This is a genomic window from Frondihabitans sp. OV104, from assembly GCF_057787745.1.
This window is the reverse complement of record NZ_CM173541.1, coordinates 3,223,104-3,278,447: the sequence shown is the minus strand read 5'-3', so window position 1 is coordinate 3,278,447 and position 55,344 is coordinate 3,223,104. Positions and strand designations below refer to the sequence as shown.

General features: G+C 70.7%; 56 protein-coding genes and 3 tRNA genes (2 of these 59 running past the window's edge). 20 read left to right on the top strand and 39 right to left on the bottom strand.

Annotated features, from left to right (window positions below; all coding sequences use genetic code 11):
• Together AC3CBB_RS15460 and radA are read left to right on the top strand one after the other, a co-directional pair.
• Positions 1-731, top strand: the 3' portion of a protein-coding gene (locus tag AC3CBB_RS15460; RefSeq protein ID WP_488625276.1) for an SGNH/GDSL hydrolase family protein. The gene continues 130 nt to the left of window position 1, outside the view; 731 of the gene's 861 nt are visible here — the last part of the coding sequence; its start codon lies beyond the left edge, outside the window; its stop codon occupies positions 729-731.
• Positions 732-828: 97 nt separating this feature from the next.
• The gene (radA, locus tag AC3CBB_RS15455; RefSeq protein ID WP_488625275.1) at positions 829-2,190 is read left to right on the top strand and encodes a DNA repair protein RadA; all 1,362 of its coding nucleotides are present in this window, start codon (positions 829-831) and stop codon (positions 2,188-2,190) included.
• A 404-nt stretch (positions 2,191-2,594) separates the two neighbouring features.
• On the opposite strand, the gene AC3CBB_RS15450 is transcribed toward radA, so the two are convergent.
• The 4 genes from AC3CBB_RS15450 to AC3CBB_RS15435 all read right to left on the bottom strand — a co-directional run bounded on the left by AC3CBB_RS15450 (position 2,595) and on the right by AC3CBB_RS15435 (position 6,833).
• The gene (locus tag AC3CBB_RS15450; protein ID WP_488625274.1) at positions 2,595-2,975 is read right to left on the bottom strand and encodes an SseB family protein; all 381 of its coding nucleotides are present in this window, start codon (positions 2,973-2,975) and stop codon (positions 2,595-2,597) included.
• Between the two features lie 6 nt (positions 2,976-2,981).
• Positions 2,982-3,686, bottom strand: a complete 705-nt coding sequence (locus tag AC3CBB_RS15445; protein ID WP_488625273.1) for a hypothetical protein — start codon at positions 3,684-3,686, stop codon at positions 2,982-2,984.
• A gap of 82 nt (positions 3,687-3,768) precedes the next feature.
• Positions 3,769-4,287, bottom strand: coding sequence for an amino-acid N-acetyltransferase (locus tag AC3CBB_RS15440; RefSeq protein ID WP_488625272.1), 519 nt, complete (start codon positions 4,285-4,287; stop codon positions 3,769-3,771).
• Between the two features lie 62 nt (positions 4,288-4,349).
• Positions 4,350-6,833, bottom strand: coding sequence for an ATP-dependent Clp protease ATP-binding subunit (locus AC3CBB_RS15435; RefSeq protein WP_123506767.1), 2,484 nt, complete (start codon positions 6,831-6,833; stop codon positions 4,350-4,352).
• Positions 6,834-7,000: 167 nt separating this feature from the next.
• Here AC3CBB_RS15435 and AC3CBB_RS15430 point away from each other — a divergent pair, with 167 nt between their 5' ends.
• A complete protein-coding gene (locus AC3CBB_RS15430) occupies positions 7,001-7,927 on the top strand; it encodes an NAD(+)/NADH kinase (RefSeq protein ID WP_488625271.1) in 927 nt (308 codons plus the stop codon).
• Between the two features lie 49 nt (positions 7,928-7,976).
• Here AC3CBB_RS15430 and AC3CBB_RS15425 read toward each other — a convergent pair whose 3' ends face one another.
• The 15 genes from AC3CBB_RS15425 to tilS form a co-directional block, all read right to left on the bottom strand.
• Positions 7,977-8,819, bottom strand: coding sequence for a serine protein kinase RIO (locus AC3CBB_RS15425; protein WP_488625270.1), 843 nt, complete (start codon positions 8,817-8,819; stop codon positions 7,977-7,979).
• A 290-nt stretch (positions 8,820-9,109) separates the two neighbouring features.
• Positions 9,110-10,153 (bottom strand): sigma-70 family RNA polymerase sigma factor, encoded by a 1,044-nt coding sequence (locus AC3CBB_RS15420; RefSeq protein WP_123506764.1) that lies wholly within the window; start codon positions 10,151-10,153, stop codon positions 9,110-9,112.
• A 435-nt stretch (positions 10,154-10,588) separates the two neighbouring features.
• The gene (locus AC3CBB_RS15415; RefSeq protein ID WP_123506763.1) at positions 10,589-10,774 is read right to left on the bottom strand and encodes a hypothetical protein; all 186 of its coding nucleotides are present in this window, start codon (positions 10,772-10,774) and stop codon (positions 10,589-10,591) included.
• A gap of 60 nt (positions 10,775-10,834) precedes the next feature.
• A complete protein-coding gene (gene lysS / locus AC3CBB_RS15410) occupies positions 10,835-12,334 on the bottom strand; it encodes a lysine--tRNA ligase (protein ID WP_488625269.1) in 1,500 nt (499 codons plus the stop codon).
• Between the two features lie 15 nt (positions 12,335-12,349).
• Positions 12,350-13,102, bottom strand: a complete 753-nt coding sequence (locus AC3CBB_RS15405) for a Rossmann-like and DUF2520 domain-containing protein (protein ID WP_488625268.1) — start codon at positions 13,100-13,102, stop codon at positions 12,350-12,352.
• Entirely contained in the window at positions 13,099-14,877 is a 1,779-nt protein-coding gene (locus AC3CBB_RS15400) for a PH domain-containing protein (RefSeq protein WP_488625267.1), read from the bottom strand. Before AC3CBB_RS15400 ends, AC3CBB_RS15405 begins: the two co-directional genes overlap by 4 nt.
• Entirely contained in the window at positions 14,874-15,356 is a 483-nt protein-coding gene (locus tag AC3CBB_RS15395; RefSeq protein WP_123506759.1) for a PH domain-containing protein, read from the bottom strand. The genes AC3CBB_RS15400 and AC3CBB_RS15395 overlap by 4 nt, the downstream gene beginning before the upstream one ends.
• 124 nt (positions 15,357-15,480) lie before the next feature.
• Positions 15,481-15,630 carry a hypothetical protein gene (locus AC3CBB_RS15390; RefSeq protein WP_488625266.1) on the bottom strand — a complete coding sequence of 50 codons (150 nt, stop codon included), beginning with the start codon at positions 15,628-15,630 and terminating at the stop codon, positions 15,481-15,483.
• Positions 15,631-15,663: 33 nt separating this feature from the next.
• The gene (locus AC3CBB_RS15385) at positions 15,664-16,143 is read right to left on the bottom strand and encodes a DUF3180 domain-containing protein (RefSeq protein WP_123506757.1); all 480 of its coding nucleotides are present in this window, start codon (positions 16,141-16,143) and stop codon (positions 15,664-15,666) included.
• Positions 16,140-16,691, bottom strand: coding sequence for a 2-amino-4-hydroxy-6-hydroxymethyldihydropteridine diphosphokinase (gene folK / locus AC3CBB_RS15380; protein WP_488625265.1), 552 nt, complete (start codon positions 16,689-16,691; stop codon positions 16,140-16,142). Before folK ends, AC3CBB_RS15385 begins: the two co-directional genes overlap by 4 nt.
• Positions 16,688-17,050, bottom strand: coding sequence for a dihydroneopterin aldolase (gene folB / locus AC3CBB_RS15375; protein ID WP_488625264.1), 363 nt, complete (start codon positions 17,048-17,050; stop codon positions 16,688-16,690). Before folB ends, folK begins: the two co-directional genes overlap by 4 nt.
• Positions 17,043-18,674, bottom strand: coding sequence for a dihydropteroate synthase (gene folP / locus AC3CBB_RS15370; RefSeq protein ID WP_488625263.1), 1,632 nt, complete (start codon positions 18,672-18,674; stop codon positions 17,043-17,045). The genes folB and folP overlap by 8 nt, the downstream gene beginning before the upstream one ends.
• 3 nt (positions 18,675-18,677) lie before the next feature.
• Positions 18,678-20,684, bottom strand: coding sequence for an ATP-dependent zinc metalloprotease FtsH (ftsH, locus tag AC3CBB_RS15365; RefSeq protein ID WP_123506754.1), 2,007 nt, complete (start codon positions 20,682-20,684; stop codon positions 18,678-18,680).
• A gap of 126 nt (positions 20,685-20,810) precedes the next feature.
• Positions 20,811-21,362, bottom strand: a complete 552-nt coding sequence (hpt, locus tag AC3CBB_RS15360) for a hypoxanthine phosphoribosyltransferase (protein WP_123506753.1) — start codon at positions 21,360-21,362, stop codon at positions 20,811-20,813.
• 65 nt (positions 21,363-21,427) lie between these two features.
• A complete protein-coding gene (gene tilS, locus AC3CBB_RS15355) occupies positions 21,428-22,516 on the bottom strand; it encodes a tRNA lysidine(34) synthetase TilS (RefSeq protein ID WP_488625262.1) in 1,089 nt (362 codons plus the stop codon).
• A 55-nt stretch (positions 22,517-22,571) separates the two neighbouring features.
• On the opposite strand from tilS, the gene AC3CBB_RS15350 reads away from it, so the two are divergent.
• Entirely contained in the window at positions 22,572-23,066 is a 495-nt protein-coding gene (locus tag AC3CBB_RS15350) for an inorganic diphosphatase (RefSeq protein ID WP_123506751.1), read from the top strand.
• Between the two features lie 160 nt (positions 23,067-23,226).
• Here the strand turns inward: AC3CBB_RS15350 and AC3CBB_RS15345 are convergent, their stop codons facing one another.
• Both AC3CBB_RS15345 and AC3CBB_RS15340 read right to left on the bottom strand, forming a co-directional pair.
• Complete coding sequence (locus AC3CBB_RS15345; protein ID WP_488625261.1) at positions 23,227-24,585, bottom strand: C40 family peptidase; 1,359 nt, start codon at positions 24,583-24,585, stop codon at positions 23,227-23,229.
• Between the two features lie 58 nt (positions 24,586-24,643).
• On the bottom strand, positions 24,644-25,957 hold the full coding sequence (locus AC3CBB_RS15340; RefSeq protein WP_123506747.1) for a M23 family metallopeptidase: 1,314 nt from the start codon (positions 25,955-25,957) through the stop codon (positions 24,644-24,646).
• Positions 25,958-26,308: 351 nt separating this feature from the next.
• Here AC3CBB_RS15340 and AC3CBB_RS15335 point away from each other — a divergent pair.
• The 3 genes from AC3CBB_RS15335 (at position 26,309) to AC3CBB_RS15325 (ending at position 26,596) form a co-directional block, all read left to right on the top strand.
• Positions 26,309-26,381, top strand: a tRNA-Glu gene (locus AC3CBB_RS15335).
• 61 nt (positions 26,382-26,442) lie between these two features.
• A tRNA-Asp gene (locus tag AC3CBB_RS15330) sits at positions 26,443-26,519 on the top strand.
• A 1-nt stretch (position 26,520) separates the two neighbouring features.
• Positions 26,521-26,596 (top strand) — tRNA-Phe (locus AC3CBB_RS15325).
• 410 nt (positions 26,597-27,006) lie between these two features.
• On the opposite strand, the gene rocD is transcribed toward AC3CBB_RS15325, so the two are convergent.
• Together rocD and ddaH are read right to left on the bottom strand one after the other, a co-directional pair.
• A complete protein-coding gene (gene rocD / locus AC3CBB_RS15320) occupies positions 27,007-28,221 on the bottom strand; it encodes an ornithine--oxo-acid transaminase (RefSeq protein ID WP_488625260.1) in 1,215 nt (404 codons plus the stop codon).
• Positions 28,218-29,009: a dimethylargininase gene (gene ddaH, locus AC3CBB_RS15315; protein ID WP_123507104.1), complete on the bottom strand. Its 792-nt coding sequence runs from the start codon at positions 29,007-29,009 to the stop codon at positions 28,218-28,220. Before ddaH ends, rocD begins: the two co-directional genes overlap by 4 nt.
• Before the next feature lie 187 nt (positions 29,010-29,196).
• Between ddaH and AC3CBB_RS15310 the strand changes: the two genes are divergently transcribed.
• Positions 29,197-29,634, top strand: coding sequence for an Lrp/AsnC family transcriptional regulator (locus AC3CBB_RS15310; RefSeq protein ID WP_123506745.1), 438 nt, complete (start codon positions 29,197-29,199; stop codon positions 29,632-29,634).
• A 79-nt stretch (positions 29,635-29,713) separates the two neighbouring features.
• Here the strand turns inward: AC3CBB_RS15310 and AC3CBB_RS15305 are convergent, their stop codons facing one another.
• On the bottom strand, positions 29,714-33,340 hold the full coding sequence (locus AC3CBB_RS15305) for a bifunctional proline dehydrogenase/L-glutamate gamma-semialdehyde dehydrogenase (protein WP_488625259.1): 3,627 nt from the start codon (positions 33,338-33,340) through the stop codon (positions 29,714-29,716).
• Positions 33,341-33,381: 41 nt separating this feature from the next.
• On the opposite strand from AC3CBB_RS15305, the gene AC3CBB_RS15300 reads away from it, so the two are divergent.
• Positions 33,382-33,840 carry a MarR family winged helix-turn-helix transcriptional regulator gene (locus AC3CBB_RS15300; protein ID WP_158614247.1) on the top strand — a complete coding sequence of 153 codons (459 nt, stop codon included), beginning with the start codon at positions 33,382-33,384 and terminating at the stop codon, positions 33,838-33,840.
• A gap of 7 nt (positions 33,841-33,847) precedes the next feature.
• On the opposite strand, the gene AC3CBB_RS15295 is transcribed toward AC3CBB_RS15300, so the two are convergent.
• Positions 33,848-34,840, bottom strand: coding sequence for a DNA-3-methyladenine glycosylase family protein (locus AC3CBB_RS15295; RefSeq protein WP_488625258.1), 993 nt, complete (start codon positions 34,838-34,840; stop codon positions 33,848-33,850).
• Positions 34,841-34,879: 39 nt separating this feature from the next.
• On the opposite strand from AC3CBB_RS15295, the gene trhO reads away from it, so the two are divergent.
• Together trhO and AC3CBB_RS15285 are read left to right on the top strand one after the other, a co-directional pair.
• Positions 34,880-35,755: an oxygen-dependent tRNA uridine(34) hydroxylase TrhO gene (gene trhO, locus AC3CBB_RS15290; RefSeq protein WP_488625257.1), complete on the top strand. Its 876-nt coding sequence runs from the start codon at positions 34,880-34,882 to the stop codon at positions 35,753-35,755.
• A 10-nt stretch (positions 35,756-35,765) separates the two neighbouring features.
• A complete protein-coding gene (locus AC3CBB_RS15285) occupies positions 35,766-36,254 on the top strand; it encodes a pyridoxamine 5'-phosphate oxidase family protein (protein ID WP_123506740.1) in 489 nt (162 codons plus the stop codon).
• On the opposite strand, the gene AC3CBB_RS15280 is transcribed toward AC3CBB_RS15285, so the two are convergent.
• On the bottom strand, positions 36,251-36,865 hold the full coding sequence (locus AC3CBB_RS15280) for a hypothetical protein (RefSeq protein WP_123506739.1): 615 nt from the start codon (positions 36,863-36,865) through the stop codon (positions 36,251-36,253). The genes AC3CBB_RS15285 and AC3CBB_RS15280 overlap by 4 nt on opposite strands.
• A gap of 102 nt (positions 36,866-36,967) precedes the next feature.
• On the opposite strand from AC3CBB_RS15280, the gene AC3CBB_RS15275 reads away from it, so the two are divergent.
• The 6 genes from AC3CBB_RS15275 to AC3CBB_RS15250 all read left to right on the top strand — a co-directional run bounded on the left by AC3CBB_RS15275 (position 36,968) and on the right by AC3CBB_RS15250 (position 42,196).
• Positions 36,968-37,993 (top strand): 6-phosphofructokinase, encoded by a 1,026-nt coding sequence (locus AC3CBB_RS15275; RefSeq protein ID WP_123507103.1) that lies wholly within the window; start codon positions 36,968-36,970, stop codon positions 37,991-37,993.
• A 51-nt stretch (positions 37,994-38,044) separates the two neighbouring features.
• On the top strand, positions 38,045-39,034 hold the full coding sequence (locus tag AC3CBB_RS15270; RefSeq protein WP_488625256.1) for an MDR family oxidoreductase: 990 nt from the start codon (positions 38,045-38,047) through the stop codon (positions 39,032-39,034).
• 108 nt (positions 39,035-39,142) lie between these two features.
• A complete protein-coding gene (locus AC3CBB_RS15265; RefSeq protein WP_488625255.1) occupies positions 39,143-39,823 on the top strand; it encodes a GntR family transcriptional regulator in 681 nt (226 codons plus the stop codon).
• A 61-nt stretch (positions 39,824-39,884) separates the two neighbouring features.
• Positions 39,885-40,574 carry a GntR family transcriptional regulator gene (locus AC3CBB_RS15260; RefSeq protein ID WP_123506736.1) on the top strand — a complete coding sequence of 230 codons (690 nt, stop codon included), beginning with the start codon at positions 39,885-39,887 and terminating at the stop codon, positions 40,572-40,574.
• 54 nt (positions 40,575-40,628) lie between these two features.
• The gene (locus tag AC3CBB_RS15255) at positions 40,629-41,330 is read left to right on the top strand and encodes a GntR family transcriptional regulator (RefSeq protein WP_488625254.1); all 702 of its coding nucleotides are present in this window, start codon (positions 40,629-40,631) and stop codon (positions 41,328-41,330) included.
• Positions 41,331-41,338: 8 nt separating this feature from the next.
• Positions 41,339-42,196, top strand: coding sequence for an ABC transporter ATP-binding protein (locus AC3CBB_RS15250; RefSeq protein ID WP_488625253.1), 858 nt, complete (start codon positions 41,339-41,341; stop codon positions 42,194-42,196).
• A 123-nt stretch (positions 42,197-42,319) separates the two neighbouring features.
• Here the strand turns inward: AC3CBB_RS15250 and hemL are convergent, their stop codons facing one another.
• The 12 genes from hemL to AC3CBB_RS15190 all read right to left on the bottom strand — a co-directional run bounded on the left by hemL (position 42,320) and on the right by AC3CBB_RS15190 (position 52,499).
• Complete coding sequence (hemL, locus tag AC3CBB_RS15245) at positions 42,320-43,657, bottom strand: glutamate-1-semialdehyde 2,1-aminomutase (protein ID WP_488625252.1); 1,338 nt, start codon at positions 43,655-43,657, stop codon at positions 42,320-42,322.
• Entirely contained in the window at positions 43,654-44,667 is a 1,014-nt protein-coding gene (gene hemB / locus AC3CBB_RS15240; RefSeq protein ID WP_488625251.1) for a porphobilinogen synthase, read from the bottom strand. Before hemB ends, hemL begins: the two co-directional genes overlap by 4 nt.
• The gene (locus AC3CBB_RS15235; RefSeq protein WP_123506732.1) at positions 44,667-45,473 is read right to left on the bottom strand and encodes a uroporphyrinogen-III synthase; all 807 of its coding nucleotides are present in this window, start codon (positions 45,471-45,473) and stop codon (positions 44,667-44,669) included. The genes hemB and AC3CBB_RS15235 overlap by 1 nt, the downstream gene beginning before the upstream one ends.
• Positions 45,470-46,417 carry a hydroxymethylbilane synthase gene (gene hemC / locus AC3CBB_RS15230; protein WP_488625250.1) on the bottom strand — a complete coding sequence of 316 codons (948 nt, stop codon included), beginning with the start codon at positions 46,415-46,417 and terminating at the stop codon, positions 45,470-45,472. The genes AC3CBB_RS15235 and hemC overlap by 4 nt, the downstream gene beginning before the upstream one ends.
• 7 nt (positions 46,418-46,424) lie before the next feature.
• Positions 46,425-47,627, bottom strand: a complete 1,203-nt coding sequence (locus AC3CBB_RS15225; protein ID WP_488625249.1) for a ferrochelatase — start codon at positions 47,625-47,627, stop codon at positions 46,425-46,427.
• A complete protein-coding gene (gene hemQ / locus AC3CBB_RS15220; RefSeq protein WP_488625248.1) occupies positions 47,624-48,382 on the bottom strand; it encodes a hydrogen peroxide-dependent heme synthase in 759 nt (252 codons plus the stop codon). The genes AC3CBB_RS15225 and hemQ overlap by 4 nt, the downstream gene beginning before the upstream one ends.
• A 93-nt stretch (positions 48,383-48,475) precedes the next feature.
• Positions 48,476-48,703, bottom strand: coding sequence for a DUF3618 domain-containing protein (locus tag AC3CBB_RS15215; RefSeq protein WP_123506728.1), 228 nt, complete (start codon positions 48,701-48,703; stop codon positions 48,476-48,478).
• Positions 48,703-49,155 carry a phage holin family protein gene (locus AC3CBB_RS15210; RefSeq protein WP_123506727.1) on the bottom strand — a complete coding sequence of 151 codons (453 nt, stop codon included), beginning with the start codon at positions 49,153-49,155 and terminating at the stop codon, positions 48,703-48,705. The genes AC3CBB_RS15215 and AC3CBB_RS15210 overlap by 1 nt, the downstream gene beginning before the upstream one ends.
• A 46-nt stretch (positions 49,156-49,201) precedes the next feature.
• On the bottom strand, positions 49,202-49,462 hold the full coding sequence (locus AC3CBB_RS15205) for a hypothetical protein (protein ID WP_123506726.1): 261 nt from the start codon (positions 49,460-49,462) through the stop codon (positions 49,202-49,204).
• A gap of 103 nt (positions 49,463-49,565) precedes the next feature.
• Positions 49,566-50,879, bottom strand: coding sequence for a protoporphyrinogen/coproporphyrinogen oxidase (locus AC3CBB_RS15200; RefSeq protein ID WP_488625247.1), 1,314 nt, complete (start codon positions 50,877-50,879; stop codon positions 49,566-49,568).
• Positions 50,876-51,940, bottom strand: a complete 1,065-nt coding sequence (hemE, locus tag AC3CBB_RS15195; protein ID WP_488625246.1) for a uroporphyrinogen decarboxylase — start codon at positions 51,938-51,940, stop codon at positions 50,876-50,878. Before hemE ends, AC3CBB_RS15200 begins: the two co-directional genes overlap by 4 nt.
• Before the next feature lie 37 nt (positions 51,941-51,977).
• Positions 51,978-52,499, bottom strand: a complete 522-nt coding sequence (locus AC3CBB_RS15190; RefSeq protein ID WP_488625245.1) for a GNAT family N-acetyltransferase — start codon at positions 52,497-52,499, stop codon at positions 51,978-51,980.
• A gap of 80 nt (positions 52,500-52,579) precedes the next feature.
• Between AC3CBB_RS15190 and AC3CBB_RS15185 the strand changes: the two genes are divergently transcribed.
• Positions 52,580-53,857, top strand: a complete 1,278-nt coding sequence (locus AC3CBB_RS15185) for a glutamyl-tRNA reductase (protein ID WP_488625244.1) — start codon at positions 52,580-52,582, stop codon at positions 53,855-53,857.
• A gap of 179 nt (positions 53,858-54,036) precedes the next feature.
• Here AC3CBB_RS15185 and AC3CBB_RS15180 read toward each other — a convergent pair whose 3' ends face one another.
• Positions 54,037-54,690, bottom strand: a complete 654-nt coding sequence (locus AC3CBB_RS15180; RefSeq protein WP_123506723.1) for a hypothetical protein — start codon at positions 54,688-54,690, stop codon at positions 54,037-54,039.
• Positions 54,691-54,796: 106 nt separating this feature from the next.
• Here AC3CBB_RS15180 and AC3CBB_RS15175 point away from each other — a divergent pair, with 106 nt between their 5' ends.
• Positions 54,797-55,195, top strand: coding sequence for an NUDIX hydrolase (locus AC3CBB_RS15175; protein ID WP_488625243.1), 399 nt, complete (start codon positions 54,797-54,799; stop codon positions 55,193-55,195).
• Between the two features lie 26 nt (positions 55,196-55,221).
• Positions 55,222-55,344 carry the 5' portion of a DUF4232 domain-containing protein gene (locus AC3CBB_RS15170; RefSeq protein ID WP_488625242.1) on the top strand. The gene runs 525 nt beyond the window's last position, so the window shows 123 of its 648 coding nt (coding positions 1-123); its start codon is at positions 55,222-55,224; its stop codon lies beyond the right edge, outside the window.

Genomic DNA, 55,344 nt, shown 5'->3' with positions numbered 1-55,344 from the left:
GCACGCTGCCCGTCAACTCCAAGTGGTGGCGCGAGCGGTTCGCCCGCGAGGGGGCCCTGAACTACGTGGCGCTGGGCGATTCCGCGGCGCAGGGCATCGGGGCGTCGAAGCCGTGGCGCAGCTACGTCGGGCGGATCGCCGCGCACATGCGTCGCACCACGCACGGCACCGTCGGAGTCAAGAACCTCAGCGTCGCCGGAGCGACCACGCACCTGTGCAGGCTGAACCAGCTGCCCCGCCTGGTCGACCTGCCCGCCGACGTCGTGACCGTCTCGATCGGAGCGAACGACATCGCCGACTTCACCCCCAAGAAGTTCGAGAAGAACATCCGCGCGATCTACGGAGCGCTCCCGTCGCACGCGATCGTCGCCGACCTGCCCTTCATGGTGCTGCCCGACCTCGAGCGCAAGGTCGCCGAGGCCAACGTCATCGTCCGCCGGGTCGCCGACGAGCTCGGCCTCGCCGTCGCTCCCCTCTACGCGACGACGCGCAAGCAGGGCTACGTGCGCACGCTCCGCAACTCGGCCGCCGACCTCTTCCACCCCAACGACGACGGCTACCGCGTGTGGGCGTCGGCGTTCTACCCGGCCATCGACGCCCGGCTGGCCCGCATCGCGGCGGAGCGCGCCGCCGCCGACGTGACCGCCTCACGCCGTGTGACCTCCGTCGCGGCCGCCGTCGCCGAGCGGGCGCAGGGCGCCTCCGCCGCCTCCTCCACCCCCGCTCCCTAGCGCAGGAACTCCCGGCCGCCGTCCTCCCCCACGCTCGCGAGAGGCCCCTCGCCGCCGCCTCCCGCCCTTTGTCGGAGGCTCCGCCTAGAGTTGCGGCATGCCTCGCCCCACGTCGACCTTCCGCTGCACCGAGTGCGGCTGGTCGAGCATCAAGTGGGTCGGCCGCTGCGCCGAGTGCCAGTCGTGGGGCACCGTCGTCGACGCCACTGCCGCCGTCGCCTCGACCCGCGGCGTCGCCGCTGTCGCTGTCCCCGCCGACCGCGTCGCCCGGCCGATCACCGAGGTGGCGGCCGACCGCGTCTCGCACTGGCCGAGCGGGATCGACGAGTTCGACCGCGTGCTCGGGGGCGGGATCGTGCCCGGCGCCGCGATCCTGCTGTCGGGTGAACCAGGGGTCGGCAAGTCGACGCTGCTGCTCGAGGTCGCGTCGAGAGCCGCCCAGCAGGGCGCCCGGGTCCTGTACGTCACCGCCGAGGAGTCCGCGCAGCAGGTTCGCCTTCGCGCCGCCCGCACCGGTGCCCTCAACCCCAACCTGTACCTCGCCGCCGAGGTCGACCTCGGCGTCATCCTCGGCCAGATCGAGCAGGTCAACCCGTCGCTCGTGATCGTCGACTCCGTGCAGACGGTGTCGTCGTCGGCCAGCGAGGGCATGGCCGGCGGCCCGTCGCAGGTGCGCGAGGTCGCGTCGACGCTCGTGCGCGTCTCGAAAGACCGCAACGTGCCGATCCTCCTCGTCGGCCACGTCACGAAAGACGGCTCGATCGCCGGGCCACGACTGCTTGAGCACCTCGTCGACGTCGTCTGCCAGTTCGAGGGCGACCGACAGACCTCGTTGCGGTTCGTCCGTGCCCACAAGAACCGCTTCGGCCCCACCGACGAGGTCGGCTGCTTCGAGATGACAGGCGACGGCATCGCCGAGGTCGCCGATCCCTCCGGGCTGTTCATGTCGCGCACCAGCACTCCGGTCAGCGGCACCTGCATCACCATCGCCATGGAGGGCCGCCGCGCACTGCCCGTCGAGATCCAGGCGCTGATCGTAGCGAGCACGGCGCCGCAGCCCCGCCGCGTCGTCAACGGCGTCGACTCGTCGCGCGTGGCGATGCTGCTGGCGGTGCTCGAACGCCGCGCCGGAATCCGCCTCAGCGACGCCGACGTCTACGTCTCCACCGTCGGCGGCATCAAGATCACCGAGCCCGGCGCCGACCTCGCCATCGCCCTGGCCCTCGCCTCAGCCAGTCGCGAGAAGTCGTTCCCGCACACGCTCGCAGCCGTCGGCGAGATCAGCCTCGCCGGCGAGATCCGACCCGTGTCGTCCTCGAAGCAGCGCGCGTCCGAGGCCCGCCGTCTCGGCTTCACGGAGATCGTCGACTCGTCGTCCGAGCACCTGCGCGAGGCGCTGCGCCGCGCGTTCTCCGCCGCGTCCAGCGATCGCGAGCGGGAGCTCGACGCCGCGTTCTGACGTCGAGGGCGAGTACCGCCCTGCTCCGAACCGCGTACCGCCCAAGCCGCCGTCCTTACCTGAGGATGCCGCGCGCGCCCACAAGGAAGACCGCGCCGCAGCGCACGCCCCACAAGGAAAACCCCGCCTGCGTGCACCGCCCACAAGGACGCCTACCCCAGAAGTCCTTGCCTAGCGAAAGCGGTCGCGCAACGACCCGAGCCCCACGTCGAGCACCACGCGTCGCGGAGCCGACCCACGCCCCCCCTGCTGCTGCTCCGCCGCCGTCCTTCCACAAGGACGACGCGAGCGCCCACAAGGAAGACCGCGCCGCAGCGCACGCCCCGCAAGGAAAACCCCGCCTGCGTGCACCGCCCACAAGGACACCTACCCCAGAAGTCCTTACCGAAGGACGACCACAGACCTTACGCCCGCAGCGCCTTCAGCAGATCCTCCGGGTTCGCCGCCATCGTGTGCGGCCCCGCGATGTCGAAGAAGACCTGTTCCAGCACGTCGAGGTGCGCCTCGATGAAGTCGCGCAGCTTCGCAGCGTCGTAGAGCATCACGAGGCGGATCTTCTCGTTGGGCACCATCGCCTTGTACGTCTCGGCCGACGAGAACAGCAGCAGGATGCGCTTGTCGGTGTTCTCGCGCCCGAAGACGCGCACCTGGTCGTCGCCCTTCTTCCCCGTCGCCAGCTTGGGCACCACGACGACGTCGTTGCGCAGCGCGAACGCGACGGCGGCGACATCCTGCGCGGCGAGCGCCTCTTCGAGCTGGGCGGAGCGGAATTCCGGCTGGGCCATGAGTACTCAGTTCAGGATCATGAGCGCAGTGGTCGACGAGTCGATCGCCCCCACCGAGACGGACAGGTGGTAGCTCGCGCCTTCGGCCGGAACCGAGCTGCGCGACGAGTCGCATGTCTTCGTCGACGAGCGGGTGCGGTCCCAGGTGATCGCGGGCGTCTTCAGCGTCTGGCCCGCAGTGATCGTGATCTTCTGGTGGGTTCCGGCGACCTGGCAGTCCTTCGACGACCAGTACGTCTCGGCGCCGGAGGTGATGCTGAGCACCTGCTCGGCCGAGCCGAGATCCAGCGCGCAGGCCGTCGTCGACGTGTTGGTGATGCTCATCGAGATCTTCGGCTGCTCGAGCGACGAGTACGAGCTGGCGTCGGCGATCGGCTTGAGGCTGATCTGGGCGGCGTCGCAGGTTCCTGAGGCGGCGGCGGTGGCCGACGGCTTGGGGGCGGCGGCGGCCGACGGCTTCGACGAGGCGGCCGGGGCGGAGGACGCCCGGGTGGAGGCCGCGGCCGACGCACTGGGGCTGGGCGTCGGGGAGGCCGACGTTCCTGCGCCCGGTCTCACCGCGATAAGCACGATGACGAGCAGCAGCACCACGAGAGCACCCAGCACGAGCGCGCGGCGCCGCCAGTACACCGACGGCGGCTTCGAGCCGACCGGATGCTTGAACGACGACATGCGCACAGGGTAGGTGTCGTTGCGTGCCTCGTCGGGCATGCAGTCGGCGCGTTGCAGTCACCACGGCAAATGCGCAGGAACGTCGCCCCGCCCCACCGCAGCCCACCGCCGCGCGCGGGCGCTACGCCGCCGGCAGCACCTTGAGCATCCGCGTGTTGCCGAGCGTGTTGGGCTTCACGCGCGCGAGGTCGAGGAACTCGGCGACGCCCTCGTCAGACGAGCGGACGAGCTCGGCGTAGACCTCGGGCGACACGACCGACTCGCCGATCTCGAGGTATCCGTGCTTGACGAAGAAGTCGACCTCGAACGTGAGGCAGAAGATGCGCCCGACGCCGAGAGCGCGTGCGTCGCCCTCGAGCCCGTCGAGGAGCTTGTGGCCCACTCCGTGGCGGATCCAGTCGGGATCGAGCGCGAGGGTCCGGACTTCGGCGAGGTCGTCCCAGAAGACGTTGAGGGCGCCGCAGCCGATCGGCACGCCGTCGGGACCGAGGGCGATCTGGAACTGCTGGATGCTGCCGTACAGGGTGACGTTGTCTTTGCCGAGCAGGATGCGGCGGGCGACGTACGGCTCGATCAGGCGCTGGATATGCGGGACGTCGGAGGCGATGGCTTTGCGGACGGTGATCTCGCCAGTGGACATTCCCCCAGCGTAGCGAAGGGCGGCCCTCCCGGAGGAGAGCCGCCCTTGCGGTGACGCGATTCTTACGCTTCGCCCTTGTCGAGCACCAGCACGTCTTCGCGGCCCGGCTGACGCCCGGTCTCGAACGTGAACTTGCCGTCGACGTAGTCGACCTTCACGTGGTCGCCGGCGTTGAGCTCACCCTGGAGGATGTGCTCCGACAGCTGGTCCTCGACCTCGTGCTGGATCGCACGACGCAGCGGACGAGCACCGAGCGACGGGTCGAAGCCGACCTTGATGAGCTGCTCCTTGGCCGCGAGCGAGAGCTCGGCGGTCATGTCGCGGTCGAGCAGGCGGTCCGACAGGCGCTTGACGAACAGGTCGACGATCTGCAGGAGCTCCGGCTGCGTGAGCTGCGGGAACACGATGGTCTCGTCGACGCGGTTCAGGAACTCGGGCTTGAAGTGCTTCTTGAGCTCCTCCGACACCTTGGAGCGCATGCGCTCGTAGGAGGTGGCGGTGTCGCCCTCGATCTGGAAGCCGACGGGGCCGCCCGTGATGTCTTTCGTGCCGAGGTTGGTCGTCATGATGATGACCGTGTTCTTGAAGTCGACTACTCGACCCTGACCGTCCGTCAGACGGCCCTCTTCGAGCACCTGCAGGAGCGAGTTGAAGATGTCGGGGTGAGCCTTCTCGATCTCGTCGAACAGCACGACGGAGAACGGCTTGCGGCGGACCTTCTCGGTCAGCTGGCCGCCCTCTTCGAAGCCGACGAACCCGGGAGGGGCACCGAACAGGCGCGAGACGGTGTGCTTCTCGCCGTACTCGGACATGTCGAGGCTGATCAGAGCGTTCTCATCATCGAACAGGAACTCGGCGAGCGCCTTGGCGAGCTCGGTCTTTCCGACGCCCGTGGGGCCGGCGAAGATGAACGAGCCCGACGGCCGCTTCGGGTCTTTGAGGCCGGCACGCGTGCGGCGGATGGTCTTCGACAGTGCGGCGATCGCCTGCTCCTGGCCGATGACGCGCTGGTGCAGCGCCTTCTCCATGAAGACGAGACGCGAGGTCTCCTCTTCGGTGAGCTTGAAGACCGGGATGCCGGTCGCCTGGGCCAGGACCTCGGCGATGACGCCCTCGTCGACGGTGCCGGAGGCTCCGACGTCGCCCGAGCGCCACTGCTTCTCGAGGCGGAGACGCTCGCCGAGCAGCTTCTTCTCCTCGTCGCGGAGGCTGGCGGCCTTCTCGAAGTCCTGGTCTTCGATCGCGGCCTCCTTCTGTCCGCGGACCACGGCGATCTTCTCGTCGAACTCGCGGAGCTCCGGCGGGGCGGACAGGATCGAGAGGCGCAGGCGGGCGCCGGCCTCGTCGATCAGGTCGATCGCCTTGTCGGGGAGGAAGCGGTCGGCGACGTAGCGGTCGGCCAGGTTGGCCGCCGCGACGATCGCGCCGTCGGTGATGGACACCTTGTGGAAGGCCTCGTACTTGTCGCGGAGACCCTTGAGGATGTTGATCGCGTGGGGCAACGAGGGCTCGTGCACCTGGACGGGCTGGAAGCGGCGCTCGAGAGCGGCGTCCTTCTCGAAGTGCTTGCGGTACTCGTCGAGCGTCGTGGCGCCGATGGTCTGCAGCTCGCCGCGAGCCAGGAGCGGCTTGAGGATCGAGGCCGCGTCGATCGCGCCCTCGGCGGCACCCGCACCGACGAGGGTGTGGATCTCGTCGATGAAGACGATGATGTCGCCGCGCGTGCGGATCTCCTTGGTGACCTTCTTGAGGCGCTCTTCGAAGTCACCGCGGTAGCGGCTGCCGGCGATGAGCGAGCCGAGGTCGAGCGAGTAGAGCTGCTTGTCTTTCAGCGTCTCGGGGACGTCGCCCTTGACGATCGCCTGGGCGAGGCCCTCGACGACGGCCGTCTTGCCGACGCCCGGCTCGCCGATCAGCACGGGGTTGTTCTTGGAGCGACGGGAGAGGATCTGCATGACCCGCTCCATCTCCTTCTCGCGCCCGATCACCGGGTCGAGCTTGTTGTCGCGCGCAGCCTGGGTCAGGTTGCGACCGAACTGGTCGAGCACCTGAGATCCACCCTGCGGGCCAGCCTGCGTTTCTCCGCCCACTGCCACTGCCTCCTTGCCCTGGTAACCCGAGAGCAGCTGGATGACCTGCTGGCGCACTCGGTTGAGGTCAGCGCCGAGCTTGACGAGGACCTGGGCGGCCACACCTTCGCCTTCGCGAATGAGGCCGAGGAGGATGTGCTCGGTGCCGATGTAGTTGTGTCCGAGCTGGAGCGCTTCGCGCAGGGACAGCTCGAGGACCTTCTTCGCGCGAGGCGTGAAGGGGATGTGGCCGGTCGGCTGCTGCTGACCCTGGCCGATGATGTCCTGGACCTGCTCGCGCACGGCGTCGAGCGAGATTCCCAGCGACTCGAGCGCCTTGGCGGCGACGCCCTCGCCCTCGTGGATGAGGCCGAGCAGGATGTGCTCGGTGCCGATGTAGTTGTGGTTGAGCATCTTCGCTTCTTCTTGAGCGAGGACGACAACGCGACGGGCACGGTCGGTGAATCTCTCGAACATCTTCTAACTCCCTTGGTGACGGGCTGGGACGCCACCCATATGACGGACGCCCCGCAGGGGGTGGGCGTCCAATACGTCGAGAGTAGCCAGCGCGATGCCCTCCGTCTGCCCCTGTTCGCTGGCGGCGTGACGGAGGTCCTCCCATGCTCCGTCGGTAGGTTCGGCATATGGCGAACTACACGGTCGGCTTGATCCCCCACCCCACGAAGTCGGTCACCGCGTCGATCGACGTCCTGCGCACGTGGCAGGGCTCGGACGAAGCGCACCTGATCGCCCTCCACGACGACGCCGCACGGGTCGGCGCCGACATCGAGCTGGTCGACGAGCCGACCTTCGTCGAGCGGGTCGACGCGGTCGTCTCGCTGGGCGGGGACGGCACCATGCTCGGTGCGATGCGGCTCGTCGCGCCCCGTCCGGTCCCGGTGCTGGGCGTCAACTACGGCAACGTCGGCTTCCTGGTCGAGACTGAGCCGCAGGAACTCGCCGACGCCCTCGAGTCCCTCCGATCGGGCGACTTCTCCCTCGAGCCGCACCACGCCGTCGAGGTCACCGTCTCGTCGACGGGGTTCGAGGCGTCCTTCCTCGCCTTCAACGACCTCTCCGTCACGCGTCGGCCCGGCCAGGGCGTGGTCACCGCAGACCTCGCGGTCGAGGGCACCCCGTACGGCTACTTCAAGGCCGACTCGATCGTCGTCTCCACTCCTGCCGGCTCGACCGCCTACAACTACGCCGCCGGCGGCCCGGTCGTCAGCCCCGCCGTCGCCGCCGTCGTGGTCACCCCCGTCGCCCCGATGGCCGGCATCGACCGGACCGTCGTGCTCGGCCCCAAGGAGCTCCTCAAGTTCACGATCGGGGCCGGCACCCGCTCGGCGGCGCTCGAGCTCGACGGCCGCGTGGTCTCGGACGTCGGCGAGGGCGCCATCATCAAGGTGAAGCTCCGCGAGGACGCCGGCGTGGTGGCCCGCGTCGATGCCGGGCGGCACGGCCGCAAGGGGCGCCTCAAGCTCAGCCTGATGGACCTCCCGCTGCGGCCGGACCAGCTGCTCGAGCTGGTGCCCCCGGAGGTGCGCGCGCGGTTCGCACGGCAGCACTAGTCGGGGCGCGGCGGCGGCGTGCCAGTTCCTGCCGCGATCGCGCTGCGACTCAGAACACCTCGCCCAGGCACTCGGCGAAGATCTGCTCGGGATCGCGCTCGAAGCCGCGTCGTGCGAACCAGTCGGCGACGTTGCGGCAGTCGCGCTCGAGCAGGGCCACGCCGTTCGGATTGCTGACCACGTCGACGAGCTGCGGCACGTCGATCACGACCACTCGTCCGTCGTGGACCAGCAGGTTGTACGGCGACAGGTCTCCGTGGGCGAAGCCGGCCCGGGCAAACCCGAGCAGGATCTCGCTCACCTGCTCGAACAGCGGCCAGAGCGCGGCGCCGTCCTCCTTCACCTGAGCGAGCCGGGGCGCGGCCGTGCGACCGTCTCCGATGAACTCCATCAGGATCTCGGTGCCCGAGATCTGCACCGGGTACGGAACGGGCACGCCCCGCTCGAACATGCGCGAGAGCGCCTCGAACTCGGCCCAGGCCCACAGCCCGGCCTGGACGGCCCGGCCGTGCGAGGAGCCCCGCGCCATCGCCCGGCCGTCGCGGGTGTTGCGGGTGCGGCGCCCCTCGCGGTACTGGGCACCGCGGTGGAAGTCGCTGTTCTCGGCGCTCCGGTAGCGCTTCGCGGCGAGCACGCTGGTGCGCGAGCTGCCGTCGGCGAGCGTCACGTCGTCGGGAACCGCGCGCTCCAGCAGGAACACGTCGGCCTCCTTGCCCGTCTTGACGATGCCGAGCTCGGTGTCGATGGCCGCCGCGCTCGTGACGAGCCAGTCGGGCCGGGGCTGCGGGCCGCGTTCGAGCGGCTGGGTGGCCGGCCACGTGGACCAGCGCTGGTCGTCGCCGATCTCGGCGACGGAGAAGGTGGGAACGACGAAATCGTCGGAAAAGGTCACTGGTGATCTCCAGAAGAGAGGTCACCAGCAGCGTTGCTAGCGGACGGCGACCTCGGGGATGAAGGGGTTCATGGCGCGCGTCATCGATGCAGTCATGGTCTTCACCTCTTCTCGATCCTCGAATGGCCTGGTCTCGCTGTCGGGACTTCACCGTAGCGCCCTGACGGCCGGGTGTCGAGAGATCCGCCCCGGCATCGACCGGGATGCCTCGGGCCGCGGAGTCCACGCACTCGGCACCAGACGACGAAAGCCCGCCTCCCGGAGTGGGAGGCGGGCTTTCGGGAGGGTGCTTACTGCAGGTAGAGCTGGAGGTCCTGCGAGACGGCCTTGGCGAACATGCGCAGACGGGCACGCGACTCGACACGCGAGACCGCCTGGCGGCTCGAGTGCACGCGCTTGGATATCTCGTCGAGCGTCATCGGCTGGTCGTCGTCGAGGCCGAAGCGCATGCGGATCACACGGGCCTCGTCTTCGGGCAGCGCCTCGACGAGCGAGTGGATGTCGCGGTTGAGCATGCTCGTCTCGGTGGCCTCGCCGGGAGACGGCGTCTCTTCGTCTTCGATGAAGTCGCCGAGCTCGCTGTCTTCGGCATCGCCGACGACGGTGTGGATGGAGACGGGCTCGTGCGAGCGCGACTTCAGGTCGACCAGGTCGGCGACCTCCATGGCGACCTCGGCGGCCACCTCGTCGACGGTGGGCGCACGGCCCAGGTCGACGGTGAGGTCGCGCTCGGCGCGCGAGATGCGGTTGATGCGCTCCACGGTGTGCACCGGGATGCGGATGGCGCGCGCCTTGTCGGCGAGGCCGCGGGCGATCGCCTGGCGGATCCACCAGGTGGCGTAGGTCGAGAACTTGTAGCCCTGCGTGTAGTCGAACTTCTCGACGGCACGCACGAGGCCGAGGTTGCCCTCCTGGATGACGTCCATGAAGGGAAGGCCGCGCTGCGTGTAGCGCTTGGCGATCGAGACGACCAGGCGGAGGTTGGCGGTGATCATGCGGTCCTTCGCACGCTCGCCGTCGTGGATGAGCCAGCGGTAGTCGCTGCGGTCGGAGGCGCTGACCTTGCCGGCGGCCTGCATCTCGGCGAGCTTCTCCTCGGCGAAGAGGCCGACCTCGATGCGGCGGGCGATCTCGGTCTCCTCCTGGGCGTCGAGGAGAGGCATGCGGCCGATGTGGCGGAGGTAGTCGCCGACCTGGTCGGTGGACGCACCGCGAACCTGACCGAGGACTTCGACTTCGACGTCGTCGTCCGGAGCGGTGGTCGTGGTGCTGGCGCTCGTGGCGCGGGTGCTGGTGGCGCTGTTCTCGCGGACGTGATCAATTGCAGTCGACATGTCTTCTTCTCCATCCCTAGCGAGGTCGGTCCTGTTGTTCAGGAGTCGATCCGACGGTGAAGCCCCACGTTCTCGGAGGTCTTTCGCCGCACTACGAGTCTTCCGATCGGGTACGTCCTGAGAGAAACCGTTCAGGGTCTTCCCAAGTAACCTCGGAGTGCGCTCACAGGAAAAAGGGCGTTACGGGGTACGCGAGGGCTGATCTTTTGACAGAGGAGCATCGGCGGGTGTAGGCGGCGCGACTCTGGCCTGGGGTACGGCTCTACCAGCAGATCCCTTGATCATTGAGGGTTTCTGCACCCCGATTTCACGTAACGGGGTACGTCCAGTCTTAACGAAGCGTTTCCGAGACGTGTACGACGGACCTCACCACGGGGGACGAACAGACGCGAAAACGCCCCCGCACGAGGGCGGGGGCGTTCGAGAGTCAGCGGATCAGGCGCGGCCGGCAGCCTCTTCGGCTTCGGCGCGTGCGCGCTCCTCGGCCTCGATCTCGGAGTACACGGCACGCTCCGACTTGTCGGCACGGAAGATCGCGCGCATGGCGAACCAGAAGATCAGCCCGACGAGGATGGTCGGGGTGACGGAGAAGACGATCCCGCCGATCAGAGAGTGAGGCACCCTCCAAGGGTACGTCACTCGTGACGCCCGCGAGCTGGCATCGCTCGACGAGCGCGAGGCCTACTTGACGAGGGGGAACAGGATGGTCTCGCGGATGCCCAGGCCCGTGATCGCCATGAGCAGGCGGTCCACGCCCATGCCCATGCCACCGGTCGGCGGCATCCCGTGCTCGAGCGCCTTCAGGAAGTCCTCGTCGAGGCGCATGGCCTCGACGTCGCCGAGCGCGGCCAGCTTGGCCTGCTCGACGAACCGCTCGCGCTGCACGACCGGGTCGACGAGCTCCGAGTAGCCCGTGGCCAGCTCGAAGCCGCGGACGTAGAGGTCCCACTTCTCGACGACGCCCGGCTTGCTGCGGTGCGCGCGGACGAGCGGCGACGTGTCGAGCGGGAAGTCCATCACGAACGTCGGCCTGTCGAGGCCGCCCTTGACGAAGTGCTCCCAGAGCTCTTCGACGAGCTTTCCGTGGGTCTCCTGCGCGACAGTGATGCCGAGGTCGGAGGCCATGGCCTGCAGCTCGCCGAACGGGGTGTCGACGGTGATCCGCGTACCGGCAGCCTCGCTGAGAGACTCGTACATCGAGATGCGATCCCAGTCGCCGCCGAGATCGAACTCGGTGCCGTCGGCCCAGGTCACGACGTGCGACCCGGCGACGGCGAGCGCGGCGTTCTGGATAAGCTCCTGCGTCAGGTCGGCGATCTGGTTGTAGTCGCCGTAGGCCTGGTAGGCCTCGACCATGGCGAACTCCGGCGAGTGAGTCGAGTCGGCACCCTCGTTCCGGAAGTTCCTGTTGATCTCGAACACCCGCTCGATGCCGCCGACGGCCGCGCGCTTGAGGTACAGCTCGGGCGCGATGCGCAGGTAGAGCTCGGTGTCGAAGGCGTTGGAGTGCGTCTCGAACGGTCGGGCCGACGCGCCGCCGTGCATGGTCTGGAGCATCGGGGTCTCGACCTCGAGGAACTCGTGGCCGTCGAACGTCGATCGCAGCGACTTCATGACGGCCGCGCGCGTGCGCACCGTCGTGCGGGCCTGCTCGCGCACGATCAGGTCGAGGTAGCGGCTGCGCACCCGGGTCTCTTCGCTCAGCTCGGAGTGGAGGTTCGGCAGGGGCAGGATCGCCTTGGCCGCGATCTTCCAGTCCTTCACGAGGATCGAGAGCTCTCCGCGGCGCGACGAGATAACCTCGCCCGACACGAACACGTGGTCGCCCAGGTCGACCATCGACTTCCAGCGCGCCAGCGACTCGTCGCCGACCTCGGCCAGCGAGACCATCACCTGGATGCGCGAGCCGTCGCCCGACTGGAGCGCGGCGAAGCAGAGCTTGCCGCCGATGCGGAAGTGCACGACGCGCCCGGCGAGGCCGACGACGTCGCCGGTCGCGGTGTCGGTCTCGATCGACTCGTACCTCGCGCGGGTCGCGGCGATCGTCGTGGTGATCGGGACGCCGACCGGGTACGCCTCGTCGCCCGACTCGATGAGCCGCAGTCGCTTCTCGAGGCGGACCGCCTTCTGCTCGAAGACCTCTTCGTCGGTCAGCTCGGGCTCGATGGGGGCGTCAGTCAATTGGTGCTCCAGGTGTCAGGCGAGGGGGTCGTCGTCGTCGAACGACGGCATCTCGATGGTACCGGGGCCGACGGTGGCGTCTGCCGTTCCCAGGGCGCGGTCCATCGCCGAGCGGACGAGGGGCGCGATGACGCGGCCGGGCTCTTCGAGGCCGAGCTCTTTCAGGATGCCGACGGACTGCGACACGATGGCGGCCGAGAAGGTCGTCGCGGTCTCGACGGCCTCGGCGTACCGCGGGCGGTCGGCGTCGTCGATCACGACGGGCTCGGCGCCCATCTCGACGACGAGGGCCTGGCCGATGGGCAGCACGGGGCCGGGCGCGGTGACGGCGCAGTAGGCGTCGCGGAGGCGCACCAGGTCGATCGTGGTGCCGGTGAACTGCAGCGCGGGGTGGATCGCCAGCGGGATCGCGCCGGCAGCCCGGGCAGGATCGAGCACCGACAGCCCGTGCACCGGCGAGGTGTGCACGACGAGCTGGCCGGCCTGCCAGGCGTTCGTCGAGGCGAGCCCGGTGACGAGGCCCTCGAGCTGGTCCTCGGGCACGGCGATCAGGACGAGCTCGCTGCGCTCGACGATCTCGTGCACCGGCAGGATCGGAACGCCCGGCAGGATCGCGTCGGCGCGGTCATGGCTGCGCTCCGAGACCGCCGAGATGCCCACGACGGCGTGGCCCGCCGCGGCAAGGGCCGCGCCCAGGACGGGCCCCACGTGACCGGCGCCGATGATCCCGACGCCGAGGCGGCCGCTGGGCCGCTGGGCGGGGGTCATCGGTCGTCTCCGAGACGGGTCGAGGCGTCAGGAGCAGGGAACGCCGTCGCGTCGTCCGCCTGCGGCTCACCGGCACCCGGTGCCACCTGCGTCTCGAGCCACCGGTGCGTGCGGTCGGCCTTGGCGGCCGCGACGGCATCGGCGGCGGCCTTGCTGAAGAAGTCGCGTGCGTCGCCTTGGTCGAGCGCGCCGACGTTCGCCGTGATGGGGCCCTGGACGGTGTGGAACTCGAGCGAGGCGAGGCGAAGGCGACGCAGGATCGGCCCCTGACGCACGCCGACGCTCTGCAGTCGGGGCAGGGGCACCACGATCAGCTCCCTCCAGATCGCGCCCTTGCGCAGCAGGACGGCTCCCGGTGCTTCGCGGAAGCCGTTGCGCCGCCAGGAGAACCAGCGCAGCACGGCCGCGCGCCGGGGCGACACGGTGAAGCCGCCCTCCGTGCCCGACGACGTCATGCCGGCCTCGATCAGCGACAGGGTGCGCGTGCTCTCCTCGACGGCCCGCTGCGGCGACCCGGCGGCGACCTCGTCGGCCGTGGTCTCGCCGCGAGCGAGGGCGTCCTCAGCGGCCACGTCGGCGGCGGTGAGCCCGACGAGCTCCGGCAGCACGAGCCCGAGCACGCGCGTCACGTCGTCAGCCGAGCCGACCGGCAGGATCGTCGTGTTCGCCTGGTTGTCGGCGCCCTTGGCCGACGAGTGCGAGGCGACGTTGATCTTGACCTCCCACCAGCCGAAGGGCCGCCAGGCGAGCGGCTGACTGAGGCGGATGGAGTGGATCCGGCCCGGTGGCAGAGTCTCATTGCTCGTCGACAGGAGGCCCCAGCCGATGCGGATGCCGTCGCGAGTCGAGGCGATCGAGTAGCGGAGCGACTTCACGACGCGGCGCGAGTAGTAGCTGAACGAGCCCAGGATCGTCGGGAAGAACACGACCAGCAGCACGTACTGGCCCGTCGTCGCGATGCTGATGATCACGGCCGCGATCACGGCGGCGAGGAAGAGCGTGAACGGGCTCAGGATCGCCGACCCGACGAGACGCCCTGGGTGCATCTTGACGACGGACTGCGGCTCGGTCTGCCCCTCCCCCAGCGGCTCGGCGAGGAACTCGTTGAGCCGCTTCTCGATGACGCCGGTGCCCTGGTGCTGGCCTGGCTCGCCCTTCTCGGCCTCGCGCGTTCCGCTTGCCCGGCGCAGGATCTCGGACCGCACGGCGTCGGCCGATGCCGAGCGGAGATAGGCCAGCGGCACGTTCGCATCGTGACCGGCCTGGCTGATCTCGAGCTTCGCGGCGCCGAAGATCCGCGCCAGCAGCCGGCGTTCGATGTTGATGCCCTGGATCCGGTCGAGGCGGGCGCGGCGGTTCGTGCGGAACAGGATGCCGCTGCGCACCTCGACCGTGTCGGCGGTGACGCGGAAGGTGTTGACCCGCCAGGAGACGTAGAAGATGGCGATGATGATCACCAGCAGGGCGACGATGCCGAGCACCACGAACCCGATCAGTCCGTGGCCGACGGCGTAGCCCACGGGGTCGCCGTCATCGCCCCGGCCTCCCCGGTTGCCGTCGGGGCCCGGGATGAAGAAGCCGATCAGCTGCTCGCGGGCGTTGTTGATGAAGATGCCCAGGATCACCACGAAGACGATGCCGCCCTTGAGCAGCGGGGTGGCGGGGTGGAGTCGGTGCCACTCGCCGTCGGTGAAGTCGGTGGACGACGGCGGGGCGGGTTCCTGCGCGCGGAAGTCTTTGGGGGGCGTGAAGTCGCCGCCGGGAGTCCAGCTCACAGGCCGGCCCGCCGCGACTCGGCCAGCTCGACCAGGCGGTCGCGGAGGCGCTCAGCATCGTCGGCGGGGACACCCGGGATCGTGACCGCCGACGCGGCGGCCGCCGTGACGAACTTGAGGTCGCTCAGGCCCAGCGCGCGGACGACCGGGCCGCGGTTGACGTCGATCAGCTGCATGCGGCCGTACGGGACGGCGACGAAGCGCAAGAAGAGGATGCCGCGGCGCACCAGGAGGTCGTCGTCGCGCAGCTGGTAGCCGATGGCGCGGACGCGGCGGGGCGTGAACGCGACGACGAGGATTGTGACGACGACGATCACGGCGGTCAGGGCGTAGCCCCACCACTCGCCCGCGAGCCAGGTGAGAGCGCTGAGCGCGGCGACGACGAGGCCGCTCAGCGCGTAGCTGACCATCTCGGGCCACTTGTACTTGGGGCTGATGCCGGTCCACGAGGCACCGTCGAGGTCGAGGCGGTCGGTCACGGGGGCTCCTGAGCTGGTCGGACGGCGGTTCACCTCGGAACGCTACCGCCTGCCGCCGACCGTCGCCGGGTGATCGTCCCCTTCGGGTCGCCTGACGGGGTGCCGCGCAACCCGTTTCCGACGCTCAGCCTCGAGGGCGACGTCGCTCGCGGAGGAAGGTGAAGACCCCGGTGCCAGCCGAGCAGACGGCGAGCAGGTAGCCGAGCGTTCTCGTGAAAGCGGCGTCGGTCGCCACCCCCACGACGAGCAGGATGAGCCCGGCCAGCACGGCCACCGCGAGAACGCCGTAGGCCCGGCGCGCAGAGGGTCAGATGCGCTGCTGCAGACCGCCGCCGCGGTTCTTGTCGTCATCGTCGGGCGGAACAGTGCACATGTACTCCCCGACCAGTCCCGCCGCCAGAAGCACGACGCCGCCCACGACCGAGACCACCATGGGCACCAGCGAGCCGGCGGCGACGCTGACGCCGCGAGTGAGCATGTAGACGAGCATGCCGCCGACGAATCCGCCGAACAGGGCGCCGGCCAGGCTCGACGCCTTCGCGATCAGCACGACCCGGGTCGCGTAGTAGGCGTCGATCGGCTCGTGCGTGCGGCCGCGGGCGACGCGGAAGACCGGCACGGCGAGCGAGATGACGATGGCGGCGATGGCGAGCAGCGCCAGACCGAGTGTGATCGACGGCACGGCGACGGGGTGCAGCGTCGCGGCAAGGGCCGCGTCGAACGCGAAGCCTGCCACGACCGCGACGACGAGGAACGACACGATGGTCGAGACGCGGGTGCGCTTCATGCTTTGCCCCCGTGCGAGGAGAGCGCGACAGGGGCTGGCGGCGCCGTCAGCACGGTGGCGCCGTCGACGTGCGCGACTTCATCCTCGAGCCGCGCCAGCAGCGACGCGATCGGACCGTGACCCGGAAGCACGGCGTCGGGCTGGATCTGCGCCCAGGGCTCCAGCACGAACGACCTCTCGTGAGCGCGCGGATGCGGCAGAGTCAGCCGCGGGGTGTCGAGCTCCACGTCGCCGAAGACGACGAGGTCAAGGTCGAGGGTGCGGTTGCCCCAGCGCTCGAGGCGGACTCGCCCGAGCTCGTCTTCGATCCGGTTGAGCTCGTCGAGCAGGGCGAGGGGCTCGAGCGACGTCTCGACGATCGCGGCGCCGTTCAGATAGAGGGGCTTCGACTCGTCCAGCCCGTCGACCGTCAGCGCCACGGACTCGACCGGGGCCGAGGCCGCGACGACCCGGGTGCCGTCGACGAAGCCGATCTCCTTGACGGCGGCACGCAGGATCGCGTCGCTGCGCCCGAGGTTCGAGCCGAGCGCGATCACGGCCCGGGTCACGAGCGACCCCGGTCGATCGTGATCGACACGTCCGTGAACGGCACGGTGATCGGCGCCTGCGGCTTGTGGACCGTGACGCTGGTGCGGAGGGCCGCCGGGTGCGACAGCACGGTGGCCGCGATGCGCTCCGCGAGCGTCTCGATGAGGTCGACCGGGTCGGTCTCGATGTCGCGGACGATCTCTTCGGCGAGCACGCCGTAGTGCACGGTCGCGTCGAGATCCCCCGAGGTCGCGGAACGCACGGCGTCGATGTCGACGATCACGTCGACCAGGAACTCCTGGCCGTTCTCGCGCTCGAAGTCGAAGACTCCGTGATGGCCCGTCGCCTTCACGCCGGTCAATGTGAGCTGGTCAACCACGGCTGCCTTTCTGCCACGCTTCCCAGACGTCGAGGGAGGCGCGGGTGGATGCGACGTCGTGCACTCGAACGCCCCAGGCGCCGGCCTGGGCGCTGAGGGCCGAGATGACGGCGGTCGCGGGGTCGCGCTCGCGAACGCCGGCCTCTTCGGGCAGCAGCCCGCCGAGGAAGCGCTTGCGCGACGCGGCGACGAGGATCGGGAGTCCGATCTCGGAGAGCTCGTGCAGGTGCCCGAGCAGCTGCCAGTTGTGCTCCGCGAGCTTGGCGAAGCCGAGACCCGGGTCGATGACGAGGCGGTCGGGCTCCACGCCCTGCACGACGAGCTCGGCGACGCGCTGGAACAGCTCGGCCTTCACCTCGGCGATCGCGTTCGAGTAGGTGGCGCGGGAGTTCATCACGTCGGAGTGCCCGCGCCAGTGCATGGCCACGTAGGTGCGGTCGGTGTCGGCGACGACCTGCGCCATGTTGGGGTCGGCGAGCCCGCCCGAGACGTCGTTGATGATGTCGGCTCCGGCCGAGACAGCAGCGAAGGCGGTGGCGGCGTTCATCGTGTCGACGCTGACGCGGTAGCCGAGCGCTACCAGCTCGCGGATCACCGGGACGACGCGACGCTGCTCCTCGTGGACATCCACGCGGGGTGCGCCGGGCCGGGTCGACTCGCCGCCGACGTCGATGATGTCTGCTCCGTCGGCGACCAGCGAGCGCGCGTGGGCGATGGCGTCGTCGAAGCGGGCGTACCGGCCGCCGTCGCTGAACGAGTCGAGCGTGACGTTGAGGATCCCCATGATCAGCGTGCGGGCAGGCGCCGCGGGGGTCGGCGTCGGCGCGGCCTCGCGGACCACGGTGATGGCGCGGGTGGCGACATCGATGTACGACGAGTCGCTCTCGGGCGCAGGAACTCCGGGCTCGATCCGCACCCCGACTCCCCCGGCGAGACCGGCCGCCGCCTCGGGCGCCCGAAGCGGCTCGGAGTACACGCCGCCCGCGATCAGCCGCCGCTCGGGGGCCGCCGCCGCTCGGGCGGCAGTGGTCGTCGCCGACTCGGCCACCGGCTCCCCGTGTGCCGTGGGCTGCGGCACGTGCTGCACCTCGCCGTTGAACGAGGCCCGCGGGCGCACTGCCTCCGACTCGGGGCTCGGCGCGGCAGACGCAGCGGGGCTCGGCGCACTGGCCGTGTGCGCCGCCCGGTGCTGCTCCATCCGCGACTGGGCGACGCGGCGAAGCGCCTCGCCCTGGGCCGCGACGGTGGCGCGATCGGAGGCGAGGCGCTCTGCGGCTAGAGCCTCGGGGTCGAGGTTCGGGCTGGCGCGACGACCACGGGAGCGGGGCGCGTCGGGAGCGAAGGGCTCGGACGACCGGCGAGACACCGCCGACGACGCCGCGCGGGGCGACGCGACGGGCTCCACGCGGGTCGCCGTGTCGGTGGCATCAGCGGGATCGCCTGAGCCGGGGGGAGGCGACGGGGTCCAGGGGGTCGCACCGGGGTACCGGTCGCGCCCACGCGGGCGCAGCCACGTCTGCTCGACCTCGGGATCGAGGTCGAGCGACGTGGCTGACGCCTGGTCGGGCTCTGCGGGCGCGCGATGCGCAGCCCGAGCGGCCTCCCTGGGAGTGAGGTCGCTCACGGCCTAGGCGGGAGCGATGCCGGGAGTGGTACGCGGAGGACGCTTGCGGAGCGACGGCTTCGAGGTGGGCTCGGAGTCGACTCCGCCGTCGACGGCGCCGGCGTCGACGGGGATGCGCGACGGGATCTTGACCGCGGGGAGATTCGACGAGGGGCGCTTCGAGCTCGACAGCCACTCGGGGCGCTCCGGGAGCTTCTTGACATCCTTGAAGATCTCGGCGAGCTCGTCGTGGTCGAGGGTCTCTTTCTCGAGGAGCAGCGTGGCGAGCCTGTCGAGGATGTCGCGGTTGTCGTTGATGACCGCCCACGCCTCGTCGTGCGCCTGCTCGAGCAGGATCCGCACCTCGGCATCGACCGTCTCGGCGATCTTCTCCGAGTAGTCGCGGTCTCCGCCGTCGCGGCCCATCATCATCTCGCCGCCGACGGTGCCGAGCTTGACCGAGCCGACCTTGGTGCTCATGCCGTACTCGGTGACCATCTTGCGAGCGGTCGCCGTGGCCTTCTCGATGTCGTTCGAGGCGCCGGTGGTCGGGTCGTGGAACACGATCTCCTCGGCGACGCGGCCACCCATGGCGTACGAGAGCTGGTCGAGAAGCTCGTTGCGGGTGACCGAGTACTTGTCTTCGAGAGGAAGCACCATCGTGTAGCCGAGGGCGCGACCGCGCGGGAGGATCGTGATCTTGGTGACCGGATCGGTGTGGCGCATAGCGGCCGCGGCCAGGGCGTGGCCGCCCTCGTGGTAGGCGGTGATGAGCTTCTCGGAGTCGTTCATCACGCGGCTGCGACGCTGCGGACCGGCCATGACGCGGTCCACCGCCTCGTCGAGAGCGCGGTTGTCGATGAGCTGCGCGTTGCTGCGGGCCGTGAGGAGCGCGGCCTCGTTGAGGACGTTCGCCAGGTCGGCACCGGTGAAGCCAGGCGTCTTGCGGGCGAGGACCTCGAGGTTGACGTTGGCCGAGAGCGGCTTTCCCTTGCCGTGCACCTCGAGGATCTGCTTGCGGCCCTCGAGACCGGGAGCGTCGACGCCGATCTGACGGTCGAAGCGACCGGGACGCAGGAGTGCGGGGTCGAGCACGTCGGGGCGGTTGGTCGCCGCGATGAGGATGACGTTGGTCTTGACGTCGAAGCCGTCCATCTCGACCAGGAGCTGGTTGAGGGTCTGCTCGCGCTCGTCGTTGCCACCGCCGATGCCGGCGCCGCGGTGGCGGCCGACGGCATCGATCTCGTCGATGAAGATGATGGCCGGGCTGTTCTGCTTGGCCTGCTCGAAGAGGTCGCGGACGCGGCTCGCGCCCACGCCGACGAACATCTCGACGAAGTCGGAACCGGAGATCGAGAAGAAGGGCACTCCGGCCTCGCCGGCGACGGCGCGGGCCAGCAGGGTCTTGCCGGTGCCGGGAGGGCCGTACAGCAGCACGCCCTTCGGGATGCGGGCGCCGACGGCCTGGAACTTGGCGGGCTCCTTGAGAAAGTCCTTGATCTCTTCGAGCTCCTCGATGGCCTCGTCGGCACCGGCGACGTCGCTGAACGAGACCTGCGGGGTCTCCTTGTTGTTCAGCTTCGCGCGGGACTTGCCGAACTGCATGACCTTGCTGCCGCCGCCCTGCATGCTCGACAGCAGGAACCAGAACAGCGCTCCGATGATGAGGAAGGGCAGGAGCACGCCGAGGAGCGAGACGAAGAAGTTCGACTGCGTGACGACGTCGTTGTAGCCGCCGTTGTCGCCCGAGGCGAGCTTGGCATCCGTGACTGCGGACACCACGGCGTCGCCTCGATCTGTGGCGTAGTAGAACTGCGCCGTCGACTTGTCGTTCAGCGTGAGGTCGACGCGCTGCTCGTTGCTGTAGATCTGGGCGGCCGCCACCTTGCCGCTCGAGAGGTCTTCGAGCCCCTGCTGAGTGGTGATCTTGGTCGTGCCGGATGCGTTGATGAGGCTCCAGGCGACAGCGATACCGATGAGTGCGAGGAGCACGTAGAGGTAAGGGCCGCGGAGCAAGCGCTTGAAGTCCATAGAGATCCGGGGGGCGCCCGACACCTTTCTGCAGGAAAGAACGTGAGTTGAAGGTTACATCGCCTCACCTTGCAGGCGTATGGGTGTTCGCCGTGCGCGCACTCGGGGTCTTGCCGACCCCCGCCGCTACGAGTAGACGTGCGGTGCGAGGATCCCGATGGCCCGCAGGTTGCGGTACTTCTCGGCGTAGTCGAGGCCGTAGCCGACGACGAACTCGTTCGGGATGTCGAAGCCCGCGTACTTGACGTCCACCTCCACGGCGGCGGCCTCCGGCTTGCGGAGCAGGGCGAAGATCTCGACCGACGCGGCACCGCGGCCGCGGAGGTTGGCGAGGAGCCAGGAGAGGGTCAGACCCGAGTCGATGATGTCCTCGACGATGATCACGTCGCGCCCGTGCAGATCGGCGTCGAGGTCTTTGAGGATGCGGACGACGCCCGACGACTTGGTGCCCGACCCGTACGACGAGACGGCCATCCAGTCCATGGGGGCGGCGATGCGCAGCTCGCGCGCGAAGTCGGCCATGACCATGACCGCTCCCTTCAGCACGCCGACCAGCAGGGGCTCGCGGCCGGCGTAGTCGATCTCGACCTGTCTCGCCACCTCCGCGATCTTGGCGTGGATCTGCTCCTCGGTGAGGAGGATGGAGGAGAGGTCGCCCTCGATGTCGCTGGTGTCCATGGCGTGTTCTCGTCGTGCTTTCGTCGTGGGGGGTCAGACGGTCGAAAAGCGCGGGTGCGGGTCGGTCAGTCGCTTGTGGCGCCGCCCGCAGCGGCCTCGAAATGGAGGACCCCGCCGCGCCTCACCACTGTAACGCCCGGCAGGTGGACGGCGCCCTGCCCGTGCCAATCGGTCACGAGGCGGGCCACCTCGAGCGTCTGCGAGCGGCTGAGCGAGATCGCGAACTCCCCCTCGACGGCCAGCCGGATGAGCCGCTGGCGCAGGGCGGGCGGGTTCGCGGCGAGCCCCGAGACGGTGAGCGAGATGCCGGCCTCGGCGTGGTCGGCGAGGTCTTCGGCCTGCTCCTCGGCGAAGTGGTCGAGGGCGGCGGAGTCCTCGCGGAGCTGGTCGGCCGTGCGGCCGAGGGCCTCGACGACGCCGGGGCCGAGTTCCTGCTCGAGAAGCGGGAGGAGGGTGCGGCGCACGCGCACCCGGGTGAAGGCCGGGTCGTCGTTCTGCGGGTCGTGCCACGGCGCGAGGCCCGAGTCGGCGCAGAACCCCTCGGTGGCGCTGCGGCGCAGGCCGAGGAGGGGGCGCAGCCAGAGTCCGCTGCGGGACTCCATGCCGGAGAGGCTCGACGGGCCGGATCCGCGGGCGAGGCCGAGCAGGACGGTCTCGGCCTGGTCGTCGAGGGTGTGGCCGAGCAGCACGCCGCGAGCACCGGTGTCACGGGCGGCTTGCTCCAGTGCCGCGTAGCGAGCTGCTCGGGCAGCCGCCTCGGGGCCGCCCTCGGTGCCGACCTCGACGCGGACCACGATCACCGGTGCCAGACCCAGCGCCTCGGCCTGTGCGGCGGCGGCAGCGGCGACGTCGGCCGACCCCGGCTGCAGGCCGTGGTCGACGACGACCGCGCCGGCCCGGAGGCCTCCGCCGAGGTCGAAGTCGCTGCCGGCCGCGCCGCGCTCCCGGCTCGACGACCCGACGCGGGGAGCCTCGAACGCGGTCGCCGCGGCCAGGGCGAGGGAGTCGGGGCCGCCGCTGAGCGCGACGAGGACGTCGGCTTCGGCGGGGGACCGCAGTTCCGGCGCCCCAGTGATCTCGAGGGAGGCGAGGACGTCGCGGACGGCACGGCGCACGTCGGCGATGGCGGGGGTCAGGCGAGGTCTCGGCGGCACCTTGTAACGTTATCGAAGGCGTGCCTTCGCCTTTCACACTTACCAAGGAGCACACATGGCCTCGTATGACGTCGTCGTAGAAATCCCCAAAGGAAGCCGCAACAAGTACGAGGTCGACCACGAGACCGGCCGCGTGTACCTCGACCGCGTGCTCTTCACCTCGTTCGTCTACCCGACCGACTACGGCTACTTCGAGAACACGCTCGGCCTCGACGGCGACCCCGTCGACGCTCTCGTGCTGCTCGAGTACCCCGTCTACCCGGGCGTCGGCGTCTCGGTGCGCCCGGTCGGCGTCTTCAACATGAGCGACGAGGCGGGCTCGGACGCCAAGGTCCTCGTCGTGCCGGCGAAAGACCCGCGCTGGGCGCACATCCAGGACATCGACGACGTCGACGACCAGACCAAGGCCGAGATCGGCCACTTCTTCGAGCGCTACAAAGACCTCGAGCCCAACAAGTGGGTCAAGGCCGACGGCTGGGGCGACGCCGCCGAGGCCGAGGCCATCGTGCAGGCCGGCTTCGTGAAGTTCGACGAAGAGGGCGGGCACTGACCCTCCTGGCTGAGATGCCACCCGCTCTGGCGGTGCACCCCTCGGGGCCGCACCGCCAGAGCTGTCTTCGGGGCAGGATCTCGCGATCGCCGTCGCGCTGGAGGGCGGCCGAGGCTCGCACGAAGGCCCGGTGCCAGGACGGGCATCGCGACCAGGGGGCTCAGCCGACGGGGCGGCCCACGGCGTACAGCTGGAAGTAGCGCACCGCGACGATCCTGACCTTGGCGTTCGGGTTCGGCGCCTCGAGCATCTGGCCGTTGCCGACGTACATGGCGTCGTGGTACATCCCGTCGGTGCCGTTGTAGTAGAAGAGGATGTCGCCGAGCTTCATCGACGAGATCGACACGAGCCGACCCTGGCCGTTCAGGTAGTCGTACTGCCAGCGCACCGAGTGGCCGCCGATGTAGACGCCGGCCGCGTTGTAGGAGCCCATCATCAGGCCCGAGCAGTCCCACACGTTCGGGCCGGCACCGCCCCACACGTAGGTCTTGCCGAGCTGCGCCTTGGCGAAGTTCATCGCCGTCGTGACGGCCGCCGGGGTTCCGGTCGAGGGGGCCGGGGCCGGCGCGGGAGCAGGCGCCGGAGTCGGCGACTTGCTCGGGGTGGGTGCCGGCGCGGTCGATCTGCTCGGCGAGGGGGCGGGCGCCGGGCTGGTCGACTTCGACGGCGACGGGGCGGGGCTCGAGGAGCCGCCCGACGACGAGCCGCCGCTGCCTGAACCCGTAGCGCCCGAACCGGTGCTGCCCGAACCGGTGCTGGCCGCCGGTGCCGACGGCGAGATGTCGGCGATCGTTCCGACAGCCTGCCCCTCGTAGTACTTCTTCTCGACGGCGGCAGTCGTGCCCTTGAGGTACGCGACCTGCTTGATCAGCTGGTCTTGGCTCTTCTGCTGCGTCGCCACGGCCGCCGCGGCTGTGGCCGCGAGGTCGTTCGCCGTGGCCAGCGCGTCGGACGCGGCCTTGGTCTTCGCCGCGAGCGCCTTCTTGGCGGCCGACGCCTGGTCGGCGAGCGACGACGCGACCTTCTCGTCCTGGCGGGCCTGATCGAGAAGGCCGCTGGTGCGCGACGTCAGGTTCGACATCGTGCCGAGCTGGTAGAGCAGGTCGGACGCCTTGTCGGACTCGGTGAGCATCGTCACCGTGAGCTGGCCGCCGCCCGTGTGGGAGAGCTCCGCGACGAGCTGGCCGACCTCCTGGCGCGACTTCTCGGCACTGGCCGCCGCCTTGGCCTTCTTCTTCTGAAGGCCGGCGAGCGTCGACTGGGCGTCCTGCTCGGCGAGCACGGCGACCTGATAGCGCTCGCCTGCGCCGGACGCGCTGTCGTTGGCTGATCCTGCGCGCTGCTGCAACGTGGTGATCGCGTCGTCGAGCTCGGAGATGGCCTTGGCGGCCTTCGCCTGGTTCTTCTTGGCGGCCTGCACCTCTGACCACGACGGGTACGGGGAGGCTGAGGCGGGCGCGGCGAGACCGATCGCGGACGACGCGATGACGCCCGTGGAGACGCAGAGAACGAGAAGCACACCCAGTGTGCGGCGCCGGGGCGTCACAGAGCGGAGACCTGGGGTGTGCGGGTACTCATTACAGGGTCACTCCTCGTGCCGACATGAAGGGGACTGCGTCTTGCGCGACGCCGCCGACGCGCGTCTCGAAGTGGAGGTGGCAGCCGGTCGACCAGCCGGTCGAGCCGACCTGCGCGACGATCTGGCCGACGGTGACCGTCTGGCCGACAGCCACGTGGATGCCGCCGTCGACGATGTGGCCGTAGCCGGTCGAGATGCCGGAGCCGTTGTCGATCAGGACGAAGTTGCCGTAGCCGCCGTAGGGGCCGGCGTAGACGACGGTGCCCGAGTGCGCGGCGTAGATGTTGGAGCCGCAGGCGGCGCCGAGGTCGGTGCCGGCGTGCAGCGTGTAGACGCCGGTGACCGGGTCGACGCGCATGCCGAATCCGCTGGTGATGTAGCCGCCGGCGGGCCTGGTCCAGCCCTGGTTGTTGGCGACTCCCGTGGCGCCGCTCGCCTTGGCGGCGGCCTCCTGCTGGCGGCGCAACGCGGCTGCGGCGCGCTCCTTGCGGATCTTCTCGCCCTTGTTGTACTTCGCCTGGGTGAGCACGCGCTTGGCCTTGATGGCCGTGAGCTGCGCCTGGAGACGAGTGGCGTTGCCGGCCTGCTCCTGCTGGGCCGCCTGCGCTGCGGCGGCGGCCGACGTGGCGTCCTCGAGGGCGGACGCGGCTTTCACCTTCAGGGCGTTCAGCGCCTTGGCGGCGACGGCCGCCTGATCGGTGAGGCCCTGCGCGGCGTTTCGGTCTTGGACTGCCTGGGCGTAGATGCCGTTCGCCTGCTCGGTCAGCTTGCTCATCGCGCCGAGCTTGTAGAGCAGGTTGCTCGCCGACCCCGGGTTCGCGATCAGGTCGGAGGAGATGTTGTTCGATCCCGAGCGGCCGAGCTGCGCGGCGAGCTGGCCGGCGCGGGTCTCGCTCGCCTTGGCGACACGGTCGGCCTGGTCGGCCTTGGCCTGGAGCTTGGCCTTCTCGTTCTCCTGCTTGTCGTAGGCGAGCTGGGCCTCCTGCAGCTCGGTGCCCTTCTTCGCGGCGATCTCGTTCTTCGACTTGACGTCGGCCTCGAGCGAGACGAGCAGCTTCTGGATCGCAGTGACCTCACGGGCCTTCACGGTCTGGTTGTTCGCGGCGACCTGGACGTCGTGCCAGGTCGGGTACTTCGACGCGGCGCTGGCCTCGAGCGGGGTGCCGAGGACGACCCCCGCCGTCATCACGGCGCCGGCCAAGGTCATCGCGACGGCCACCCGGGAGCGACGGAGTGCGCGGGCGCGCGACCGAGGGGCGCCTGCGGCCCTGGTCGAGGGCGCGGCGCTGCCGGAGCGGAAGAAGAGGTGCATGAGATCCCGAATCGTCGTCACGGTTGCGGCCGGATGGCTTGGTCACACCGTTAACACGAGTAACAGTAGCAACGCGCCGCCTCGCCCCCAAGGGTCGAGAAACCCTCGGCGGCGTGGCAGTCCGGCCAGAGGCTTCCCGTCGAAAAGCCTCAAGAACAGCTTGAACGTAATGGTGACAAGGGTTTCCGGGGATTCACCGAGGCGGAGTGGCGGATCTGGGGATAACGTGGTGACCCCTCAATTGGGGAGAGGAAGAGGGCGTTTTCTCAGCCCCACGGCGCCGATTTTGCAATCCGCCCGGTCATCCGTATGCTTGTCCCTCGGTTGCTGGAACGCCTTCACGCTTTTCACGGCCCCATCGTTTAGTGGCCTAGGACACCGCCCTTTCACGGCGGCAGCACGGGTTCGAATCCCGTTGGGGTCACCCTGTGTTTGTCTCACGACAGTCGCAAGGCAAGTAAGATGGTACAACAAGTAAAAAGTTTGGCCCTGTAGCGCAGTTGGTTAGCGCGCCGCCCTGTCACGGCGGAGGTCGCCGGTTCAAGTCCGGTCAGGGTCGCCATGGCTGGGTAGCTCAGTTGGTAGAGCGTTCGACTGAAAATCGAAAGGTCCGCGGATCGATGCCGCGTCCAGCCACCAGAACACATCCAGCCAACGTGAGAGGGGCCCCACCGCGAGGTGGGGCCCTTGTTCGCGTCTGCGGTGGGATTCGCAAGGAGCTTTCGGCGACGCGTCCTTTGCGGAGGACGCACTAGGCGCCGAGTTCCTTGTGGCGCGCTCAAGCCGTGTCGCTTGTCCTTGCGAGGCGACGCCGCCTCCTTTCGCAAGGACACGCAGATTTCACAAGGACACGCAGAGCGCGCGCAGATGAGGCATTCATACCTCAGGCGTGTATGCTGTATGTCAGAGCGAGGGGCTGGGTACGGCTGGCCCCTCGCTTCTCAGACACGAAGTCGCACCCCAAGGCCGCACCCACAGGTCGCACCTCACGGCCGTGCCCGAAGGCCGCGCACCACGGCCGCGCCCTAAGGTCGTGCCCGCCACGCGCCTCAGAACGAGGCGAGCACCGCCCGCAGCTGCTCGACAGCCCAGTCGAGCTCTTCGGCCGTGACGACGAGCGGCGGCGCCAGACGGATCGTCGACCCGTGGGTGTCCTTGGCCAGCACGCCGCGCTCCATGAGCGCCTCGCACACGGCGCGACCCGACGCGAGAGCGGGGTCGATGTCGATGCCGGCCCACAGCCCCGCGCCGCGCACCTCGACGACGCCCGACCCGATCAGGGCCTCGAGCGACGACCGCAGGTGCGCCCCGAGCACCGACGCGCGCTCCTGGAACTCCCCCGTCGACAGCATCGAGACGACCTCGAGGCCCACAGCCGCGGCGAGCGGGTTGCCGCCGAACGTCGAGCCGTGCTCACCGGGGCGCAGCACGCCGAGCACCGAGGCGTCGCCGACCACGGCGCTGACGGGCACGATGCCGCCGCCGAGCGCCTTACCCAGAAGATAGAGATCAGGAACTACGCCCACCAGATCGCAGCTGACCGTCGACCCGGTCCGCCCCAGCCCCGACTGGATCTCGTCGGCGATCATGAGCACGCCGCGGTCCGTCGCGAGCGCACGGAGAGCGGGCAGGAACTCGGCCGGCGGCACGACGACTCCGGCCTCGCCCTGGATGGGCTCGACGAGCACGGCGACCGTGTCGTCGTCGATCGCGGCTGCGACGGCGTCGATGTCGCCGTAGGGCACCGACGTGAAGCCGGGCGTGTAGGGGCCGAAGTCGGCCCGTGCCTCGGGGTCGTTCGAGAAGCTGATGATCGTCGTCGTCCGGCCGTGGAAGTTGCCGTCCATCACGATGATCTTCGCACGGCCCTCCGGCACGCCCTTGACGCGGTAGCCCCAGGCGCGGGCCACCTTGATGGCCGACTCGACGGCCTCGGCCCCGGTGTTCATCGGGAGGACCATCTCCTTGCCGAGCAGGGTCGCCAGGGCGTCGGCGAACGGACCGAGCTGGTCGTTGTGGAACGCGCGGCTGGTCAGGGTGACCCGGTCGAGCTGCGCCTTGGCGGCAGCGATCAGGCGCGGGTTCGAGTGGCCGAAGTTGACCGCCGAGTAGGCGGCGAGGCAGTCGAGGTAGCGCTTGCCGTCGACGTCGGTGACCCAGGCGCCCTCGGCGGTCGCGACCACGACGGACAGCGGGTGGTAGTTGTGGGCGAGCGCGTGCTCCTCGACGGCGATCGCGGCCGTGGTCGCCGAGGTCGTGGTCATCGTCGCAGCTCGAGCGTGCAGCACTTCACGCCGCCGCCGCCGAGCAGGAGCTCGGAGAGATCGACGCCGATGGGGTTGTAGCCGCGCTCGCGCAGCTGCTTCTCGAAGCCGGTGGCGCGAGCGGCGATGACGACGTTGTAGCCGTCGCTGTACGAGTTGAGGCCGAGGATGGCGGCGTCCTCCTCCGACACGATGATCGCGTCGGGGTAGCGCGCGCGCAGGATCTCCAGCGAGGGCTCATCGAAGGCGCTCTCGAGGTAGGCGATGTTGCTGTGGCCGTCGACCGGCACCGGGTCGAGCACGGCGATGGCGGTGTCGAGGTGGTAGAAGCTCGGGTTGATGAGCTTGAGGGTGATGACCTCGCGGCCGAAGATGCCGGCGATCTCCTCGTGCGAGGTGGAGTCGCTGCGGAAGCCGGTGCCGGCGAGGATCACGTCGCCGACGAGGAGGAAGTCGCCCTCGCCCTCGTTGATCTGCTCGGGCACCTTCACGTCGAAGCCGTTGTCGGCGAACCAGTCCATGTAGGCGGGCCCCTCGGGCTGGCGCTCGGGGTAGGTGAAGCTCGCGCCGTAGGCCTTGCCGTCGAGCACGAAGCCGCCGTTGGCCGAGTACACCATGTCGGGCAGTCCGTCGATCGGGTCGATGAGCTGCACGTCGAAGCCGAGGCCGACGTAGGTGTCGTAGAGCGTCTGCCACTGGGCGACGGCCTTCGAGGTGTCGGTGGGGTCCTCGGGGTGCATCCACGGGTTGATCCGGTAGCTGACCGTGAAGTGCGACGGCCGGCACATGAGGATCGTGCGGTGGGACGCGACGCGCGTGGGGAAGGAGGCCTGGTTGGGGTCGGTGTCGTTTGACGACTCAGCGATGCTCACGGAGCCAGTTTCACACGACGATCGCGCATTGGGCAGGCATTGCACGCTCTTTTCTTGCACTCTGCGAAAAACGGCGCAAGAAAAGACCGCTACAGTGCCTGGCGTGGACAACCTCGACTTCAGCATCATCGACCTCCTCCGCCAGAACGCCCGCGCAGGCTACGGCGACATCGGCGCCGTCGTCGGCCTGAGCGCCTCCGCCGTGAAGCGGCGCGTCGACAGGATGGTCGGCGAAGGAGTCATCCGCGGATTCACGGTGCAGGTCGACCCCGCAGTCGACGGTCTTGCGACCGAGGCATACGTCGAGCTCTTCTGCAGGGGAACAGTCTCGCCCGCCGAGCTCCAGCGCATCCTGAGCACGGTGCCCGAGGTCGTCGACGCCGGGACCGTCACGGGAAGCGCCGACGCGATCGTGCACATGCGCTCGCGCGACATCCCGAGCCTCGAGGGCGCGCTTGAGCGCGTCCGCAACGCGCCCAACGTCGATCACACGCGAAGCGCGATCGTGCTCAGCAAGCTGATCAACCGCCAGCCGGCCTAGCCGATCGGCGGGCGATGGTCGGTTCGGGCGCGTCCCGGGAGACGCGCCCGAGCCGACCACGACCCGCCCGAGCAGCGGCTCAGAACCGCAGCCGCGCGAGCTCCGGCACCGGGTTGCCGAATCGGTGGGCGGTGAGGGAGACGGCCTGCTCCTTCAAGAAGGGCAGGAGCTCCAAGCGCCCCGACTCGGTGACCTCGCGGGCGTGGATCGCCACGTCGGGGCTGCCTCCGACGGCTCGGGCGAGCGCGACGGGGTCGCCGCCGACCGTTCGAATCCGCAGAGCCCGGTACGTCTCGGGGCCGGGGCCGTCGAGACGGGTCGTGGGATCCGCCAGGAGCAGGGCGGCACGGTCGAGCGCGACGGTGTTCTGCAGACCGAGCTGGAGGTGGCTCGTGTCTTGGGTCGCTCGCTCGATGAGGGCGAGGTCGTCGACGACGGGGAGTTCCTGCGCTCCTTGGAGAAGACCCGCAGCGGCGCGGGCCAGCCAGAGCCCCTCGTTCTCGACGGTGATGTCGTCGACCCGGACGGGCGCGCCCTCGGCACGGAGGAGCTGCACCAGGGTCGACGGCAGGGGTGCGGCCGAGCTGATCGAGAGCGGGGCGCCGGCCAGGGCCGCGGCGCAGATCAGGCGGATCAGGTCGGCCATGCGGCCGTCGGTCGACAGGCGCAGGATCACCGGCACGGGCAGGTAACGGAACTCGTTGCGCTCGACTCCGAGGCCCGAGACGTCGGTCGACCGCGCGTAGAGGTCGAGCCAGGCGCGCAGATCGGAGGCGCTGCCGGCACGGACGAAGTCGAACTCCTCGAACGACAGCACGCCTCGAGTCGCCTCGATCAGGCGGACCCCGACCTCGGGAACCCCTTCGAGGCTGAGCGATGCGACGGGCTCGCGGGTGGAGCGGCGCCAGCCCGAGAGCGTCGTGACGTAGTTCGGGCCGCCGGCCTTGGTGCCGGTGCCGACGGTCGAGCGCTTCCAGCCGCCGAACGGCTGGCGCCGCACGACCGCACCCGTCGTCGTGCGGTTCACGTAGAGGTTGCCGGCCTCGACCCGCGACGACCACAGGGCGATCTCGTCGGGGTCGAGCGAGTGGAGGCCGGCCGTCAGGCCGTAGTCGACCGCGTTCTGCCACTCGATGGCCTGCTCGAGCGTCTCGGCGTGCATGATGCCGAGCACCGGGCCGAAGTACTCGGTGAGGTGGAACTCCGAGCCGGGCTGCACGCCCGCGCGGATGCCGGGCTTCCAGAGAACGTCGGTGTCGTCGGCCGGCTCGGGCTTCAGCAGCCAGCTCTCGCCGTCGCCCAGCGAGCGGAGGCCGCGCTCGAGCCTGCCCCCGGGCGGGTCGATGAGCGGGCCCATGCGCGTCGTCGGCACGTCGGGGTAGCCGACCTTCATGCTGGCCGCGGCGTCGACGAGCTGGCGCGTGAACCGCTCGCTCTCGCCCACCGAGCCGACGGCGATGACGAGCGACGCCGCCGAGCACTTCTGCCCGGCATGCCCGAAGGCGCTGGCGACGACGTCGGCGACGGCCAGGTCGAGGTCGGCGCTCGGCGTGACGACGATGGCGTTCTTGCCGCTCGTCTCGGCGAAGAGCGGGAGGTCGGGGCGCCAGGAGCGGAAGGCCCGGGCCGTCTCGAACGCGCCGGTCAGCACGACGCGGTCGACGGCCGGGTGGGCGATGAGCGACCGGCCGAGGTGCTGCTCGTCGAGGTCGATGAGGGCGAGCAGCGACTTCGGCACACCCGCCTTCCAGAGGATCTCGGCGACGACCGCAGCCGTGCGGCGTGCCTGGGGCGCCGGCTTCAGGATGACGCCGCTGCCCGCCGCGAGCGCGCCGAGCACTCCCCCGACGGGGATGGAGACGGGGAAGTTCCACGGCGGGGCGACGACCGTCAGGCGCGGGGGCACCGGCTCGGCGCCCTCCACGCGGGCCAGCTCGCGCGCCTGGTCGGCGTAGTAGTGGGCGAAGTCGATCGCCTCGCTGACCTCGGGGTCGCCCTCGGCGATGGTCTTGCCGGTCTCGGACGCCATCACCTCGATCAGCTCGCCGCGGTGCACGGCGAGCGCGATGCCGACGAGGTCGAGAAGCTCGGCGCGGGTGGCGGGGTCCTCGCGGCCCCACTTCACGCCCGCCTGGACGACGGCGGCCACGGTGCCCTCGAGGGCACCGGCATCGTCGACGAGGGCCTCATCGATCGTCTCGACGCCGAGATGGCTGGTCGCGGCGCGCGTCAGGATCTTGCGGCCCCACGCCCGGTTGGCCTCGATGGCCGGGTCGGTGTCGGGCTCGTTGCCGAAGTCGCTGGTGACCGGGGCCGACGACAGGCGGCGCGATCTGTCCTGCCGGCGGTTGGGCCGCGGCGTGCGGTCGTCGAGCGCGGCGACCGAGGCGAGGAACCGCTCCTTCTCGCGGTCGAACACCTCGGGGTCGTCGGCGAGCTCGAAGGCGCCCGACAGGAAGTTCTCGCTCGACGAGTTCTCCTCGAGACGGCGCACGAGGTAGCTGATCGCGGAGTCGAACTCGCGGGGGTGCACGACAGGCGTGTAGAGCAGGAGCTGGCCGACGTCGGCGCGCACGACGGCCGCCTGCGCGGTGGCCATGCCGAGCAGCATCTCGAAGTCGACGCGGTTGGTGATCATGCGTCGCTTCGCGAGGTTCCACGCGTAGGCGACGTCGAAGAGGTTGTGGCCGGCGATGCCGATCTTGACGACGGAAGCGTTGTCGGGCGTCAGCGCCCAGCCCAGCAGCCGCTTGTAGTTCGTGTCGGTCTCGACCTTCGACCCCCAGGTCGCCAGCGGCCAGCCGTGCAGGGCGGCGTCGACGCGTTCCATCGCGAGGTTGGCGCCCTTGACGATGCGGATCTTGATCGGCGCACCACCGCGCAGCACTCGCGCCCGCGACCACTCGGTCAGCAGCTGGAGCGCCCCCATCGAGTCGGGCAGGTAGGCCTGCAGCACGATCCCCGCCTCGAGCTCGAGCATCTCGGGGTCGTCGAGGATCCTCGTGAACACGTCGATGGTCAGATCGAGGTCGTGGTACTCCTCCATGTCGAGGTTGATGAACTTCGTCCCGGCGCTCGACGCCGCCAGCTCGTACAGCGGACGCAGGCGCTCGACCAGACGGTCGCTCGTCTCCTCGAAGCCCCAGAGCGAGAGCTGGCTGGCCACGGCGCTGACCTTGATCGACACGTAGTCGACGTCGTCGCGCGACAGCAGCTCGCGGGTGCCGGCGAGACGGCGATCCGACTCGGCGTCGCCCAGCACCGCCTCCCCGAGCAGGTTCAGGTTGAGGCGCGACCCGTCGGCCCGCAGCTTCGCCAGGCTCGCGCCGAGCTTGGCGGGGGTCGCGTCGACGATCAGGTGCTCGACCATGCGGCGCAGCGCCCGGCGCGCCATCGGCACCGTCGGCCACGGCGCTCCCGGCGCGAGGCTCCCGCCCGCGGCGATGGCCGATCGCAGATACCAGGGCAGGAACTTGGGGATCCCGTGACTGAGCTCCTCCAGGCTGCGCCCCGCCACCCGGATGTCCTCCGGCCGCACCACGCGGTCGACGAAGCCGAGCGTGAAGGCGAGGCCCTCGGGGTCGCGCAGGACCCCGGCCAGGCGGGCCGCCGCCGGCGAGACCTTGGCCCCGGCCGACTCGTCGAGCCACCGGCGCACCGTCTCGACAGTCTCGGTCGCGAGGTCTGCGGGGAGGGGGTCGGACATGCTTCGAGGATATGCCGCGCACCCCTCCCTACACTGGGCGAATGGCCGACGAGCTGACGGAAGACGACTGGGCCGTCTGGGATGCCTTCTACGTGATGCGCCGACGGCTCGACCGCGCCCTCGAGCTCCGTCTGCACGAGGGCTCGGGCGTGTCGGCGCCGGAGTACGAGATCCTCGCGGGGCTCGGCCGATCGAGCGATCGACGTCTCCGCGTGCGCGACATCGCCGAGCAGATCGGCTGGGAGAAGAGTCGCGTCAGCCACCAGGTGACGCGCATGGAGAAGCGCGGCCTCGTGCGCCGCAGCGACTGCGATCAGGACGGCCGCGGCACCTGGGTGGAGCTGACGCCGGACGGCCGGCGCGCGATGCTCGAGGCGAGCCGCGGGCACAACGAGGCGATACGGACGTACTTCGTCGACGTGCTCGGCGACTCGGCGCCGCTGCTTCAGGAGTTCTCGAAGCGCGTCGTCGAGGCGATCGGCGAAGACGCCCGCCCCTGACGCGCAGTCAGTGGTCTCGGTGGTCCTGGATCGTCATTCTGGGTCCGAACTTCGGCTTGCTGAAGCCGCTCACGCCGATCAGGCGCATGACGCGCTCCCGATTGCCACGCCACGGCTCCAGCAGCTCGAGCATCCCGTCGTCGTCGACGGGCTTGCCGATGAGGGCCCAGCCGACGAGCGCCGGCAGGTGGTAGTCGCCCACGCTGGGCGAGTCGGCGTCGCCGTGCGCGCGCTGGCTGGTCTCGGCGGCGGTCCACACGCCGACCCCGACGACCGAGCGCAGGCGGCGCTGGATCTCGTCGCCGCCCCGGCCGAGCGCGAGGGTGCGCTCGAGGCCGGCCGCCACGGCGCACACGCGCATGACGGTGGCCGACCGCTGCGGCCCGACGCCGGCCCGATGCCACTCCCAGCTCGGGATGCGCGCCCAGGTGGCGGCGTCGGGCGGCACGACGAGCCCCTCGGGCGCCGGACCGGGTGCGGTCGTCCCGTGGGCGCGGACCAGCGTGCGCCAGGCGCGCCACGCCTCGCGGCTCGTCACCTTCTGCTCGAGCACGGCGGGCACGAGCATCTGCACGACCTGGTTGGTGCGGGTGAGCCTCAGCCCGGGGTTGCGCCTCCGCGCCTCGCGCAGCAGCTCGGTGCCCGACACGTCGAGGCCCGACCAGTCGTCGCCGCGGCCCATCAGCTCGGGGATGCCGTCGATCGCCCACTCGGCGCCCGGCCCCCAGGCCGTCGCGCGCACGCCGTCTCGGCCGCCCGACAGGCACACGGTGGCGGGGCCCACGGGGGTGCGGACGCCCCTCCACACGGAATCGCCCACGACGCGGAACGCCGGGTCGCCGATGCCGCGCATCAGCGGGCGCAGAGTCGGCAGCACCGACACGACCGACTCGGGCCGGTACACGGTCGAGATCGCCGGGCCGGCCGCCACAGGCGCTAGCGGCACCGCCCCACTCGGCACCGCTGCGTCCGAGGAGGCGGGCTGAGCGGCGATCGACATGCCAGAAGGCTAACCGCAGCCACCGACTACCATGCTCGGGTGGCGACCCCCAAGATCCTGCTCTACTACGTGTTCACGCCGCTGCCCGACCCCGACGCGATCCGGCTGTGGCAGCGCGACCTCTGCGAGTCGCTGGGGCTGACCGGCCGCATCGTCATCTCGAAGGACGGCCTCAACGGCACCGTCGGCGGCGACCTGCCCGATGTGAAGCGCTACCTCCGCACGACCCGCGAGTACCCGGCCTTCCGCGACATGGACGTCAAGTGGAGCGAGGGCCGAGGCTCCGACTTCCCGAAGCTCAGCGTCAAGGTGCGCGACGAGATCGTCAGCTTCGGCGCGCCCGGCGAGCTCCGGGTCGACGAGCACGGGGTCGTCGGCGGCGGCACGCGTCTCGACCCCGACGCGCTGCACGAGCTGGTGGCGCGCAGAGACGTGACGTTCTTCGACGGCCGCAACGAGTTCGAGGCGAGGATCGGCCGCTTCAAGGGCGCGGTCGTGCCCGACGTGCAGAACACCCGCGAGTTCGTCGCCGAGCTCGAGTCGGGCCGCTACGACCACCTCAAAGACAAGCCCGTCGTCACCTACTGCACCGGCGGCGTCCGCTGCGAGGTCCTCTCCTCGCTGATGGTCGACCGCGGCTTCCAGGAGGTGTACCAGCTCGACGGAGGCATCGTCCGCTACGGCGAGCGCTTCGGCGACGACGGACTGTGGGAGGGGCCGCTGTACGTCTTCGACGGCCGCGAAGAGGTGCGGTTCTCTGACCACACGGCGATCCTGAGCACCTGCGCCGTCTGCGGCGAGACGACGTCGCACCTGCAGAACTGCGCCGACCCGTCGTGCCGGCAGCGCCTGGTCGTCTGCGACGCGTGCACGCCTCGGAATCCCCTGTGCGAGGAGCACGCGTCCGCGGCGTAGCGTGCGATCCATGACTGCTACAGCTGAAGAGATCAAGACCGTCGCCGATGTGCTCGACAAGGCGCGGATCGGCCTGCTGACCACCGTCGACGAGGCGGGCCACCTCGTCTGCCGTCCGCTGGCGCTCGTCGACCAGGACTTCGCCGGCTCCGTGTGGTTCTTCGTGCAGAAAGACAGCCACAAGGTCCACGACATCGAGTCGAACCCGCAGGTCAACGTCGGCGTCGACACCTCGAAGGGCTGGCTGTCGATCTCGGGTACGGCGTCGCTCACCACCGACGCCGCGAAGATCGACGAGCTCTGGAACACCGGCGCCGAGGCCTGGTTCGACCAGGGCCGCGACGACCCTCAGGTCGCCCTGCTCGAGGTCGAGGCCCACACGGTCGAGTCGTGGACCAGCACCGAGCCCAAGGCGATCACGCTGCTGAAGTACGCCAAGGCGGCGGCGACCGGCGGCCACCCCGAGAACGTCGGCGAGAACGCCACCATCCAGCTCTAGCTGCAGGTGACGACGTCGCCCGACGACGTGAAGTACTGACCGGGGCCGACCTGCGCGCACTGCGACGCGAGGTCGGCCTCGTATTTGATCCACGAGCCGACGTAGGCCCCGAACAGGATCATGCTCAGCGACGAGACCACGATCCCGACGATGCCGACCGTGCCGGCGAGGCCGACGGAGCGCGACTTGCGCAGCGAGTGGATGCCGATGAAGAGCCCGACGATGCCGACGAAGATGCCCACGGCGATCGACGCGATGCCCGAGCCGCGGCCGGGATCGGCGTCGACCGGGAGCCAGTCGTACGACGGCGTCTCGTAGAGGGGCTGGGCCTGCGCGCCGCCGAGCTCGGCGGCGAAGAGCTGATCGGGCGCAGGAACTCGGCCGGCCACCGTCGTCTCCGGCTCGCCGGGAGGCCCCCACAGCGTCGCCGGGGCACCCGCCGCTCCCGCGGCCGCGTCGGGCTTCGCGAGCGGCGGCGGCGCGTACGGCGACCCGGCCTCGGGCCCGGCGTACTGCGGCGGGGCGGGAGGGGGCGCGGCGGACGCCGACGGGGTGCTCGCGCCGCGCCGGAAGCGCGCGTACCGCGGGTCGTCGCCACTGGGAGTTGACATCGACTCGACCCTAATACGCCCCGGCTCCACGATGAGCGTGTGTGCGCCATGATGGAGCCACCGCGGCCCCCACTCCCGACCGCGCGAGCACGGAGAGCAATGATGCGAATCGGAATCCTCACGAGCGGCGGCGACTGCCCCGGCCTGAACGCGGTCATCCGCGGCGCCGTCCTCAAGGGCATGCAGATCCACGGCCAGGAGTTCGTGGGCTTCCGCGACGGCTGGCGCGGCGTCGTCGAGGGCGACATGGTCCCGCTCGGCCGCAAGGAGATCCAGGGCATCGCCAAGCAGGGCGGCACGATCCTCGGCACCAGCCGCACGAACCCCTTCGAGGGCAACGGCGGCGTCGACCGCATCACCGAGAACCTCGAGCGCCGCGGCATCGACGCCGTGATCGCGATCGGCGGCGAGGGCACCCTAGCCGCCGCCAAGCGCCTCACCGACGCCGGCCTCAAGATCGTCGGCGTGCCCAAGACGGTCGACAACGACCTCGGCGCCACCGACTACACCTTCGGCTTCGACACCGCCGTCCAGATCGCCGTCGACGCGATGGACCGCCTCCGCACGACCGGCGAGTCGCACAGCCGCTGCATGGTCGCCGAGGTCATGGGCCGCCACGTCGGCTGGATCGCCCTTCACTCGGGCATGGCCGCCGGCGCGCACGCGATCCTCATCCCCGAGCAGAAGACGAGCGTCGAGCAGCTCGCCGAATGGGTCCGGTCCGCCTACGATCGCGGCCGCGCGCCGCTCGTCGTGGTGGCCGAGGGGTTCGTCCCCGACGAGTCCGACGACGCGCACTCCGAGCGCGGCCTCGACGCCTTCGGGCGACCCCGCCTCGGCGGCATCGGCGAGCGCCTCGCTCCGCTCATCGAGGAGCTCACCGGCATCGAGACCCGCGCCACTACGCTGGGCCACATCCAGCGCGGCGGCACGCCGTCCGCCTACGACCGCGTGCTCGCGACGCGCCTCGGCATGGCCGCCAGCGACTCGGTCGTCGAAGGCCGGTGGGGCCGGATGGTGGCCCTGCGCGGCACCGACATCGTGCACGTGTCGTTCGAGGAGGCGCTCGGCACGCTCAAGGTCGTGCCGCAGAACCGGTACGACGAAGCGGCGATCCTCTTCGGGTAGCGCAGGCGGTCGCTCCGGGGAGCGCCACGGGGCCGGGCGTACGGTGGCGGCATGACCCGAGCTGTCGTCGTGACCGAGTCCGCGTCGGCGTCCGTGCAGGACGTCGGCTCCGAGTTCCTGCGCCCTGGATCCCCGGACGCCGACGGGGTGACCGTCGACGTCGAGTGGTCGAGCCTCAACTTCAAAGACGGGATGGCGCTCACGGGCGATCGCGGCGTGGCCCGACGGCTGCCGCTCGTGCCGGGGATCGACGTGGTCGGGACAGTCGCCGAGGGCGACGCGGCCGGGCGGTTCTCCCCCGGCGACAGCGTGGTCGTGAACGGCGCAGGTCTCGGCGAGACCCGGCACGGCGGCTACGCCGAGACGGCGTACGTGAGCGCGGCCTCGCTGGTCGAGCTCCCCGAGGACATCACCCCGCGCCGGGCCGCCGCCATCGGCACGGCCGGCTTCACCGCCATGCTCAGCGTGCTGCGCCTCGAGCGCGACGTCGCGCCCGACGACGGCGACGTGCTCGTCACCGGATCCGCGGGCGGCGTCGGATCCGTGGCCATCGCACTCCTCGCCCGACTCGGGTACCGCGTCGTCGCCTCGACCGGGCGCCCCGAGCAGGCGGACTTCCTCCGGTCGCTCGGCGCCGCCGACGTGATCGACCGCGCCGAGCTCTCGGCCGCCGGCAAGCCCCTGCAGAAGCCGCGCTGGGCCGGAGCCGTCGACTCCGTCGGCAGCGCGACTCTGGCGAACGTGCTCGCGCAGACGAAGTGGGGCGGCGCTGTCACCGCGTGCGGCTTGGCCCAGGGCAGCGACCTGCCGACGACGGTGCTGCCGTTCATCCTCCGCGGGGTCTCCCTGCACGGCATCAACTCGGTCGATGCACCCGCGGCGCTCCGGCGGACCGCCTGGGAGCGCCTCGCGGTCGACCTCGACCTCGACCTGCTCGACTCGCTGACCGACGAGGTCGCTCTGGGCGAGGTGCCGGGCCTGGCGGGCGAGATCCTGCGCGGACGGGTCCGGGGGCGGACCGTCGTCGACGTGCGACGCTGACGGGTCGCTGATACGTCATCGACCAGGCCGCCGACCGCTCGACAAATCCGTACGGCGTATCCTAGAGTCTGAGATACTCGATACATTCAGCCGCATGGAAGGTGAGGAATGCCTGTCCCGAACGGACCCGACAACCCGGCGCCCCGGCGTCTGCTCCGAGACGTCGTCTTCGAGAAGATGATCGCGGCGATCCAGGACGGCACCCTTCAGGCGGGCGAGCGGCTCAACGACGACGAGCTGGTCTCCTGGCTCGGCGTCTCGCGCACGCCGATCCGCGAGGCGATCGCGAAGCTCGTCGACTACGGCCTCGTCGAGATGGAGGCGAACCGCTACACGCGGATCGTCCGCCCCACCTTCGAGATGTACGAGCACGCGGTGCAGATGCTCGGCGGCTTCCACGAGCTCAGCGCCCGCTGGGCGTTCCCGCGGTTCACCGACGACGACGTCCGCGAGTTCTCGGCGATGTGCGACCAGACGCTCGCGTACCTGGCGGCGCACGACACGGAGGCCGTCAGCCGGATCGGCGCGATGACGAGCTTCACGCTCGCGCGCACGGGCAACCCTCTGCTGCCGCAGCTCGAGGCCACGCTGAACGCCCGCGTCGTCTTCATGATCCAGGCGGCCCTCGACGAGTTCCAGTGGGAGGCCACGGCCGACTACGTCGAGCAGCTGCGCGCGGCCGCGACGGCCCGTGACAGAGAGGCCGTCATCGCCGCCTTCGAGACCTACCAGCAGCTCACGACGGCGCACCTCCAGGCGGTCCAGCGATCGGGTGCGATCCCGGCCTGAGCCCGCCCTCGCACCAACCCGCCAGTACAACCCCCCATCCGCACGACCTCAGGGAGTCCCAGTGCCAGTCCCCGTCCCCACCCCCGAGAACCAGGAGCCGCGCCGCCTGCTGCGCGACGTCGTCTACGACAAGATGTTCTTCGCCATCCTCGACGGAACCCTCGAGCTCGGCGAGCGCCTCAACGACGAGGAGCTGGTCCGCTGGCTCGGCGTCTCCCGCACGCCGGTGCGCGAGGCCATCGCCAAGCTGGCCGAGCAGGGCCTCGTCGACATCGAGGCCAACCGCTACACGCGCGTCATCGCTCCGACCTTCGCCGAGTTCGTCGACACGCTGCGCGCCTGCTACGACGTCTGGGCCCTCATCATGCTGCGCGGCGTCGGCGAGCTGGACGCCGCGAGCCGCAAGTCCGTCGTGGCCGCCCTCGATGCGCGCGTGAAGGCATTCGAGGCCCACTCCGCCGAGAGCGTCATCGACCTCGACGCATTCACGGTCACGGTGCTCGAGGCGGCGAAGAGCCCCATGCTGGCGCGCCTGTACTCCGTGACGGCGCCGATGACCGTCCTGCTCATCCGCCGCGCCGCCGCCCAGGGGCACTTCCCGTGGGACGCCTCGATCGAGATGAGCCGCCGACTCCGCGACGCCGTCGAGGCCTCCGATGCTCGTACGGCCCACGACCTCGTCTCGGGCCAGCCCGACCGCTTCGGCGACTACTACGCCGCCGTGCGCGAGAGCGGCATCTACCCCGCCTGACCCCGCGCTCCGGCGCCCACCCGATACGCACCCGAACCCGAAAGCCGCATACGCATGCCTGTTCCCGTTCCGAACACCGAAGCCCCCGCACCCCGCCGCCTCCTGCGCGACGTCGTCTTCGACAAGATGCTCGCCGCCATCGGCGACGGCACCCTCGAGCTCGGCGAGCGACTGAACGACGACGAGCTGGTCCGCTGGCTCGGAGTCTCTCGCACGCCGGTGCGCGAGGCCATCGCCAAGCTGGCCGACTACGGCCTCGTCGACATCGAGGCGAACCGGTACACGCGCGTCATCTCGCCGACCATGGCCGACTTCGCCGACACCACCGAGACCGCCTTCGCCGTCTGGGCGATCGTCGTCCGGCGCGGCGTCCCGAAGCTGAGCGACGCCGAGGCGCGCGAGGTCGTGAGCCTCCTCGCGTCGGTCGGCCGCGACGCGAAGGGCAAGCTGGCAGCCGAGAGCCTCCCGAGCTTCGCCCGCGCCATCGAGATCATCGCGACGGCCGCGCAGAGCAAGAGCCTGTTCCGACTCCTCGAGACCGTCGGAGACCGAGCCGCCCTCCTCCTCAGCATCGTCAGCCGCTCCGTGGAGTTCCACATCTCGGGCGACCTCCTCGCCCGTCTCCGCTCGGGCGTCGAGAAGCGCGACGGCGTGGCAGCGGCGGCGGCGTTCGAGACGGCGTTCGACGGCCTGGGCGACTACGTCGGAGCCACCTCGGCCGCGGGCGTGTTCCCCGAGGCCGCGCCGGTCCGCTGAGCGGCACGGTGGGTGGCGGCGACGACGCCGGCGGGCTCGCCGGCCCGGTGGGTGACGTTGCGGCCGACACCGCGCCCGTCGTCCTGGCACTCGACGACGTCCGGGTCACCCGCGCCGGGCGCAACCTCGTCGAGCACATCGACCTCGAGGTCCGCGCCGGAGAGCACTGGGCCCTGATCGGCCCGAATGGCGCCGGCAAGACGACGATGCTGACGATGTGCGGCGCCCTCGGCCATCCCTCCTCGGGCACGGTCACCGTGCTCGGCAGGCGGCTCGGCAGAGTCGAGCTCCGCGAGCTCCGCACCCACATCGGCCACGTCGACCCGAGGCACCGCATGCTCGGCGACAACTCCGTGACCGAGGTCGTCCTGACCGGCCTCACCGGTTCGAGCGACCCGGTCCCGCGGTGGGAGGCCGAGCCGGCCGACCTTCTCCGGGCGCAGGAACTCGCCACCGGCGTCGGCCTCGCCCGCCGCCTCGACGCCCGCTGGAGCACCCTCTCGCAGGGCGAACGCGGACGCGCCCTCATCGCGCGGGCTCTCATCGCCGTTCCGGCGCTCCTCCTTCTCGATGAGCCCGCCACGGGCCTCGACGTCGCCGCCCGCGAGCAGCTGCTCGAGACCGTGGACGCCCTGCGCGAGGCCCACCCGTCGATCGCGAGCGTCACCGTGACGCACCACCTCGAAGACCTTCCGGCGTCGACGACGCACGCCATGCTCCTTCGCGACGGGCGCATCGCCGCCCGCGGGCCGGCCGACGACGTCCTGACGAGCGAGCTGGTGTCGGCGGCGTTCGACTTTCCGCTCGAGATCACGCGGACGGCTGGGCGGTGGGCGGCACGGCGCGCTGGTGTCGTCGGCGCGTGACCCCGCCGCCCCGACGCGCGGGCTAGGCCCGCCGGATCGGCACACCCCCGCGCGAACCCCGGCGGGGCCGAGCCGAATCGGCGGGTTCGACGCCGCCAGCCCGACGCGACCCGCCCACCGCCGCTAGCGCGGCTCGACCGCCGCGGCCGCAGCCCTCGCCGCCGCGGGCAGCGCGTCGACGATCCGCCCGAGCGCCGCATCGTCGTGCGCAGCCGTCAGGAACCACGCCTCGAACACCGACGGGGGCAGGTTGACTCCGGCGTCGAGCATCGCATGGAAGAACGGCGGGTAGCGGAATGCCTGCTGAGCCCGCACGTCGTCGTAGTTGCGCGGCGGGGTCGCGGTGAACGCGAACGAGAACAGGTTGCCGGCGCGCTGCACGGTGTGCTCGACGCCCTCGCGCGAGAGAGCGGCCGAGGTCTCGCGGGCGACCACATCGGCGGCCGAGTCGATCGCACGGTACACGTCGGCGTCGGCGAGGCGGAGGGTCGTGATTCCGGCGGCGACGGCGACGGGATTGCCGCTGAGGGTTCCGGCCTGGTACACCGGCCCGAGGGGCGCGAGGAAGTCCATGATCTCGGCGCGGCCGCCGAGCGCGGCGAGCGGCATGCCTCCGCCGATGACCTTGCCGAACGTGATGAGGTCGGGCTCCCAGCCGGCTCCGTCTGGCACGACGCGCGAGGCCTCGAGCCCCCACCAGCCGGCGCGGCCGACGCGGAACCCGGTCAGCACCTCGTCGACGATCAGCAGCGCGCCGTGGCGCCGCGTGATCTCCGAGAGCGACCGGTTGAAGCCGCGATCGGGCGCCAGGACGCCCATGTTGGCGGCGGCTGCCTCGACGATCACAGCGGCGATGCGCTCCGAGTGCTCGTCGAACGCCCGGCGCACGGCGTCGAGGTCGTTGTACGGCAGCACGAGCGTCTGCGCCGCTGTCTCGGCCGTGATGCCGGCCGATCCGGGCAGGGCGAGCGTGGCGACGCCGGAGCCGGCCTCGGCCAGCAGCGAGTCGGAGTGGCCGTGGTAGTGGCCGGCGAACTTCACCAGCAGGTCGCGGCCGGTGTAGCCGCGCGCCAGGCGGATGGCCGTCATGGTGGCCTCGGTGCCGGTGGACACCATGCGGATCTTGCCGATGGGCCGCTGCTCGCCGACGCTGACGCGCTCGCGCACGATCTCGGCCAGCTCGGTCTCGCCCGGCGTCGATGCGCCGAAGGAGAGGCCGCGGGCCGCCGCCGACTGGACGGCGTCGACCACGGCGGGGTGGGCGTGCCCGAGGATGGCGGGCCCCCACGAAGCGACGAGGTCGACGTACTCGCGGCCGTCGGCGTCGGTGACGTACGCGCCCTGCGCCTTGACGAGGAAGCGCGGAGTGCCCCCGACCGAGCCGTACGCCCGGACCGGCGAGTTCACGCCGCCGGGGATGGACGCGCGAGCGCGCGCGAAGGCCTGCTCGTTGGCGGTCATCGGATGCTCCGCTCGGGAGCGCTGCGGCCGGTCAGGCGCTCGGCCAGGTCGACGGCCCAGTAGGTCAGGATCGCGTCCGCGCCGGCGCGCTTGATGCCGAGCACGCTCTCGTAGCTGGCGGCGTCGAGGTCGATCCAGCCGTTCGCGGCGGCGGCCTGCATCATCGAGTACTCCCCCGAGATCTGGTAGGCCCACACCGGCACGTCGCTCGTCGCGGCGACGTCGGCGAGCACGTCGAGGTAGCTCATCGCCGGCTTCACCATGACGATGTCGGCGCCCTCCTCGAGGTCGAGCCCGACCTCGCGAAGGCCCTCGCGTCGGTTGCCGTTGTCCATCTGGTATGTGCGGCGGTCGCCCGAGAGCGACGACTGGACGGCCTCGCGGAACGGCCCGTAGAAGGCGCTGGCGTACTTGGCGGCATAGGCGAGGATCGCGCGGTCGGCGAACCCGTGCGAGTCGAGCGCGTCGCGGATGGCGGCGACCTGGCCGTCCATCATGCCGCTGGGGGCGATGAGCTGCGAGCCCGCCTCGGCCTGCACGACGGCCATGTCGCGGTAGCGCTCGAGGGTGGCGTCGTTGTCGACCTCGCCGCCTGCGCCGAGCACGCCGCAGTGGCCGTGGTCGGTGAACTCGTCGAGGCACAGGTCGGTCTGCACGACGAGCGCGTCGCCGACCTCGGCGACAGCAGCCCGTGTTGCGGCATTGAGGATGCCCTCGGGGTCGGTGGCGCTCGTTCCTGCGCCGTCTTTCTTCTCGTCGAGCGGCACCCCGAACAGCATGACGCCGCCGATGCCGGCCTCGGCTGCACGGGCCAGGGCGGGCTTGAGGCTCTCGAGCGAGTGGTGCGAGACGCCCGGCATCGAGGCGATCGGCGCCTCGTCCGAGATGCCCTCCCGGATGAACACGGGCAGCACCAGATCGGCGGGGTGGAGGCGGGTCTCGGCGACCAGGCGACGGAGCGCCGGGGTGGTGCGGAGGCGGCGGCCGCGAACGGCGGGGAAGGACGACATCAGTTGCTCTCAGTGTGCGGATCGGGGTGCTCCGGCCAGCCGGCCAGGGCGTTGTCGACGACGGCTTCGACGAGCGAGTCGGCGGAGCGGGTCTCGGCGATGAGGTGCACCGGGAGTCCGGCGGCGCGGGCGTCGAAGGCGGTGCGCGGGCCGATGCAGGCCACGAGGGTGCCGGCGGGCAGCGGGACGAACTGCTCGTGGATCTGACGGGCGACGCTGCCCGAGGTGACGAGGATCACCGAGATGCTGCCGTCGGCGACCGCGGCCTTGACCTCGGGGGTCGCAGGAACTCCGACCGTCCGGTACGCGGCCACGAACTCGGGCTCGAGTCCGCGTTCGGCCAGCCCCTTGACCAGGGTCGGCTCGGCGATCTCGGACTGCGGCACCAGCACCCGGCCGCTGATGTGGGCCGACGGCCATTCCTTGACGAGGCCCCGGGCCGAGTTGTCGCCCTCGGGGATGAAGTCGACGCGGATGCCGGCGAGGCTCAGCGCGGCGGCCGTCGTCTCGCCCACGGCGGCAACCCGGGTCGTCGGCGCCGGGCGGATGCTGTTGCCCATGAGCACGTCGACGGTCGTGGCGCTCGTGACGACGAGCCAGTCGTAGTCGCCGGCCTCGAGCCGCAGCAGGGCCACCATCAGCTCGTGGCGGTTCTCGGTCGGTGCGAAGTTGATGAGCGGAGCGATCACCGGGGACGCCCCGAAGCCGCGCAGCCGCGCAGAGACGTTGTCGCCCCACTTGCCCCCGCGAGGCACCAGCACGCGGACGCCGCGCAGCGGCTTCTCGGCGGAGCCCCGCTCGCTCATGATGCGGAGCCCAGCGGCGCCAGGTCGGCCGCGCCGTTGTCGAGCAGCTCGGCGACGGTGCGCCCGGCGGCGTCGTCGACCTCGATCAGCTGCGTCGCGAGCGAGCCCGGTTCGAGCGTCACGCCGTGGGACGCGGTCAGCCGTTGCGAGCCGTCGGGCTTGTAGACCGTCGCGCTCAGGAGGAGCAGCCCGGCGTCGATGACGGCAGTCGCACCGATGGGAGCCGCGCAGCCGGCCTCGAGACCGGCGAGGACCGAGCGCTCTGCCGTGACCGTCAGGCGCGTCTCGCGGTGGTCGAGAGCGCGGAGGCCCTTCTGCAGGTCGGGCTCGAGCTCGGTGTCGCGGACCTCGATCGCGAGGGCGCCCTGACCGGGCGCGCTCGGCCAGAAGCCCAGCGACAGGAGATCGGTCGCCTCGGCGAGCCGGCCGATGCGGCCGAGGCCGGCCGCCGAGAGGAGGACGGCGTCGAGGTCGTCGCCGACGCGCGAGAGTCGCGTGTCGACGTTGCCGCGGATGTCGACGACCTCGAGGTCGGGCCGGCGGGCGAGCAGCTGGGCGACCCGGCGGGGCGAGCCGGTGCCGACTCGAGCGCCCTCGGGCAGGGCGTCGAGCGTGAGCCCGTCGCGCGCGCACAGGGCGTCGCGCGCATCGGCGCGGGCCGGGGTCGCGCCGATCGTGAGACCCGGGAACGGGTCGGTGGGGAGGTCTTTCAGCGAGTGGACCAGGAGGTCGCACTTGCCGGCGAGCAGGGAGTCGCGCAGTGCCGTCGCGAAGACGCCGGTGCCGCCGAGTGAGGCGAGGGACTCGGACGTCGTGTCGCCGTGGCTCGTGATCTCGACGAGCTCGACCTCGCGGCCGGTCGTCTTGGCGAGGCGGTCGCGCATGAGAGTGGACTGGGCGACGGCGAGGGTCGACGCCCGGGTTCCGATTCGAAGTGCTGTCACGGGTGCCCTACGGAACCAGGCCGGCGACGATCGGCTTGAAGCCGAGGCGGACGTTCTCGCAGCATCCCGGACGGCAGACGTCGTACCAGGGCCCGAGGTCGGTCAGGTGCGGGCGGTCGGCCGCGGCGACGCCGTCGCGGCGCTCCAGCACCAGGTCGACGAGGCCGGTGACGTAGTTCGGGTCGATGCCGGGGGTCGGCGTGCGGACGGCCCAGAAGCCCTCCTCCTCGCACGACTCGAGCGCCTCGTTGTCGAGGTCCCACATGACCTCCATGTGGTCGCTGACGAAGCCGAGCGGCACGATGACGACGGCCTTGGTCGGGCCGCCCTTCAGGGCGTGGATCGCGTCGTTGATGTCGGGCTCGAGCCAGGGCATCGACGGAGGGCCGGAGCGCGACTGGAAGACGAGCTGCCACGGCACGGTCGCGTCCGAGCCGAGCTCGAGAGCGGCCTCCGCTGCGGCCATGACGACCTCGGCGACGGCCCTGTGCTGAGCGGCGTAGGCGCCGTCGGCGTCGAAGCCGCGCGCCTCGGGACCGCTCTTGGCGGCGTCGGTCGACGGGATCGAGTGGGTCGAGAACAGCACCTGCACCTCGGTCGTGAGGTCGATGCCGTCGATCTCGGCGCGAGCCTTCACGAGCGCGTCGCGGACACCGTCGATGAACGGCTGCACGAAGCCGGGGTGGTCGAAGAACTGACGCACCTTGTCGATCTGCACGCGGTCGCGCAGCTCGGTGTCGTCGAGGGCCATCGCGAAGTCCTCGCGGTACTGCCGGCACGACGAGTACGAGCTGTAGGCGCTGGTCGCGATGGCGATCAGCTTCGTGTAGCCCTGGTCGGCCGCCTCGCGGACGGCGTCGGCCATGTAGGGCTCCCAGTTGCGGTTGCCCCACAGCACGGGCAGGTCGATCTCGCGGCGCGCGAGCTCGGCCTCGAGTGCGGCCTTGAGCTCGCGGTTGTGCTGGTTGATCGGGCTGATGCCGCCGAAGTGGCGGTAGTGGTGCGCGACCTCCTCGAGGCGCTCCTCGGGGATCCCGCGGCCGCGGGTGACGTTGCGCAGGAACGGGATCACGTCGTCCTGCCCCTCGGGCCCGCCGAAGCCGGCCAGGAGGATCGCGTCGTAGTCCGTGCCCTGCGTGACCCACTCCGGACCCTCCGCCGCCGCGTCGGTGGCGTTGGGGACGAGCTGGCCGTTGGTGATGTTGGTCAAGAGAGAACCTCGGGGATCGCGGTGGTCGGGATGCGCCGACCCGTGTAGAAGGGCACCTCTTCGCGCACGTGCATGCGCGCCTCGGTGTAGCGGAGCTCGCGCATGAGGTCGACGAGCTGGACCAGCTCGGGGGCCTCGAGCGCCAGGATCCACTCGTAGTCGCCCAGGCTGAAGCTGGCGACGGTGTTGGTCAGGACGGAGCGGTGCGCCGAGCCCTTCATGCCGTGATCGCGGAGCATCTGGTTGCGCTCGGCGTCAGGCAGGAGGTACCACTCGTAGCTGCGGACGAACGGGTAGACCGTGAGCCAGGTCTCGGGCTCCTTGCCGCGCATGAACGCGGGGCTGTGGTCTTTCGCGAACTCGGCTTCGCGGTGCATGCCGAGCGCGTTCCACGTCGGCAGGAGGTTCTTGAGCAGGTGCGTGCGGAGCAGGTCGCGGTAGCCGGCCTGGATGTCTTCGGGGATCGGGCCGTGCAGCCAGATCATCACGTCGCTGTCGGCCTTCACGGCGCTGACGTCGTAGAAGCCCCGGACGACGACGCCGTTCTCGGCGAGGCGGGCCACTGTCGCGTCGAGCTCGGCGATGTCGTCGCCGATCGAGGTGCGCTCGCCCTCGGCCACGTAGGGCCGGAGCGGGTCTCGGCGAAGAACTGCCCACAGCGTGTAGCCGAGGACCTCGACGGGTGCGTCGGTCGCCGCCGCGTCGGAATCAGGCGAGGGTGCGTGCTGCGAGTGCGCGTCGGCGCTGGAATTCATGCGTCCATCATCCCTTGTCATTCTGGGAACGGCGAACCGTCTGGCTCAGGATCGAGAGACCCTCAGCGGCCCGCGATGGGGCGAGGAAAAGCGTCAGCGACGACGCAGGGCGATCAGCGTGAGACCGCCGACTGCGGCGGCCACGGCAGCCGCGGCAGCCAGGAACGGCTTGGGGTCTTTCGAGAACGACACCTTCGCCTGGTGCGCCTTGATGCCGAGCTGCTTCGGCACGTTGAGCTTCTCTTCGAGCTCGTTCAGCGTCGCGGCCAGGTCGGCGCGGGTGCGGTCGATGGCCGCCTGGATGTCTTCGGTGCCACTCATCAGAAACGTCCTCCCACGTCGGAGCGCGGGATGCGCCCGACGCCCTTCACTGCCTTGATGTCGCTCTTGACGCTGTCGATCGTCTTCTTCGGCAGCGGTGGCAGGCCCTTCTTGATCTGCCTGTAGCCCAGGAACCCGAGGATGCCCGCGATCACCAGGAACAGAGCCGCGACCAGCAGCGCGGCCAGCCAGAGCGGCATGACGAGCGACAGGGCGGCGATGCCGGCGCCGATGAGGCACAGCAGCATGAGGAAGAGGAAGAGCAGAGCGCCCACGACGAGGCCCGCGCCGATTCCGAACACCTTCGCCTTGGCGATGAGCTCGGCCTTCAGCAGGGCGATCTCGCCCTTGACGAGGTCGGTGACGAGCGTGGGGATGTCGCTCAGGAGCCCGAACAGCGAGCGGTTCTTCTTCGCGTGGTGGATGCTGTCGGCGCGCGTCGACTCGGTCATGGAGTGCCTCTCAGGACGGTGGGTGCTGGGCGGAGCAATGGAGCCGTCAGCGGGTGGCTGCGGGCTTCGACTGGATCCCGAGGACCTTCTTCACGGCCCAGACGGCCGCGTGGAAGAGACCGGTCACGATCGCGGGAAGCACGGCACCGGCGGCGCGCTCGGCCTTGACGACCTGCTTCTGGACGGGAGCGCTGCTCCACACCTTCGATGCACCGGCCGCGATCTGCTCGTAGCGCTGATGGCCCGCACGTGAACCGAGCACGTACCCGATGGCCGCTCCCGCGACGAAGATCAGCTTGCCTCGCATGAAGCCTCCAGAAGTCTCTGCTGTGCGGCCCCGCGGCCGCAACACGTTCTTAGGTTAGTCCGGTCTCGCGGGTGCCGTCCGACAGGGGCGGTGGGCGACGTGCTCAGCGCAGCGCGCCCTCGAGCAGGCCGGCGGCCTTGGCCCGGGCGTCGGCGATCACTCCGGCGAGGCCACGGCCTGCCACGGCACCCCCGACGCGGACGACCCCGCTCCCGTCGGCAGGTGCGGCGCCCCGCACGGGCGACGCCCACTCGACTCGGGCGAAGCCGTCGACGGCGGCCGGGTCGAGCCCCAGGCCGAGGATCGCCGACGCGTCGGCGAGCGCGACCTGCCGCAGATCGGCGTCGGTCGTCGCGGGGTCCACCACGGGCGAGTCGTAGCTGAGGCGCAGCACGTGCCGGCCCTCGGCGCGCTCGGCCACCCACGCCCACTTGATGCTGGCGTGCGTGAGGGCCTTCGCGCGGATGCCGGGGGCGCCGGGTGTGACCAGGACGCCTGTGCCGCGGGGCGCGGTGTCGAGTTCCTGCGCCCGGATCACGAGGGTCGCGAGCGTGATGACGCCCGTGTCGGCCCGTCCGCCCGAGAGGAGGGCGCTGTCGCGGCCGCCCAGCGCGACGACGACGACCCTCGCCGACAGGGCCTCGCCGCCGTCGAGGACGACGCCGGTGCCGTCGACGGAGCGGACGGACGCGCCGAGCCGGACCTCGACCCCGTACGTCTCGAGGTCGGCGACGAGCTCGTCGACGAGGCGGACGACTCCGCCGCGGATGCCGCCGACGGCTGACCCCGCGGCCGACGACTCCCGCAGCTCGCGCACGGCACGGGCGAGCGAGTTCTGGTGCAGCAGCGCCGCCCGCAGACCGGGGGCGACCCGGTCGACGTCGAGGGTGTCGGGGTGCGCCGAGTGCACGCCCATGACCACGGGCGTCACCAGCTTGTCGAGCACTGCGCGGCCCATGCGGCGGCGCACGAGGGGTCCGAGCTTCTGCTCCTTCGCCCCGATCGGGCCGGGCAGGAGCGAGTCGAGCTCGGCGCGGAGAGCCGCGCCCGTGCCGATCACGTCGATCACGTCTTTCGCCATGGCCGTGCCCGGGATGCCCAGCAGTCCCGTCTTCGGCAACGGGAAGGGCGCGCCGTCGGCCTGGATGATCCAGGCGCCGCGCGGGTCGGGCGCCACGATCTCGCTGCCCAGGCCGATCTGCGTCGCCAGGGTCGCGACGGAGTCGGTCTTCGTCGCGAAGCTCTCGGCTCCGGCATCGAGGTCGATCCCCGCGACCGTGTGGCGCATCACCTCGCCGCCCAGCCGCTCGGAGGCCTCCAGGAGCACGACGCGGCGACCGGCCTTGCCCAGGTCGCGCGCGACGACGAGGCCGGCGATGCCGCCGCCGACGACGATCGCGTCCAGAGATCCGCTCACAGTTCGTGGGCCAGCTCGACGATCCGGGTCAGGACCGCCGGGTCGGTGTCGGGGCTCACGCCGTGCCCCAGGTTCAGCACGTGCGCCGGCGCCGCCCTGCCGCGCTCGACCACATCGCGGACGTGCGCCTCCAGCACCGGCCACGGCGCCTGCAGCAGCGCGGGGTTGATGTTGCCCTGCACGACGGTGCGCCCGCCGAGACGACGCGAGGCCTCGTCGAGCGGGATCCGCCAGTCGACTCCCACCGCGTCGGTGCCCACGTCGCGCATCGCCGCGAGCAGCTCGCCCGAGCCGACGCCGAAGTGGATGCGGGGCACCCCGAGGTCGTCGATGTGCGACAGCGCGCGGGCCGACCAGGGCGCGACGTGCTCGACGTAGTCGGCCAGCGACAGCGAGCCCACCCACGAGTCGAACAGCTGACCGGCGCTCGCCCCGGCCATGATCTGCGCGCGCAGGAACTCGCCCGTCGTGTCCGCGGCCCACTCCATCAGGGCGCGCCACGTCTCCGGCTCCGCGTGCATCAGCGTCCGTGCGCGGATGTGGTCTTTCGACGGCCCGCCCTCGACGAGGTACGCCGCCAGGGTGAAGGGCGCCCCGGCGAAGCCGATCAGCGGGGTCGCGCCGAGCTCGGCGACCGTGCGCGCGACGCCCTCGGCGACCGGCGCCAGCGAGTCGGGATCGATCGGGCGCAGCTTCGCCACGTCGGCGGCGGTGCGGATCGGCTCGTCGAGGACGGGGCCGCGACCGGGGACGATCTCGACGCCCACGCCCGCGAGCTTGACCGGCACGACGATGTCGCTGAAGAAGATGCCGGCGTCGACGCCGTGGCGACGGACCGGCTGCAGGGTGATCTCGCTCGAGAGCTCGGGGTCGAGGCAGGCGTCGAGCATCTTCGTGCCCACGCGCAGCTCGCGGTACTCGGGCAACGACCGGCCGGCCTGCCGCATGAACCACACGGGGAGCGTCTCGGGGCGGTCGCCGCGGAGGGCGCGCACCAGGCTCGACCCCGCGGTCAGGCCGGAGGCGAGCGGGTGCGTGGCGGGGAGGGCGGTCGTGATCACGTCGTGAATTGTCGCATCCCGCGCTGGGCGGTCGGGCTCAGAACGCCTTGCGCAGCACCGCCATGCGGAGGTCGTCACGGAGTGGCACCCCGAAGCGCTCGTCGCCGTAGGGGAAGGGGACGAACCCGCCCGTGCGCACGTAGGCCCGACGCTCGTAGAAGGCGATGAGCTCGGCGCGCTGCTCGATGACCGTCATCTCGATCTCGGTCAGGTGCCACTCGTCGCGCGCGATGCGCTCGGCCTCGGCCAGCACCCGTGATCCCAGGCCGCCGCCCTGCCCGGTCGGCGTGACCGCGAACATGCCGAAGTAGCCGACGCCGTCCGGCCGGCGCACGACGTTGCAGCACGCAACGATCCGGTCGTCCTCGACGGCGACGATCACGCCGCCGTCCGGGTTCGCGAGGTCGACCGCGAGGAGGTCGGCGTCGATACGCGGCCCCTCGAGCAGGTCGGCCTCGGTCGTCCAGCCGGCGCGGCTGGCGTCGCCCCGGTAGGCCGATGTGACGAGCTCGACGATCGCCGCGGAGTCGACGGGGGTCGCGGTACGGAAGAGGATCACGCCCCGACCCTACCGAGGGGATCACTCGACGCCGAGTTCAGCCCATGCACAGGTGAAACGGGAGAGTTACCATATCTGTCGTGCTCATCTGCCTGACGGCGTCTCATCAGAACGCCAGCTTCGACCTCCTCGAGAAGTTGAGCGTCGGCGCACCCCTGGCTGCGGGCACCCTGGTCGAATCGAGCGATTTCGTCTCGGGCGCCGTCGTGCTCGCGACATGCAACCGCTTCGAGGCGTACCTCGACGTCGACGAGCCCCTCACCGCGGCGAGCGCCGTAGCCGTCGAGGCCACCATCCAGACCATGAGCGAGGCCTCGGGCGTCGACCCCGTCGCGCTCCGCACCAGCGTCGACGTCATCACCGGCGACGGGGTCGTCGAGCACCTCTTCGCCGTCAGCTCCGGCCTCGAGTCGGTCGTCGTCGGCGAAGACGAGATCTCCGGCCAGGTGCGCCGCGCGCTCGAGCGGGCCCGGCAGGACGGCACGACGTCGTCCGATCTGGAGCGACTCTTCCAGCAGGCCTCGCACACCTCGCGCGGCGTCAAGAACCGCACCAACGTGGGCGGCGCCGGCCGCTCGCTCGTCCGCCTGGCCCTCGAGCTCGCGTCGAGCCGGGTCACCGACTGGGCCCAGGCGCGCATCCTCCTCGTCGGCACCGGCCAGTACGCCGCGACGACCGTCGCCGCCCTGCGCGACCGCGGTGCCGGCGACATCGGCGTCTACTCCGCCTCCGGCCGCGCCCCGTGGTTCGCCGCCAAGCACGAGGTCGCGGCGCACGCCGACCTCGCCGAGGCGATCGCCTGGAGCGACATCCTCATCACCTGCACGTCGACGGCCACCCCGCTCGTCACGCCCGACGTCGTCGAGGCGGGCCCGCGCCGCCTCGTCATCGACCTCGGCCTTCCCCGCAACGTCGACCCGCTGGTCGCCCGAGTCGAGGGCGTCGAGATGCTCGACCTCGAGACCATCAGCCTCCACGCCCCGCTCGCCGAGCTGACCGCCGCCGACGATGCCCGCGCGCTCGTGTCCACGGCCGCCGCCGAGTTCCAGGCCGTGGCCGCCGAGCAGTCTCTGTCGCCCGCCGTGGTAGCCCTCCGCAAGCACGTCTTCGACCTCCTCGACGGCGAGATCGAGCGCGCCCGCTCGCGCGGCGATTCCAGCGAGCGCACCGAGCAGGCGCTCCGGCACCTCGCCGGAGTCCTGCTCCACACGCCGTCGGTCCGCGCTCGCGAGCTTGCCCGCGAGGGTCGCGGCGAGGAGTTCCGCGACGGACTCGAAGCGCTCTTCGGGCTGACGGAGACGCGGGCCGCGACGCTCTCGGCGCTGCCCCGCTCGGCAGGCGAGGCGGCGGCGGGCTGATCCTGCGACCGTAGCCGTCGGGCGCGGCCCGCGCCGGACGCGCCGGACGCACCGGACGCACCGGACGCACCGGACGCACCGGACGCACCGGATGCACGATCCCGCCGAACCGGCACCGTCCCTCCCCAAAGGTGGAGGGCTCGAACCGAAACGGCGGGCTTGACGCCCGGCGGCAGGATTCAGTGCGTCGAGAGCGCCAGCACGTAGTCGGCCACGGTCGACTCGAAGTCGGCTGTGCGGCCGTCGATGAGGCTCGACACCAGCTCGCGCACCATCTCGCAGCGCACGTCGGCCTCGGCCGCAGGCTCGAAGCCGTGCACGCGCTGGGCCGACTGCGAGAACAGCACGGCGACGGGCATGATCAGCTCGTCGAGGAGATCGGGCGCCCATGCGCCGAGCAGCGCGCGGGCTACCTCGAGGAAGAGCGCGACGTCGCAGGGCGCCGTCAGCCCGAACAGCTCGACGACGGTGAACCGCTGCGCGTCGCCGTCGATGAGTCCGCGCTTCGCGTCGCACCGGGGGCCGGCGGTCACCGCAGAGACCATGGCCCGTGCGAGCCGGTGCAGCATCACCTGAGTGGCCTCCGGGGTCCAGCAGACGATGCCGCCCGTCGTCGTCGCCCGACGCGAGACAAGCCCGAGGCACCAGGCCTCGTCGAGCGCGGCGCCGGCCTCGGCCAGCGACAGTCCGTGCTCGTGGGCGAGCTGCTCGACGTGGACGCCGTCGCCGGGAAGGTGCCGCCCGGTGGCGATGTCGACGAGCAGGTAGTCGACGGGGTCGATGACGATGGCGGGCAGAAGGGCGGTAGCGGTGGCGGTGGTCCCTGCGGTCATGGGGGGTCCTGATCTCATCGGGGTGAACGGGTGATGAATGCAATATTTCACAGTTATATCCGCTCGTCAATAGCAGAGGGCGCAGGAACTCGGGAGAATGTCTCCCATGCACCCGATCGTCGTCTCCGCGCTGGCCCTCGTCCGCGAGCGGAGGCTGCTCATGGTCACCGCCCGGGGCCGCGACGTGCTCTACCTGCCGGGCGGCAAGGTCGAGCCGGGTGAGTCCGGCGCGGAGGCCGTCGTGCGCGAGTCGCTCGAAGAAGTGTCGCTGGCCCTCGATCCGGCATCGATCGTGGAGCTCTTCACGGTGAGCGAGCAGGCGCACGGCGAGCCCGACGGCCGCCTGGTCGAGATGACCCTCTTCACAGCCGACACGCCCGACGAGCCCGTCCCCTCAGCCGAGGTCGGCGCGATCACCTGGACCGCGACGGCCGATGCCTGGCGGTGTCCGCCTGCAGGACGGGAGACGCTCCGGCGATTGTCATCCCTCGGACTGATCGACTGACCCGGTCCGCGTGGCACAGTGGAGCCATGCGCACCAGAACCACTCTCACCGTCCTCGCCCTCAGCGCCCTCACGGTCGCCGGTCTCGCCGGATGCTCCTCGTCGAACGACGCCGCCGAGCCCACCGCGACCGAGACGGTGACGACGACG

Excerpts from the sequence above, each read along its gene's own strand:
- AC3CBB_RS15180 (WP_123506723.1), bottom strand. The coding sequence starts at position 54,690 with ATGACCGCAGGGACCACCGCCACCGCTACCGCCCTTCTGCCCGCCATC.
- AC3CBB_RS15435 (WP_123506767.1), bottom strand. The coding sequence starts at position 6,833 with ATGTTCGAGAGATTCACCGACCGTGCCCGTCGCGTTGTCGTCCTCGCT.
- AC3CBB_RS15255 (WP_488625254.1), top strand. The coding sequence starts at position 40,629 with ATGCCTGTTCCCGTTCCGAACACCGAAGCCCCCGCACCCCGCCGCCTC.
- AC3CBB_RS15210 (WP_123506727.1), bottom strand. The coding sequence starts at position 49,155 with ATGACCGAGTCGACGCGCGCCGACAGCATCCACCACGCGAAGAAGAAC.
- AC3CBB_RS15440 (WP_488625272.1), bottom strand. The coding sequence starts at position 4,287 with ATGTCCACTGGCGAGATCACCGTCCGCAAAGCCATCGCCTCCGACGTC.
- hemL (WP_488625252.1), bottom strand. The coding sequence starts at position 43,657 with ATGACCGCCAACGAGCAGGCCTTCGCGCGCGCTCGCGCGTCCATCCCC.
- radA (WP_488625275.1), top strand. The coding sequence starts at position 829 with ATGCCTCGCCCCACGTCGACCTTCCGCTGCACCGAGTGCGGCTGGTCG.
- ddaH (WP_123507104.1), bottom strand. The coding sequence starts at position 29,009 with ATGTGCCGGCCGTCGCACTTCACGGTCAGCTACCGGATCAACCCGTGG.
- AC3CBB_RS15235 (WP_123506732.1), bottom strand. The coding sequence starts at position 45,473 with ATGAGCGAGCGGGGCTCCGCCGAGAAGCCGCTGCGCGGCGTCCGCGTG.
- AC3CBB_RS15385 (WP_123506757.1), bottom strand. The coding sequence starts at position 16,143 with ATGAAGCGCACCCGCGTCTCGACCATCGTGTCGTTCCTCGTCGTCGCG.
- ftsH (WP_123506754.1), bottom strand. The coding sequence starts at position 20,684 with ATGGACTTCAAGCGCTTGCTCCGCGGCCCTTACCTCTACGTGCTCCTC.
- hpt (WP_123506753.1), bottom strand. The coding sequence starts at position 21,362 with ATGGACACCAGCGACATCGAGGGCGACCTCTCCTCCATCCTCCTCACC.
- AC3CBB_RS15215 (WP_123506728.1), bottom strand. The coding sequence starts at position 48,703 with ATGAGTGGCACCGAAGACATCCAGGCGGCCATCGACCGCACCCGCGCC.
- AC3CBB_RS15205 (WP_123506726.1), bottom strand. The coding sequence starts at position 49,462 with ATGCGAGGCAAGCTGATCTTCGTCGCGGGAGCGGCCATCGGGTACGTG.
- AC3CBB_RS15450 (WP_488625274.1), bottom strand. The coding sequence starts at position 2,975 with ATGGCCCAGCCGGAATTCCGCTCCGCCCAGCTCGAAGAGGCGCTCGCC.
- AC3CBB_RS15285 (WP_123506740.1), top strand. The coding sequence starts at position 35,766 with ATGACTGCTACAGCTGAAGAGATCAAGACCGTCGCCGATGTGCTCGAC.
- hemQ (WP_488625248.1), bottom strand. The coding sequence starts at position 48,382 with ATGAATTCCAGCGCCGACGCGCACTCGCAGCACGCACCCTCGCCTGAT.
- AC3CBB_RS15270 (WP_488625256.1), top strand. The coding sequence starts at position 38,045 with ATGACCCGAGCTGTCGTCGTGACCGAGTCCGCGTCGGCGTCCGTGCAG.
- AC3CBB_RS15295 (WP_488625258.1), bottom strand. The coding sequence starts at position 34,840 with ATGTCGATCGCCGCTCAGCCCGCCTCCTCGGACGCAGCGGTGCCGAGT.
- rocD (WP_488625260.1), bottom strand. The coding sequence starts at position 28,221 with ATGACCACGACCTCGGCGACCACGGCCGCGATCGCCGTCGAGGAGCAC.
- AC3CBB_RS15445 (WP_488625273.1), bottom strand. The coding sequence starts at position 3,686 with ATGCCCGACGAGGCACGCAACGACACCTACCCTGTGCGCATGTCGTCG.
- AC3CBB_RS15265 (WP_488625255.1), top strand. The coding sequence starts at position 39,143 with ATGCCTGTCCCGAACGGACCCGACAACCCGGCGCCCCGGCGTCTGCTC.
- AC3CBB_RS15175 (WP_488625243.1), top strand. The coding sequence starts at position 54,797 with ATGCACCCGATCGTCGTCTCCGCGCTGGCCCTCGTCCGCGAGCGGAGG.
- AC3CBB_RS15405 (WP_488625268.1), bottom strand. The coding sequence starts at position 13,102 with ATGACCCCCGCCCAGCGGCCCAGCGGCCGCCTCGGCGTCGGGATCATC.
- AC3CBB_RS15280 (WP_123506739.1), bottom strand. The coding sequence starts at position 36,865 with ATGTCAACTCCCAGTGGCGACGACCCGCGGTACGCGCGCTTCCGGCGC.
- AC3CBB_RS15420 (WP_123506764.1), bottom strand. The coding sequence starts at position 10,153 with ATGTCGACTGCAATTGATCACGTCCGCGAGAACAGCGCCACCAGCACC.
- AC3CBB_RS15340 (WP_123506747.1), bottom strand. The coding sequence starts at position 25,957 with ATGCACCTCTTCTTCCGCTCCGGCAGCGCCGCGCCCTCGACCAGGGCC.
- AC3CBB_RS15305 (WP_488625259.1), bottom strand. The coding sequence starts at position 33,340 with ATGTCCGACCCCCTCCCCGCAGACCTCGCGACCGAGACTGTCGAGACG.
- hemB (WP_488625251.1), bottom strand. The coding sequence starts at position 44,667 with ATGTCGTCCTTCCCCGCCGTTCGCGGCCGCCGCCTCCGCACCACCCCG.
- AC3CBB_RS15275 (WP_123507103.1), top strand. The coding sequence starts at position 36,968 with ATGCGAATCGGAATCCTCACGAGCGGCGGCGACTGCCCCGGCCTGAAC.
- AC3CBB_RS15350 (WP_123506751.1), top strand. The coding sequence starts at position 22,572 with ATGGCCTCGTATGACGTCGTCGTAGAAATCCCCAAAGGAAGCCGCAAC.
- AC3CBB_RS15430 (WP_488625271.1), top strand. The coding sequence starts at position 7,001 with ATGGCGAACTACACGGTCGGCTTGATCCCCCACCCCACGAAGTCGGTC.
- AC3CBB_RS15300 (WP_158614247.1), top strand. The coding sequence starts at position 33,382 with ATGGCCGACGAGCTGACGGAAGACGACTGGGCCGTCTGGGATGCCTTC.